Source organism: Xanthomonas sp. CFBP 8445, from assembly GCF_025666235.1.
Taxonomy (GTDB): Bacteria; Pseudomonadota; Gammaproteobacteria; order Xanthomonadales; family Xanthomonadaceae; genus Xanthomonas_A; species Xanthomonas_A indica.
In genome coordinates this window covers 3,960,005-4,017,041 of record NZ_CP102594.1, presented here as the reverse complement: position 1 = coordinate 4,017,041, position 57,037 = coordinate 3,960,005, and the positions used below count along the sequence as shown (strand labels likewise).

The 57,037-nt window shown below is 70.9% G+C and carries 45 protein-coding genes, 1 other RNA gene and 1 riboswitch (2 of these 47 cut by a window edge); of the genes, 38 read left to right on the top strand and 8 right to left on the bottom strand.

From position 1 onward, the window contains the following. The 5 genes from bcsA to NUG21_RS17260 form a co-directional block, all read left to right on the top strand. Nucleotides 1-2,101: the 3' portion of a UDP-forming cellulose synthase catalytic subunit gene (gene bcsA / locus NUG21_RS17280; protein ID WP_160948288.1), read on the top strand. 50 nt of this gene lie to the left of the window's left edge; only the last 2,101 of its 2,151 coding nucleotides appear in the window; the start codon falls outside the window, past its left edge; it ends in the stop codon at nucleotides 2,099-2,101. A gap of 59 nt (nucleotides 2,102-2,160) precedes the next feature. After that, the gene (bcsB, locus tag NUG21_RS17275; protein ID WP_263391502.1) at nucleotides 2,161-4,449 is read left to right on the top strand and encodes a cellulose biosynthesis cyclic di-GMP-binding regulatory protein BcsB; all 2,289 of its coding nucleotides are present in this window, start codon (nucleotides 2,161-2,163) and stop codon (nucleotides 4,447-4,449) included. After that, the gene (gene bcsZ, locus NUG21_RS17270; RefSeq protein WP_263391501.1) at nucleotides 4,446-5,612 is read left to right on the top strand and encodes a cellulose synthase complex periplasmic endoglucanase BcsZ; all 1,167 of its coding nucleotides are present in this window, start codon (nucleotides 4,446-4,448) and stop codon (nucleotides 5,610-5,612) included. Before bcsB ends, bcsZ begins: the two co-directional genes overlap by 4 nt. Further along, nucleotides 5,600-10,099 (top strand): cellulose synthase subunit BcsC-related outer membrane protein, encoded by a 4,500-nt coding sequence (locus NUG21_RS17265; RefSeq protein WP_263391500.1) that lies wholly within the window; start codon nucleotides 5,600-5,602, stop codon nucleotides 10,097-10,099. Before bcsZ ends, NUG21_RS17265 begins: the two co-directional genes overlap by 13 nt. Before the next feature lie 235 nt (nucleotides 10,100-10,334). Then, nucleotides 10,335-10,850, top strand: a complete 516-nt coding sequence (locus NUG21_RS17260; protein ID WP_019797736.1) for a peptide deformylase — start codon at nucleotides 10,335-10,337, stop codon at nucleotides 10,848-10,850. 177 nt (nucleotides 10,851-11,027) lie between these two features. Here the strand turns inward: NUG21_RS17260 and ettA are convergent, their stop codons facing one another. Further along, nucleotides 11,028-12,689 (bottom strand): energy-dependent translational throttle protein EttA, encoded by a 1,662-nt coding sequence (gene ettA, locus NUG21_RS17255; protein ID WP_017908418.1) that lies wholly within the window; start codon nucleotides 12,687-12,689, stop codon nucleotides 11,028-11,030. A gap of 139 nt (nucleotides 12,690-12,828) precedes the next feature. Next, nucleotides 12,829-14,304 carry an MFS transporter gene (locus NUG21_RS17250; RefSeq protein WP_263391499.1) on the bottom strand — a complete coding sequence of 492 codons (1,476 nt, stop codon included), beginning with the start codon at nucleotides 14,302-14,304 and terminating at the stop codon, nucleotides 12,829-12,831. Nucleotides 14,305-14,496: 192 nt separating this feature from the next. Between NUG21_RS17250 and NUG21_RS17245 the strand changes: the two genes are divergently transcribed. The 6 genes from NUG21_RS17245 (at nucleotide 14,497) to ribD (ending at nucleotide 19,644) form a co-directional block, all read left to right on the top strand. Then, nucleotides 14,497-15,420: a helix-turn-helix transcriptional regulator gene (locus tag NUG21_RS17245; RefSeq protein ID WP_263391498.1), complete on the top strand. Its 924-nt coding sequence runs from the start codon at nucleotides 14,497-14,499 to the stop codon at nucleotides 15,418-15,420. Between the two features lie 110 nt (nucleotides 15,421-15,530). Beyond that, the gene (locus NUG21_RS17240) at nucleotides 15,531-16,031 is read left to right on the top strand and encodes an RcnB family protein (protein WP_160948414.1); all 501 of its coding nucleotides are present in this window, start codon (nucleotides 15,531-15,533) and stop codon (nucleotides 16,029-16,031) included. A gap of 121 nt (nucleotides 16,032-16,152) precedes the next feature. Continuing rightward, nucleotides 16,153-17,421 carry a serine hydroxymethyltransferase gene (gene glyA / locus NUG21_RS17235; RefSeq protein ID WP_019796573.1) on the top strand — a complete coding sequence of 423 codons (1,269 nt, stop codon included), beginning with the start codon at nucleotides 16,153-16,155 and terminating at the stop codon, nucleotides 17,419-17,421. A gap of 105 nt (nucleotides 17,422-17,526) precedes the next feature. Continuing rightward, a complete protein-coding gene (nrdR, locus tag NUG21_RS17230) occupies nucleotides 17,527-18,057 on the top strand; it encodes a transcriptional regulator NrdR (protein ID WP_010340907.1) in 531 nt (176 codons plus the stop codon). Nucleotides 18,058-18,061: 4 nt separating this feature from the next. Next, on the top strand, nucleotides 18,062-18,538 hold the full coding sequence (locus NUG21_RS17225) for a GNAT family N-acetyltransferase (protein WP_160948416.1): 477 nt from the start codon (nucleotides 18,062-18,064) through the stop codon (nucleotides 18,536-18,538). Next, nucleotides 18,535-19,644: a bifunctional diaminohydroxyphosphoribosylaminopyrimidine deaminase/5-amino-6-(5-phosphoribosylamino)uracil reductase RibD gene (gene ribD, locus NUG21_RS17220; RefSeq protein ID WP_263391497.1), complete on the top strand. Its 1,110-nt coding sequence runs from the start codon at nucleotides 18,535-18,537 to the stop codon at nucleotides 19,642-19,644. The genes NUG21_RS17225 and ribD overlap by 4 nt, the downstream gene beginning before the upstream one ends. An 88-nt stretch (nucleotides 19,645-19,732) precedes the next feature. Here the strand turns inward: ribD and NUG21_RS17215 are convergent, their stop codons facing one another. After that, complete coding sequence (locus tag NUG21_RS17215; protein ID WP_019796899.1) at nucleotides 19,733-20,356, bottom strand: outer membrane beta-barrel protein; 624 nt, start codon at nucleotides 20,354-20,356, stop codon at nucleotides 19,733-19,735. Nucleotides 20,357-20,575: 219 nt separating this feature from the next. Next, nucleotides 20,576-20,739: riboswitch (FMN riboswitch) on the top strand. A gap of 79 nt (nucleotides 20,740-20,818) precedes the next feature. On the opposite strand from NUG21_RS17215, the gene NUG21_RS17210 reads away from it, so the two are divergent. The 14 genes from NUG21_RS17210 to NUG21_RS17145 all read left to right on the top strand — a co-directional run bounded on the left by NUG21_RS17210 (nucleotide 20,819) and on the right by NUG21_RS17145 (nucleotide 38,129). Next, entirely contained in the window at nucleotides 20,819-21,418 is a 600-nt protein-coding gene (locus NUG21_RS17210) for a riboflavin synthase (protein WP_263391496.1), read from the top strand. 112 nt (nucleotides 21,419-21,530) lie between these two features. Beyond that, complete coding sequence (gene ribB / locus NUG21_RS17205) at nucleotides 21,531-22,664, top strand: 3,4-dihydroxy-2-butanone-4-phosphate synthase (RefSeq protein ID WP_263393113.1); 1,134 nt, start codon at nucleotides 21,531-21,533, stop codon at nucleotides 22,662-22,664. Nucleotides 22,665-22,766: 102 nt separating this feature from the next. Then, entirely contained in the window at nucleotides 22,767-23,234 is a 468-nt protein-coding gene (gene ribH, locus NUG21_RS17200; RefSeq protein ID WP_160948420.1) for a 6,7-dimethyl-8-ribityllumazine synthase, read from the top strand. Further along, entirely contained in the window at nucleotides 23,231-23,707 is a 477-nt protein-coding gene (gene nusB, locus NUG21_RS17195; protein WP_019796520.1) for a transcription antitermination factor NusB, read from the top strand. Before ribH ends, nusB begins: the two co-directional genes overlap by 4 nt. Nucleotides 23,708-23,815: 108 nt before the next feature. Further along, nucleotides 23,816-24,790, top strand: a complete 975-nt coding sequence (gene thiL / locus NUG21_RS17190; RefSeq protein WP_263391495.1) for a thiamine-phosphate kinase — start codon at nucleotides 23,816-23,818, stop codon at nucleotides 24,788-24,790. Between the two features lie 232 nt (nucleotides 24,791-25,022). Further along, nucleotides 25,023-26,606, top strand: a complete 1,584-nt coding sequence (locus tag NUG21_RS17185) for a CocE/NonD family hydrolase (RefSeq protein WP_263391494.1) — start codon at nucleotides 25,023-25,025, stop codon at nucleotides 26,604-26,606. A gap of 852 nt (nucleotides 26,607-27,458) precedes the next feature. Then, on the top strand, nucleotides 27,459-28,967 hold the full coding sequence (locus NUG21_RS17180; RefSeq protein ID WP_160948423.1) for an outer membrane beta-barrel protein: 1,509 nt from the start codon (nucleotides 27,459-27,461) through the stop codon (nucleotides 28,965-28,967). 320 nt (nucleotides 28,968-29,287) lie between these two features. Next, a complete protein-coding gene (locus tag NUG21_RS17175; RefSeq protein WP_010341961.1) occupies nucleotides 29,288-29,380 on the top strand; it encodes a potassium-transporting ATPase subunit F in 93 nt (30 codons plus the stop codon). Between the two features lie 16 nt (nucleotides 29,381-29,396). Continuing rightward, nucleotides 29,397-31,226, top strand: a complete 1,830-nt coding sequence (kdpA, locus tag NUG21_RS17170; protein ID WP_263391493.1) for a potassium-transporting ATPase subunit KdpA — start codon at nucleotides 29,397-29,399, stop codon at nucleotides 31,224-31,226. 10 nt (nucleotides 31,227-31,236) lie between these two features. Beyond that, nucleotides 31,237-33,306, top strand: a complete 2,070-nt coding sequence (gene kdpB, locus NUG21_RS17165) for a potassium-transporting ATPase subunit KdpB (protein ID WP_184502387.1) — start codon at nucleotides 31,237-31,239, stop codon at nucleotides 33,304-33,306. Between the two features lie 72 nt (nucleotides 33,307-33,378). Next, complete coding sequence (gene kdpC, locus NUG21_RS17160) at nucleotides 33,379-33,990, top strand: potassium-transporting ATPase subunit KdpC (protein WP_263393111.1); 612 nt, start codon at nucleotides 33,379-33,381, stop codon at nucleotides 33,988-33,990. 92 nt (nucleotides 33,991-34,082) lie between these two features. Further along, entirely contained in the window at nucleotides 34,083-36,761 is a 2,679-nt protein-coding gene (locus tag NUG21_RS17155) for an ATP-binding protein (RefSeq protein ID WP_263391492.1), read from the top strand. Next, nucleotides 36,751-37,479 carry a response regulator gene (locus tag NUG21_RS17150; protein WP_263391491.1) on the top strand — a complete coding sequence of 243 codons (729 nt, stop codon included), beginning with the start codon at nucleotides 36,751-36,753 and terminating at the stop codon, nucleotides 37,477-37,479. Before NUG21_RS17155 ends, NUG21_RS17150 begins: the two co-directional genes overlap by 11 nt. Before the next feature lie 149 nt (nucleotides 37,480-37,628). Further along, nucleotides 37,629-38,129, top strand: a complete 501-nt coding sequence (locus NUG21_RS17145; protein ID WP_263391490.1) for an AAA family ATPase — start codon at nucleotides 37,629-37,631, stop codon at nucleotides 38,127-38,129. Nucleotides 38,130-38,524: 395 nt separating this feature from the next. On the opposite strand, the gene NUG21_RS17140 is transcribed toward NUG21_RS17145, so the two are convergent. From NUG21_RS17140 to NUG21_RS17125, 4 genes are read right to left on the bottom strand one after another with little or no spacing between them, the layout of a single operon-like run. Then, nucleotides 38,525-39,910, bottom strand: coding sequence for an FAD-binding oxidoreductase (locus NUG21_RS17140; RefSeq protein ID WP_263391489.1), 1,386 nt, complete (start codon nucleotides 39,908-39,910; stop codon nucleotides 38,525-38,527). Then, nucleotides 39,907-40,461, bottom strand: coding sequence for a metal-dependent hydrolase (locus NUG21_RS17135; RefSeq protein WP_263391488.1), 555 nt, complete (start codon nucleotides 40,459-40,461; stop codon nucleotides 39,907-39,909). Before NUG21_RS17135 ends, NUG21_RS17140 begins: the two co-directional genes overlap by 4 nt. Before the next feature lies 1 nt (nucleotide 40,462). Next, nucleotides 40,463-40,831: a YraN family protein gene (locus tag NUG21_RS17130; protein WP_160948109.1), complete on the bottom strand. Its 369-nt coding sequence runs from the start codon at nucleotides 40,829-40,831 to the stop codon at nucleotides 40,463-40,465. Next, nucleotides 40,821-42,545 carry a penicillin-binding protein activator gene (locus NUG21_RS17125; RefSeq protein ID WP_160948108.1) on the bottom strand — a complete coding sequence of 575 codons (1,725 nt, stop codon included), beginning with the start codon at nucleotides 42,543-42,545 and terminating at the stop codon, nucleotides 40,821-40,823. The genes NUG21_RS17130 and NUG21_RS17125 overlap by 11 nt, the downstream gene beginning before the upstream one ends. An 81-nt stretch (nucleotides 42,546-42,626) precedes the next feature. Here NUG21_RS17125 and rsmI point away from each other — a divergent pair, with 81 nt between their 5' ends. Together rsmI and rnpB are read left to right on the top strand one after the other, a co-directional pair. Next, the gene (rsmI, locus tag NUG21_RS17120) at nucleotides 42,627-43,451 is read left to right on the top strand and encodes a 16S rRNA (cytidine(1402)-2'-O)-methyltransferase (protein WP_160948107.1); all 825 of its coding nucleotides are present in this window, start codon (nucleotides 42,627-42,629) and stop codon (nucleotides 43,449-43,451) included. Between the two features lie 72 nt (nucleotides 43,452-43,523). After that, nucleotides 43,524-43,890, top strand: an RNA gene (gene rnpB / locus NUG21_RS17115) — RNase P RNA component class A. A gap of 229 nt (nucleotides 43,891-44,119) precedes the next feature. Here rnpB and NUG21_RS17110 read toward each other — a convergent pair. Beyond that, a complete protein-coding gene (locus NUG21_RS17110) occupies nucleotides 44,120-44,905 on the bottom strand; it encodes an NRDE family protein (RefSeq protein WP_160948106.1) in 786 nt (261 codons plus the stop codon). 371 nt (nucleotides 44,906-45,276) lie between these two features. Here NUG21_RS17110 and NUG21_RS17105 point away from each other — a divergent pair, with 371 nt between their 5' ends. The 11 genes in view from NUG21_RS17105 to NUG21_RS17055 are tightly spaced (at most 14 nt apart) and all read left to right on the top strand, a layout consistent with a single transcriptional unit that may run on beyond the window. Further along, nucleotides 45,277-45,678 (top strand): division/cell wall cluster transcriptional repressor MraZ, encoded by a 402-nt coding sequence (locus NUG21_RS17105; RefSeq protein ID WP_010344444.1) that lies wholly within the window; start codon nucleotides 45,277-45,279, stop codon nucleotides 45,676-45,678. Between the two features lie 14 nt (nucleotides 45,679-45,692). Beyond that, nucleotides 45,693-46,742 (top strand): 16S rRNA (cytosine(1402)-N(4))-methyltransferase RsmH, encoded by a 1,050-nt coding sequence (gene rsmH, locus NUG21_RS17100; RefSeq protein ID WP_263393110.1) that lies wholly within the window; start codon nucleotides 45,693-45,695, stop codon nucleotides 46,740-46,742. Then, nucleotides 46,739-47,002 carry a cell division protein FtsL gene (ftsL, locus tag NUG21_RS17095; RefSeq protein ID WP_010344441.1) on the top strand — a complete coding sequence of 88 codons (264 nt, stop codon included), beginning with the start codon at nucleotides 46,739-46,741 and terminating at the stop codon, nucleotides 47,000-47,002. The genes rsmH and ftsL overlap by 4 nt, the downstream gene beginning before the upstream one ends. Then, the gene (locus tag NUG21_RS17090) at nucleotides 46,999-48,867 is read left to right on the top strand and encodes a peptidoglycan D,D-transpeptidase FtsI family protein (protein WP_263391487.1); all 1,869 of its coding nucleotides are present in this window, start codon (nucleotides 46,999-47,001) and stop codon (nucleotides 48,865-48,867) included. Before ftsL ends, NUG21_RS17090 begins: the two co-directional genes overlap by 4 nt. Next, nucleotides 48,864-50,348 carry a UDP-N-acetylmuramoyl-L-alanyl-D-glutamate--2,6-diaminopimelate ligase gene (locus NUG21_RS17085; RefSeq protein WP_263391486.1) on the top strand — a complete coding sequence of 495 codons (1,485 nt, stop codon included), beginning with the start codon at nucleotides 48,864-48,866 and terminating at the stop codon, nucleotides 50,346-50,348. The genes NUG21_RS17090 and NUG21_RS17085 overlap by 4 nt, the downstream gene beginning before the upstream one ends. Beyond that, complete coding sequence (gene murF / locus NUG21_RS17080; protein WP_263391485.1) at nucleotides 50,345-51,838, top strand: UDP-N-acetylmuramoyl-tripeptide--D-alanyl-D-alanine ligase; 1,494 nt, start codon at nucleotides 50,345-50,347, stop codon at nucleotides 51,836-51,838. The genes NUG21_RS17085 and murF overlap by 4 nt, the downstream gene beginning before the upstream one ends. Continuing rightward, nucleotides 51,828-52,913: a phospho-N-acetylmuramoyl-pentapeptide-transferase gene (mraY, locus tag NUG21_RS17075; protein WP_010344435.1), complete on the top strand. Its 1,086-nt coding sequence runs from the start codon at nucleotides 51,828-51,830 to the stop codon at nucleotides 52,911-52,913. The genes murF and mraY overlap by 11 nt, the downstream gene beginning before the upstream one ends. Beyond that, nucleotides 52,913-54,235 carry a putative lipid II flippase FtsW gene (ftsW, locus tag NUG21_RS17070; RefSeq protein ID WP_048490518.1) on the top strand — a complete coding sequence of 441 codons (1,323 nt, stop codon included), beginning with the start codon at nucleotides 52,913-52,915 and terminating at the stop codon, nucleotides 54,233-54,235. Before mraY ends, ftsW begins: the two co-directional genes overlap by 1 nt. Continuing rightward, complete coding sequence (gene murG / locus NUG21_RS17065; RefSeq protein WP_263391484.1) at nucleotides 54,232-55,479, top strand: undecaprenyldiphospho-muramoylpentapeptide beta-N-acetylglucosaminyltransferase; 1,248 nt, start codon at nucleotides 54,232-54,234, stop codon at nucleotides 55,477-55,479. The genes ftsW and murG overlap by 4 nt, the downstream gene beginning before the upstream one ends. Next, nucleotides 55,476-56,912, top strand: a complete 1,437-nt coding sequence (murC, locus tag NUG21_RS17060; RefSeq protein WP_263391483.1) for a UDP-N-acetylmuramate--L-alanine ligase — start codon at nucleotides 55,476-55,478, stop codon at nucleotides 56,910-56,912. The genes murG and murC overlap by 4 nt, the downstream gene beginning before the upstream one ends. Continuing rightward, a protein-coding gene (locus NUG21_RS17055; RefSeq protein WP_263391482.1) for a D-alanine--D-alanine ligase crosses the window boundary here: on the top strand, nucleotides 56,909-57,037 show its 5' portion. The gene runs 813 nt beyond the window's last position; only the first 129 of its 942 coding nucleotides appear in the window; it begins with the start codon at nucleotides 56,909-56,911; its stop codon lies off the right edge, out of view. Before murC ends, NUG21_RS17055 begins: the two co-directional genes overlap by 4 nt.

Sequence of the window (57,037 nt, the reverse complement as noted above, 5' to 3'; positions counted from 1 at the left end):
CAACTGGTCGCTGTGGCTGCTGGGCGCCGTGTTGCTGGTCTTCGTCGTCGCCATCCCCATGGAGGTGCCGCAGCAACTGGTGTTCTCGCTGGTGGTGTTCGCCGCGGCCATGCTGCTGCGGCGCAGTGGCAGCCGCCTGGCGATCCTGGTGATGATGGCGCTGTCGCTGGCGGTGTCCTCGCGCTACATCTGGTGGCGCCTGACCCAGACCGTGGGCATGAGCAGCCCGATCGACCTGAGCCTGGGCCTGGGCCTGCTGCTGGCCGAACTGTACGCATTCGTGATCCTGGCCCTGGGCTATTTCCAGGTGCTGTGGCCGCTGAACCGGCGGCCGCTGCCGCTGCCGGCCGACCAGCGGCAATGGCCCAGCGTCGACCTGTTCATCCCCACCTACAACGAACCGCTGTCGGTGGTGCGCTCGACCATCCTTGCCGCCAGCGTGATGGACTGGCCGGCCGACAAGCTCAACATCTACCTGCTCGACGACGGCCGCCGCGACGAGTTTCGCGCGTTCTGCGCGCAGGCCGGCATCCACTACGTCACCCGCACCAACAACTTCCATGCCAAGGCCGGCAACATCAATGCCGCGCTGAAGAAGTCCAGCGGCGAGTACGTGGCGATCTTCGACTGCGACCACATCCCCACGCGCTCGTTCCTGCAGGTGGCGATGGGCTGGTTCCTGCGCGACGCCAAGCTGGCGGTGGTGCAGATGCCGCACTACTTCTTCTCGGCCGATCCGTTCGAGCGCAACCTCGGCAACCACGGCAAGGTGCCCAACGAGGGCGAGCTGTTCTACGGCCTGCTGCAGGATGGCAACGACCAGTGGGATGCCACCTTCTTCTGCGGCTCGTGCACGGTGATCAAGCGCAAGCCGCTGGAGGAAGTGGGCGGGGTGGCGGTGGAGACCGTCACCGAGGACGCGCACACCGCACTGAAGCTGCACCGTCGCGGCTACCGCAGCGCCTACATCGCGGTGCCGCAGGCCGCCGGCCTGGCCACCGAGAGCCTGTCCGGCCACGTCGCCCAGCGCATCCGCTGGGCGCGCGGCATGGCGCAGATCGCGCGGCTGGACAATCCGCTGCTGGGCAAGGGCCTGCGCCTGTCGCAGCGGCTGTGCTACGCCAACGCGATGCTGCACTTCTTCTACGGGCTGCCGCGCATCGTGTACCTCACCGCGCCGCTGGCCTTCCTGTTCTTCGGCGCGCACGTGATCCACGCCTCGGCGCTGATGATCCTGGCCTACGCGCTGCCGCACATCCTGCAGGCCAACCTGACCAACCTGCGCACCCAGGGCAAGTTCCGCCACCTGCTGTGGAACGAGGTCTACGAGACCACCCTGGCCTGGTACATCCTGCGCCCGACGCTGGTGGCACTGTTCAATCCCAAGCTCGGCAAGTTCAACGTCACCCCCAAGGGCGGCCTGGTACCGCGCAGCTACTTCGACGGGCAGATCGCCAAGCCCTACCTGTTCCTGCTGGTGCTCAACCTGGCCGGCGTGGTCGCGGGCGTGATGCGCCTGCTCAGCGTGCAGGCCGGCGGCGAGGCGCAGACCATCTGGTTCAACCTGGCGTGGACCGCCTACAACGTGCTGCTGCTCGGCGCCACCATCGCCACCGCCAGCGAGATGCGCCAGGTGCGCCGCTCGCATCGCGTGCCGCTGGACATCCCGGCCACGCTGCACCTGGCCGATGGCCGCGAACTGGCCTGCCGCACCGTCAACTTTTCCACCGGTGGCATGGCCCTGCGCCTGCTCGCGCCGGTGCCGGTGGAGCCGGACATGCCGGTGGAGATCGCGCTGCCGCAGCGCGGCAGTTCCAAGCGCCTGCCGGCGATGGTGCGCCACGACCGCGACGGCGAAATCAGCATCCAGTTCCGGCCGATGTCGATCGAGCAGGAGCGCTGGCTGGTGGCCTGCACCTTCGCCCGCGCCGACATCTGGGTGTCGCAGTGGGGCCGCCACGACCGCGACCGCTTCTGGGTGTCGCTGGGGCGCGTGTTCGCGGCCAGCATGCGCGGCTTCCGGCGCCTCGGTCAGCACATCGCCAGCAGCGCGCGCAGCGGCTGGCGCGGCCGCGCCACCGGCGAGGAGGCGGCGCCGTGAGTCGTCGTCCCGCGGTGGTGCGTTGCTCCCTCTCTTTCCCTTCTTTCCGGTTGCCGTCGATGCGTCTACCCGCCCTGGCTGCGTGCTGTCTCACGGTCCTGTCCGGCCTCGCCCTGGCCCAGGAGCCGACCCTTCCCGCCACCGCGCCGTCGCCGGCGGCCGCCGCGACCGCCACGCCGCTGCCGCCGCCGGCCGAGCGCGAGCGCTCGGCCACGCTCAAGCAGCTCGGCGTGGACTACGAGATGACCCTGCGCGGCATCCAGGGCAGCGCCGGCATTCCCTTCAGCACCCGTACCGACGAAGTGGTGCAGGCGGCGAACCTGCACCTGGTGTACAGCTATTCGCCGGCGCTGCTGCCGGACCTGTCGCACCTGAAGGTCAGCGTCAACGGCGTCACCGTGGCGACCCTGCCGGTCAGTCGCGAGAACGCCGGCAAGCTGCAGCAGAGCGACGTGCCGATCGATCCGCGCCTGATCAGCGACTACAACCGGCTCAACCTGCAGCTGATCGGCCACTACACCCGCGACTGCGAGGACCCGGACCACACCAGCCTGTGGGCCAACATCGATCCGTCCACGCGGCTGTCGCTGACCGCCACCCCGCTGGTGCTGCGCAACGACCTGGCGCTGCTGCCGGTGCCGTTCTACGACAAGCGCGACACGCGCCGCTTGGAACTGCCGTTCGTGTTCCCGCAACGCCCGGACCTGCCCACGCTGCGCAGCGCCGGCATCGTCGCCTCCTGGTTCGGCGCGCAGGCCGGCTACCGCGGCGCGTCGTTCGGCGTGGCCATCGGCGACGTGCCGGCCACCGGCAATGCGGTGCTGTTCGCCACCGCTGCGACCCTGCCGGCGGAACTGGCGGCGACCCAGGCCGGCTTGAGCGAGATCTCCGGTCCGACCCTGGCGATGGTCGCCAACCCGCGCGATGCCACCGGCAAGCTGCTGCTGGTGCTGGGCCGCGACGACGCCGACCTGCAGCAGGCCGCCACCGCGCTGAGCCTGGGCACGCCGTTCAACGGCCCGGTGGCGCGCATCGGCGAGCTCAAGCAGGCGCAGCCGCGCAAGCCCTACGACGCGCCCAACTGGATCTCCAGCGACAGGCCGGTGCGCTTCGGCGAGCTGGTCGCGCAGACCGCGCAACTGAACGTCAGTGGCTACCACCCCGATCTGATCCGGGTCGGCCTGCAGCTGCCGCCGGATCTGTTCGTGTGGCAGCGCGACGGCATCCCGATCAACCTGCGCTACCGCTATACGGTGCCGGAGACGCAGAACAAGTCCGCGCTCAACGTCAGCATCAACGAGGCCTTCGTGACCACGCTGCCGCTGACCGGTCACGCCTACGCCGAGTCGTTGCCGTTGCGCTGGTGGCACGAGCTCTCGCCCAAGGGCGCGATGCCGGTGGAGCAGAAGCTGCTGCTGCCGACCGGGCCGTTCTCGGCCAACAGCCAGCTGCGCTTCCACTTCTTCTTCGACCGTCCGCAGGCGGAGGCGTGCAAGAACACCTTCCCCGACGTGTCCGGCGCGATCGATGCGGATTCCAGCGTGGACCTGCGCTCGTTCCATCACTACATGGCGATGCCGAACCTGGCCGCGTTCGGCAATGCCGGCTTCCCGTTCACGCGCCTGGCCGACCTGTCCGAATCCACCGTGGTGGTGCCGGACGAGATCGGCGATCAGGACATGGCCAACCTGCTGACCCTGCTCGGCCGGCTCGGCGCGTCCACCGGCTATCCGGCGCTGCGGGTGACCCTGATCCACGCCGCCGAGGTCGACAAGCACGCCGACAGCGACCTGCTGGTGTTCGGCAGTCTGCGCTCGCAGCCGCTGTTCCAGCGCTGGAGCGCGGCGCTGCCGATCGGCGACGGCGCCAGCGGACAGCGGTTTTCGATGAGCGACTGGGTGCTGGACAAGCTGCCCGGCTTCCTGGCGTTCGATCCGCGCCGCACCGACCTGCCGACCACTGCCGAGGTCGCAGTGAAGCCGGCGCCCGGCGATGTGGTGCTGATGGGCTTCCAGTCGCCGCTGAAGGCCGGGCGCAGCGTGGTCGCGCTGCTGGCCGAGGACCCGGCCAGCGTCGAGGACTTCTTCGACGCCTGGTTCGAACCGGCCACGCTGAAGGATTTCCAGGGCAGCGTGGTGCTGCTGCAGAAGGGCAAGGTGCGCAGCCTGGCCGGCAACCAGACCTACTACGTCGGCCACCTGCCGCTGCCGACCTGGGCGCGCTGGTACTTCTCGCAGCATCCGCTGCTGCTCGGCCTGGCGGTGGTGGCGCTGAGCGTGCTGCTGGCGCTGGCCGCGCGCGTGGTGCTGCGCCGGCATTCGGCGGCGCGGCTGCAGGAAGGCCAGTGAACGCACACACTGGCCAACGCCGGCGCCTGCTCGGCGGCCTGCTCGCCGCCGGTGCGGCGACGCTGCTGCCGCCGGCGCGCGCCGCGCTCGCCGCAGCGCCGGCCTGCGCGCCGTGGCGCGAGTGGACCGCATTCGTCGGCAAGCACCTCGATGCCAGCGGGCGGGTGATCGATTTCCAGCACCCCGACCAGCGCAGCACCTCCGAAGGCCAGTCCTACGCGCTGTTCTTCGCGCTGGTGGCCAACGACCAGGTGCTGTTCGAGCGCGTGCTCGGCTGGACCCGGCACAACCTGTGCGGTGGCCGCCCACAGCAGGTGCTGCCGGCGTGGCTGTGGGGCCGCGCCAGCGACGGCAGTTGGCGCGTGCTCGACGGCAACACCGCCAGCGACGCCGACCTGTGGATCGCCTACGTGCTGCTCGAGGCCGGGCGCCTGTGGCAGCGGCCCGGCTACACCCAGGCCGGCCTGCAGACGCTGGCGCTGGTGCGGCGCACCGAGCTTGCCGAGTTGCCGGGGTTCGGCAGCATGCTCTTGCCGGCGGCCAAGGGTTTCGTCAAGCCGCAGCGCTGGACGCTCAACCCCAGCTACCTGCCGATCCAGTTGCTGCGGCGCTTCGCCGCGGTCGATCCGAAGGGGCCATGGGCCGGCCTGGCCACGCGCAGCGCGCGCCTGCTGCGCGACAGCGCGCCGGTCGGCTTCGCCCCGGACTGGATCGCCTGGAACGGCCGCGAGTTCGGCGTCGATCCGGACAAGGGGGCGCTGGGCAGCTACGACGCGATCCGCGTGTACCTGTGGGCCGGCATGCTCGACGCGGCCGAGCCGCTGCGCAAGGCACTGCTCGACGATCTGTCCGGCCCGCTGCAGCAACTGCGTGCGCAGGGCCGCCTCGACGAGAAGATCGACACCCGCCAGGGCGTCGGCAGCGGCCAGGCGCCGCCCGGCTTTTCCGCGGCCCTGCTGCCGTACCTGAGCGCGCTGCGCGAACCGGCGCTGCTCAAGGCGCAGGCGCAACGCATTCCCGCCCCCGGCGACGCCGCCGCGGCCCGGCTTCCCTACTACGACCGGGTGCTGATCCTGTTCGGCCGCGCCTGGCTCGACAACCGTTACCGCTTTTCCGCAGACGGCGCGCTGCAGCCCGCCTGGAGAACCCAATGCTCCGCATGAACCTCAAGCCCCTGTACCTGGCCGGCATGATCGACCTGTGCCTGCTCGCCGGCAGCGCACAGGCGCAGAACGCCACCGCCACCCAGCAACTGGTCAGCCAGGGCAACTACTGGCACGACCAGGGCCGCGACGACCTCGCCGCCGACGCCTGGCGCAAGTTGCTGCAGGTCGACCCGAACCAGCCCGATGCGCTGCTCGGCCTGGCCCAGATCGATCTGGCGCAAGGCCGCCAGACCGACGCGCGCAAGCGCCTGGCGCAACTGCAGAAGGCGCATCCGCAGGCGCCGCAGACCCAGCGCCTGGTCATGTCGATCGGCGGCAGCGGTGGCAGCGGCGACACGATCGAGCTGCGCAATGCGCGCCGCGCCGCCGCCGCGGGCCGCTACGTGGACGCGGTGCGCGCCTACCAGGCGCTGTTCGACGGCAAGGGGCCGCCGGACGCGCTGGCGCTGGAGTACTACCAGGTGCTGGCCGGCACGCCGCAGGGCTGGGAGGGCGCGCGCGACGGCCTGCGCCGCCTGGCCGCTGCGCAGCCGGACAACACCGCCGCGGCGCTGGCGCTGGCGCAGGTGCTGACCTACCGCGAACCGTCGCGGCGCGAAGGCATCGCCCAGCTCGCTGCGCTGAGCAAGCGCGCCGATGTCGCCGGCCCGGCCCGCGCCGCCTGGCGTCAGGCCTTGCTGTGGCTCAACGCCGGGCTCGCCGATGCGCCGCTGTACCAGGCGTTCCTGGCCGCCAATCCGAACGATGCCGAGGTCGCCAACAAGCTGGCGCAGGTGCAGGCGCGGCGCGCGCAAGGCGGCGGCGACCCGGCCGGCGAACAACTCGGCGAGGGCTTCAAGGCGCTCAACGCCGGCAACCTGGCGCTGGCCGAACAACGCTTCGCGCAGGTGCTGCGCGCGCGTCCGCGCGACGCCGAGGCGCTCGGCGGCCTGGGCTCGGTGCGGCTGCGCCAGCAGCGCTTCGGCGAAGCGCAGGAACTGCTGCGCCCGGCCGCGGCCGCCAACGGCAAGTGGCGCAGTGCGCTGGACAGCGCGCGCTACTGGCTGCAGCTGCAGCAGGCGCAGGACGCACGCACACGCGGCGACAGCGACGCGGCGCTGCGCCTGGCCCAGCAAGCGGTCAAGCTCAAGCCCGAGGAGGCCGCCGGCTACGCGCTGCTGGGCGACCTGCAGGCGGCCAGCGACGCCGCCGCGGCCGAGAAGAGCTACCGCGAGGCGCTGCGTCTGCATGCCGACGACAGCGGCGCGCTGCAGGGCCTGATCGCCCTGTACAGCCGCCAGGGTCGCGCCACCGAGGCCAGTGCGCTGTTCGCCCGGCTCAGCCCGGCGCAGCGCCAGCAGGCCGGCGGCGAGTCCGCGCTGAAAGCCAACCTGCAGCGCGCCCGCGCGCAGCAGGCGCTGGAGGCCGGCGACAGCGTCACCGCGCAGAGCGAACTGGAGAAGGCGATGGTCGACAACCCGGGCGATCCGTGGGTGCGCCTGGACCTGGCGCGGCTGTACCAGCAGGCCGGGCGTCCGGACCAGGCGCGCAGCGTCATGGATGGCCTGCTCGCGGTGCACGGCGACATGCCCGAGGCGCTGTACGCCAACGCACTGCTGGCGCAGGAGCGTGGCGACTGGGCCACCGCCTACGCCAGCCTGGAGCGCATCCCGGCCACTGCGCGCACCGCCGAGATGCGCGCGCTGCGCAACACCGCCTGGGTGGAACAGCAGGCGGCACAGGCGCGGCTGCTGCAACAGCAGGGCCGCGGCGGCGAAGCGCAGTTGCTGCTGGGCCGCACCGAGGCCGCGCTGGGCGATGCGCTGGAGCAGCCGGCGCTGCTGGCGGCGATGGCCGGCGCCTATGCCGACATCGGCAGCAACCAGCGCGCGCTGACCCTGGCGCAGCGCCTGGTCGCGCAGAACCCCTCCACCGAGGCGCGCCTGCAGTACGCCGGCGTGCTGTTGCGCGCGCACCAGGACGCCGAACTGGCAGCGACCCTGCGGCAACTGCGCGACAGCGACATGAGCGCCGAGCAGCAACGCCGCTACCAGGCGCTGCGCAGCGGCTACGTGCTGCGCCAGGTCGATGCGCTGCGCGAACTCGGCAACCTCGAAGCCGCCTACGACGCGCTGGCGCCGCTGCTGGCGCAGCAGAACCAGGATCCGCAGGCGGTGGCCGCGCTGGCGCGGCTGTACGCCGCCGCCGGCGACCAGCGCCAAGCACTGGTGCTGTACCAGCAGCAACTGCAGCAGTCGCCCAACGACCTGGACACGCTGATCGCCGCGGCCAACACCGCCGCCGCCCTGCGCGACCTGCGCAGTGCCGAGGACTATCTGCAACGCGCGCTGGCGCAGGCGCCGGATTCGCCGCAGGTGCTCGCCGCCGCCGGCCGCGTGTACCGCAGTGCCGGCAAGAACCGCAAGGCCGAGAGCTACTTCCGCGCCGCGCTGGCGGCGCAGGCGCGCGAGGCGGGACAGTACGACAACGGCCTGCCGGCGGCCAATGGCCCGGCGTCCTATGCCGCCGCCGGGCGCCCGCTCAATCCCTTCGCCGGCATGAACGGGCGCATGCCGCGCAGCGCCGCGGTGGTGTCCGACAGCCTCGGCGGCGGCATGCCGGCGCCGGCCTACGCGGCGTCCGCACTGCCGGGATCCGCGCCGGCCGTGGCCGCCGGCGACGACCTGCCGCCGCCGGCCAGCGCCAGTGCCGCCGGCGTGGCCCTGGCCGCATTGCCGGTGCCGGGCCAGCGCACGACCACGACCACCCGCACCGCACCGCGCGCGCTGCCCGGCGATGACGGGTTGCTGGCCGCCGCGCCGCGCGCGTCGCTGCGCAAGCCGCCCGCAGCGGCCACGTCCGTGGGCGGTTCCAGCGTGCTCGACGAGTTGCGCGAGGTGCAGGCCGAGAACAGCGACAGTCTCGCCACCGGCGCCAGCTACCGCGCCCGCGACGGCGAAGCCGGCCTGGGCCGGCTGCGCGATCTGGAAGTGCCGCTGCACGGCGAGTTCGCGGTGGGCGAGGGCAAGCTGCAGGTCGACGTCACCCCGACCCTGCTCGATGCCGGCACGCTCGGCACCGGCTACGCCACCGCCAGCCGCTTCGGCGCCGGCCCCGCGGCGGCGATGGGCGATGCCCTGGCCGCCGACCGCACCCCGATCGACAGCCTGGTCGGCAGCGACCTGTACCAACTGCTGCTCACCGAGGGCAACAGCAACGCCACCCGCAACGCGTTGCGCACCTACGCGGTCAACACCGGGCTGTACAACAAGCTGTTCAACGACACCGACCCGGCGCTGACCAATGCGCAGCGCGAGGCGGCGGCGCTGCAGGCGCTGTACGCCGAACCGCTGTCGGCGTTCCTGCTCGGCAATACCGCCGCCGACACCGCGATCGGCACGCTGGCCAGCGCCATCCTCGGCGATGCCTCGCGCAGCGCCGACCTCAGTGCCGCCGACATCGCCCGCTTCCGCAACCTCGCCGCCAACCCCACCGCCGCGGCGCTGACCCCGGCCGGCTTCAGCCAGGCGCTGTACACCATGGCCGCCAACGGCAATGGGGCGCGGCGCATGGACCAGGACGCGCGCGGCGTCGGCATGGCGGTGACCTACAAGAACGGCGGCTTCAGCGCCGATCTGGGCAGCACGCCGGTCGGCTTCCCCGAGCGGCGCATCGTCGGCGGCGTCGGCTATCGCGGCCAGGCCGGCGACAACCTGACCTATTCGAGCGAGGTGTTCCGGCGTGCGGTCAGCGACAGCCTGCTGTCCTTCGGTGGCGTCGACGACGGCCGCGCCGGACTCGGCTGGGGCGGCGTGACCAGCAACGGCCTGCGCCTGTCGGCCACCCTCGACAACGGCCTGCTCGGCGGCTACGCCAGCGTCAGCGCCGATCGCCTGGTCGGCCGCAACGTCGCCGACAACGACCACCGCCAGGTCGACCTGGGCGTGTACGTGCACGCGCTGGACACCGAGAACCAGTCGCTGACCGCCGGCCTCAACCTGACCGCGATGCAGTACGACAAGAACCTGGGCGGCTACACCTACGGCCAGGGCGGCTACTTCAGCCCGCAGGACTACGTGGACCTGGGCTTCCCGGTGCACTGGAGCGGGCGCACGGCCGGACGCACGGTCAACTGGAGCGTGGACGCCAGCGTCGGCGTGCAGCACTTCCGCAGCGACGACAGCCCGTACTTCCCGACCAGCGCGCAGATGCAGCAGGCCGCCTACGACGCTGCCTCGCTGGCCGCGCTGCTGGGCCTGACCGACCGCTACGTCGCGCCGGTCTACGCCGGGCAGAGCAAGACCGGCATGTCCTACAACATCGCCGGCGCGGCGGAGTGGCAGATCGCCCCGCAACTGTTCCTGGGCGGCCGCCTGCTGTTCAACAACGCCCGCGACTACACCCAGTTCAGCACCAACATCTACGTGCGCTTCGTGCTCGACCGGCTCGGCGCCGGCCTCGGCCGCCGCCCGCAGGTGCTGGCCTCGCCGTACGTGCCGGAGTAGGGCGCCGCGGGCGCGCTGCTCCCGTCGTACGTAGGAGCGGCTTCAGCCGCGACGGGCGTTCCACGGGGGGAGCCCGTCGCGGCTGAAGCCGCTCCTACAGCTTTTCGCCAGCAGCCTTGCGGCGCGCGGGATCGGAACGCTGCATCACGGCTGTTGCAGGGTGCGCAGTTACCCCGCTGCACGCGCCGCCGCCACGGCGGATAATCGCGGCCATCCCCGCTGCCAGGAGTTCGCCATGATCCGCGACATCATCCGCATGGGCGACCCGCGTCTGCTGCGCCAGGCGCCGCCGGTCACCGACTTCGACAGCGCGCAACTGCACGCGCTGGTGGCCGACATGTTCGAGACCATGGACGCCGCACGCGGCGTCGGCCTGGCCGCGCCGCAGATCGCGGTGGACCTGCAGTTGATGGTGTTCGGCTTCGAGCGCAACGCGCGCTATCCGGACGCGCCGCCGGTGCCGCGCACCGCCTTGGCCAATGTGGTGATCGAGCCGCTGTCCGACGAGCTGGAGGACGGCTGGGAAGGCTGCCTGTCCATTCCCGGGCTGCGCGCGGTGATTCCACGCTACCGGCACATCCGCTACCGCGGCGTGCTGCCGGACGGCACCCCGCTGCAGCGCGAGGCCGAGGGCTTCCATGCCCGCGTGGTGCAGCACGAGCACGACCACCTGATCGGCCGGCTGTATCCCTCGCGCATCCGCGACTTCGACAAGTTCGGTTTCGAGGACGTGCTGTCGTACGAGTTGTAGCGCAGGATCGACGTGCTTTTCGTAGGAGCGGCTTCAGCCGCGACCGGGCGTTACCGGTTACGCCTCGGTCGCGGCTGAAGCCGCTCCTACGACAGCGCCGATCACCGGCAAGTCCCAGAACGCACACGGCCCGCGCGAGGCGGGCCGTGGCGGGTGCTGCTAGAAACGCGCTGTGGCTTACTTCAGCGCCTTGAAGCGCAAGCGCTTCGGGCCGGCGTCGTCGCCCAGGCGGCGCTTCTTGTCCTCTTCGTACTCGCGGTAGTTGCCCTGGAAGAACTCCACGTGCGAGTCGCCCTCGAAGGCGAGGATGTGGGTGGCGATGCGGTCCAGGAACCAGCGATCGTGCGAGATCACGAAGGTGTTGCCCGGGAACTCCAGCAGCGCGTCTTCCAGCGCGCGCAGGGTTTCGATGTCCAGGTCGTTGGACGGTTCGTCGAGCAGCAGCACGTTGCCGCCCTGCAGTAGGGTCTTGGCCATGTGCAGACGCCCGCGCTCACCGCCGGACAGCGAACCGACCATCTTCTGCTGGTCCTGGCCCTTGAAGTTGAAGCGGCCGATGTAGGCGCGCGACTGGATCTCCACGCCGTTGATGTTGAGGATGTCCAGGCCGCCGGAAATCTCCTGGAACACGTTGTGGTTGCCTTCCAGCTTGTCGCGGCTCTGGTCCACGTACGACAGCTGCACGGTCGGCCCGACCACGATCTCGCCCGAATCCGGCTTCTCCTGCCCGGTGATCATCTTGAACAGGGTCGACTTACCGGCACCGTTGGGGCCGATGATGCCGACGATGGCGCCCGGCGGGATGATCATCGACAGGTTGTCGATCAGCAGGCGGTCGCCGAACTTCTTGGAGACGTTCTTGAACTCCATCACCGAGTTGCCCAGGCGCTCGCCCGGCGGAATGAAGATTTCGTTGGTCTCGTTGCGCTTCTGGTAATCGACCGACTGCAGCTCGTCCAGGCGCGCCAGACGCGCCTTGCCCTTGGAACGGCCGCCCTTGGCGTTCTGCCGGGCCCACTCCAGTTCCTTCTGGATGGCCTTCTGCCGCGCCTTCTCCTGGTTCTCTTCCTGCTTCAGGCGCTCGTCCTTCTGCATCAGCCATTCGGTGTAGTTGCCCTTCCACGGAATGCCGCGGCCGCGGTCCAGTTCCAGGATCCACTCGGCGGCGTTGTCGAGGAAGTAGCGATCGTGGGTGACCGCGACCACGGTGCCGGTGTAGCGCGCCAGGAACTGCTCCAGCCACTCCACCGACTCGGCGTCGAGGTGGTTGGTCGGTTCGTCGAGCAGCAGCATGTCCGGCTTCTGCAGCAGCAGCCGGCACAGCGCCACGCGGCGCTTCTCGCCGCCGGACAGGTTGGCGATCTTGGCGTCCCACGGCGGCAGCCGCAGCGCGTCGGCGGCCACGTCGAGCTGGTTCTCCAGGGTGTGCGCATCGCCGGCGGCCAGGATCGCCTCCAGGCGCTCCTGTTCCTTGGCCAGCGCGTCGAAGTCGGCGCCTTCCTCGGCATAGGCGGCGTACACCGCTTCCAGCGCGGCCTGCGCCTGCAGCACTTCGCCCACGCCTTCCTCGACCGACTCGCGCACGGTCTTGTTCGGGTCCAGCTCCGGCTCCTGCGCCAGGTAGCCGACCTTGGTGCCGGGCTGCGGACGCGCCTCGCCCTCGAAATCGGTGTCCACGCCGGCCATGATCTTCAGCACGGTGGACTTGCCGGCGCCGTTGAGGCCGAGCAGGCCGATCTTGGCGCCGGGGAAGAACGACAGCGAGATGTCCTTGATGATCTGGCGCTTGGGCGGCACGGTCTTGCTGACCCGGTTCATGGTGTAGATGTATTGCGACATGGCGGCTCCAAAGGCGCAGGGCGCCCGCCGGCCGGCGGCCGGAGGGCGTCGAAAGGGATGGCGGATTATAGCCGGACGGCCGCCGGCATTCGTTGCCGCGCGGTGGCGGCAGCAGACGCGCGGGGCGATGCCGCGCGGCCTACTCGGCGATCGGCGGCAGCGCAGCCGTGGTCGCCGTTGACGAGGCGCCCGCGCGCCGTTGCCGGCGCAGATAGAACAGTGCGCAGATCACCAGCACCAGCATCGCCAGCCATTCGCTGTGCAGGGCGGCCTGCATCGCGGCCAGGCTGCCGCCGCCGCGGGCGTGCGCATAGATGGCGCCCAGTGCCGCCGGGCCCAGGCCCATGGCCGCCTGCAGGATGGTGGAGAGCATGGCGCTGCCCGCGCCGGCGTGCGCGGTGGGGACCTGGGACAGGCCGATGCGGTAGAAGCTGGCCACGATCCAGGCCTGGCCGGCGCCGATCAGCGCCGTCGCCGGGGCCAGGTTGCGCGCGCCCGGATGCGGCCACACGGCGTGCAGCGTCCAGCCCAGCGCCAGCAGGCCCAGCATCTGCACCAGACAGCCCAGCAGCAGCGTCGGCAGCGGGCCGCAGCGCGTCGCCACGCGGGCGCTGACCAGCGCGGAGGCGAAGTAGGCCGCCCCCAGCACGATGAAGGCGTTGCCCGACTGCAGCGGCGAGAGACCGGCGCCGGTCTGCAGGGTCAGCGCCAGCACGAACATGAAGCCGCTCCAGCAGGTGAAGAACACCCCGCCGACCAGCAGCGCGAAGCGCACGCTGGGCAGCCGCAGCAAGGCCGGCGGCAGCAGCGGGGTCCGTCCGCGCCGTTCCTGCCACAGTTCCACCCGGGTCAGTGCCGCCAGCAGCGGCAGGCAGGCCGCCAGCACCGCCAGGCACGCCGGCGGCCAGTGCAGCGCCGGGCCCAGCGCCAGCGGCAGCAGCAGGCAGGCCAGGAACAGCCCCAGCAATCCGGCGCCGGCCAGGTCGGGCGGCATCCGCTGCGCCGCGCGGGTCTCCGGCACGGCGCGCAGGCTGGCCAGCGCCAGCAGGCAGAACGGCAGGTTGATCAGGAACACGCTGCGCCAGCCGGAGCCGCCGATGTCGGCGCTGACCAGCGATCCGCCCAGCACCTGGCCGATGACGAAGGCGATGCCGCCCAGCGAGCCGTACAGTGCCAGCGCCCGCGCGTGCGCCTTGCCGTGCAGGCTGACGTGGATGGTGGCGAGGATCTGCGGCACCGCCAGCGCCGCGCCCAGCCCCTGCAGCGTGCGGCCGGCCAGCAGCGCGCCCACCGAACCGGCCACGCCGCACAGCAACGAGGCCAGGCCGAACAGCAGCACGCCGGCCCCGAACACGCGGCGCCGGCCGAGGTTGTCGCCGAGCCGGCCGCCCGCCGCCAGGCCCACCGCGAAGGCGACGCCGTACACGGCCACGATCAGTTCCAGTTGGGTCGCCGACGCGTGCAGCGTGTGCGCGATCGAGCCGAGCGCGACATTGAGGATGGAGAAGTCGATCAACGGCAGCATCTGCCCGATCAGCAGGATGCCCAGGCCGCGGCGGCTGAGGGTGGGGGCGGTGGTGGACATGTCGGAGGTGGGGAAGGTGGGGGAGGTCATGGCGCGCAGTATGGAAGCCAAGTAAACTGGTACAAGGACTCATTTATCCTGGTACTGAGGGTGCCTCCCTGGCATCCCGGGCGGTCGCCTCGGCACCGCATCCGGCAGGCAGGCGGGACACGGCGGCGCAGCCTTCGCCGTGCGCCGGCACGGCACCGTTGGTCACGTGCGGACCGCAACGCGGAGAAGACGATGCAACTGGACCTCGCGCATTCCACCCCCACGCCGCAGCGGGCGGCCGCACCCGCCGCGTCCGGCCCGGCCCTGGCCAGCGAGCGCGCCCGGGCGCTGGGCGCCTTCCTGCGCGCGCGCCGCGAGAGCCTGGATCCGGCGCGCCTGGCGCTGCCGCGCGGCGGCAGGCGGCGCACCCCGGGCCTGCGCCGCGAGGAGGTGGCCCTGCTCGCCGATGTCGGCGTGACCTGGTACACCTGGCTGGAACAGGGGCGCCCGGTGCGCGCCTCGGCGCGTGTGCTGACCGCCATCGCCCACGCCCTGCAGTGCTCGGAGGTCGAAACCGCGCACGTGCTGGCGCTGGCCGGGGTGGGCGGCACCACCGCACTGGCGCCGCCGCCGTGCGAACGGCTGACCGGCACCGCGCGCATGTTGCTGGACCAGCTCGGGCCGTGGCCGGCGATGCTGCAGACCCCGCGCTTCGACATCCTCGGCGCCAACCCGGCCTTTCAGCGTCTGATGGGCGTGACCCTGGCCGACCTTGCGGATGCAGATCGCAACTGCGTCTATCAGGCCTTCACCAATCCGCGCTGGCGCGACGCATTGCTCGATCGGCAGGACGTGCTGCAGCACATGGTGGCGATGTTGCGCGCGGCGATGGCCGAGCACCTGGGCGAGCCGGAATGGGAGGCCTTGCTGGCGCGCTACCGTGCGGCCTCGTCCGAATTCGATGCGCTGTGGCGGCAGCGGCGCGAGGTGCGGGGTGTGGAGAACCAGCTCAAGCGCTTCCGTCATCCGACGGAAGGCGAGTTGCGCCTGCATCAGGTCAACTGGTGGTCGGCGCCGCGCAACGGCAACCGCCTGGTGGTCTATTTGCCAGCCGATGACACAGCGCAGGCCGCGCTGTTGCGCCTGCATGCGCAGGCCGGAATTGCCGCTGGATGAACGTTTTCCTAGCCCGATCCGGCAAGCTGAATACGTAACCGATTCCAGCAGGAGACGGTTCAGATGGAAACGGCCTAAATGCAACCGCCACACCACGTGACGGAGTTGCCATGAACATGAAACGCATTGCCACAATTGCCCTCTCGTCCGCGCTGGCGCTGGGTTTCATGGCGCCACCCGCGTTCGCCTGGGGTCCGGGCGGCCCGGGCCCCGGTTGGGGCCCGCCGGGTCCTCCGGGCCCGCCGCCCCCGCCGCCGGGCCCGGGTCCGCGCGACCACGGCTGGTACGACCGTGGCTACCGCGACGCCGACCGTGAGCGCTACTGGCGCGACCGCGAGCGCGACCGCCGCGATGCCCGTCGCGCCTACGACCGCGGCTACCGCGACGGTTATCGCAACGGCCCGGACGTCGTCTACTACCGCCCGGGTCCGCCGCGCTGGGCCCGCGGCCAGCGCTACTACGGCCCGAACTACGTGGTCTACGACTACGACCGCTATCAGGTCCGGCGCCCGCCGTACGGCTACCGCTGGGTGCGCGACGACACCGGCAACCTGCTGCTGGTCGCCATCGCCACCGGCGTCATCGCCGACCTGGTGCTCAGCGGCCGCTGACCTCGGTTGCAACACCGGCGAACGGCCTCCTTCGGGAGGCCGTTCGCGTTTTGGTTCGCCCTCGGGCGCGCGCGGGGCTTAAACTAGTCGTCTGCCTTCTGTCCATGCCCCCGGAGACCCGATGTTCCCGCGCGACGCCCGCATCGAAACCTACGATCCCGAACTGGCCCGCGCCATCGCCGCCGAAGCCGGCCGCCAGGAAGACCATGTCGAGCTGATCGCCAGCGAGAACTACTGCAGCCCGCTGGTGATGGAAGCGCAGGGCAGCCAGCTCACCAACAAGTACGCCGAAGGCTATCCGGGCAAGCGCTACTACGGTGGCTGCGAATTCGTCGACGTCGCCGAGCAACTGGCGATCGACCGGGTCAAGCAGCTGTTCGGCGCGGACTACGCCAACGTGCAGCCGCACAGCGGCTCGCAGGCCAACCAGGCGGTGTACTTCGCGCTGCTGCAGCCGGGCGACACCATCCTCGGCATGTCGCTGGCACACGGCGGCCACCTGACCCACGGCGCCAAGGTCAACGCTTCCGGCAAGCTGTTCAACGCCGTGCAGTACGGCGTCAACGACCAGGGCCTGATCGACTACGACGAGGTCGAGCGGTTGGCCCTGGAACACAAGCCGAAGATGGTGGTGGCCGGCTTCTCCGCCTACTCGCAGGTGATCGACTGGGCGCGTTTCCGCGCCATCGCCGACAAGGTCGGCGCGTATTTCTTCGTGGACATGGCGCACGTGGCCGGCCTGGTCGCCGCCGGCGTCTATCCGACCCCGCTGCCGCACGCGCACGTGGTCACCTCCACCACCCACAAGACCCTGCGCGGCCCGCGTGGCGGCATCATCGTCGCCAGTGCCGCCGGTGCCGGCGACAAGCTCGAGGACCTGTCCAAGAAGCTGCAGTCGATCGTGTTCCCTGGCATCCAGGGCGGCCCGCTGATGCACGTGATCGCGGCCAAGGCGGTGGCGTTCAAGGAGGCGCTGGAGCCGGAGTTCACCAGCTACCAGCAGCAGGTGGTGAAGAACGCGCAGGCCATGGCCAAGACCCTGATCGCGCGCGGCTACAAGATCGTCTCCGGCGGCACCGAAAACCACCTGATGCTGGTCGACATGATCGGCCGCGATGTCTCCGGCAAGGACGCGGAAGCGGCGCTGGGCAAGGCCCACATCACCGTCAACAAGAACTCGGTGCCCAACGACCCGCGCTCGCCGTTCGTGACCTCCGGCCTGCGCCTGGGCACCCCGGCCATCACCACCCGCGGCTACCTGGAACAGGACTGCGTCGACCTGGCCAACTGGATCGCCGACGTGCTCGACGCCCCGGCCGACGACACCGTGCTGGCGCGCGTGCGCGACGCGGTGACCGCGCAGTGCCGCAAGTATCCGGTGTATGGCTGAGCGGCGGGGATTGGAGATTGGGGATTCGGGATTGGGCGTAAGCTCGGCTCCTGATGCTCCTGCTTTTTCCAATCCCCAATCCCCAATCCCCAATCCCAGCCCCTGATGCACTGCCCCTTCTGCCAGCACACCGATACCCGGGTGATCGATTCGCGCGTGTCCGAGGACGGCGCGACGATCCGCCGTCGTCGCGAGTGCGAGGCTTGCGGCGAGCGTTTCAGCACGCTGGAGACGATCGAACTCAAGCTGCCGACGGTGATCAAGAGCGACGGCGGCCGCGAGGCGTTCGATGCGCGCAAGCTGCGCACCAGCTTCGACCGCGCGCTGCAGAAGCGGCCGGTGGCCGAAGAGCAGATCGAGGCGGCGGTGCGTGCGGTGGTGCACCAGCTGCGCATGTCCGGCGAGCGCGAACTGCCCTCGATCCGGGTCGGCGAGTACGTGATGGCCGAGCTGCGCAAGCTCGACCACGTCGGCTACGTGCGCTTCGCCTCGGTGTACCGCAGCTTCCAGGACGTGGCCGATTTCCGCGAGGAGATCGAGAAGCTCGAGCGCGAGTTGCCGGTGGGCAGCGAACAGTTGCCGCTGCTGGACCTGGTGCGCGCGGCCAAGCCGGGCGACAAGACAGGCAAGCGCTGAGCGCATGCGCATCGTCTGTCTGGCCGAGGCGGCGCAGCACATCCCCGCGCTGGCGCAGGAGCATCTGCAGGCCTTCGGTCCGCTGTTGCCGGAATGGAACGTGGTGGAGGCCGAGGCCGACCTGCGCAGCCACCGCGACGACCGCCGCATCCCCACCAGCTGGATCGCCCTGGACGGCGAGGATTGGCTGGGCTCGGTGAGCCTGCTGCAGAACGACGACGCGCGTATCCGCCAGTTCTCGCCGTGGTTGGCCACGCTGTACGTGCGGCCGCAGGCGCGCGGTGCCGGCGTGGCCGCCGCCCTGGTCGCACACTGCGTGCAGGCCGCCGCGCGCTTCGGCGTGCAGTGGCTGTATCTGTATTGCGAGCCGGTGCTGGTGCCGTTCTACGAGCGCCTGGGCTGGCAGCGCCACGCCGACTTGCCGCTCGGGCCGCTGCACGTGGTGGTGATGCGCATCGACGCCGGAGGCGGTGCCGCATGAGCGATCCGCAGTCGCCCGGATTTTCCGCCGACGACCATCGCTGGATGGCGCAGGCCCTGCGCCTGGCCGAGCGCGGCGCCTACACCACGCGGCCGAACCCGATGGTCGGCTGCGTGATCGTGCGCGACGGCGCGGTGGTCGGCGAGGGCTTCCATCAGCGCGCCGGCGGGCCGCACGCGGAGGTGTTCGCGCTGCGCGCCGCTGGCGAGCGCGCACGCGGCGCCACCGCCTACGTGACCCTTGAGCCGTGCGCGCACTACGGCCGCACCCCGCCATGCGCGCTTGCGCTGATCGAGGCAGGCGTGGCGCGGGTGGTGGCGGCGATGGCCGACCCGTTCCCGCAGGTCAATGGCGGCGGCTTCGCGCTGCTGCGCGAGGCCGGCATCGCGGTGCAGGCGGGGTTGATGGAGGCGCAGGCGCGCGCGCTCAACCGCGGTTTCCTGTCGCGGGTGGAGCGCGGCCGCCCATGGCTGCGGATCAAGCTCGGCGCCAGCCTGGACGGACGCACCGCCCTGGCCAGCGGCGAATCGAAATGGATCACCGGTCCTGCCGCGCGCCAGGACGTGCAGCACTGGCGCGCCCGCGCCGGCGCGATCCTCACCGGCGCCGGCACCGTGCTGGCCGACGACCCGGCGCTGACCGTGCGCCTGGACGCGGCGACCGAGGTGATGCCGCCGCTGCGCGTGGTGCTGGATGCGCACCTGCGCAGCCTGGCCCAGCCCAAGGTCCGCGACGGCAGCGCACCGACCCTGTACCTGCATGCGCCGGACCGCGCGCCGCCGGCCTCGGATCACGCCGCGTTCGCCGCGGTGCCGCTGCACGACGGCCGCTGCGACCTGCACGCGGCGCTGCGCCTGCTCGGCGAACGCGGTATCAACGAGGTGCAGGTCGAAGCGGGGGCGACGCTGAGCGGCGCACTGCTGCGTGCCGGCCTGGTCGACGAGCTGCTGGTGTACATGGCGCCGCTGCTGTTGGGCGACAGCGCCCGACCGCTGCTGGCCGGGCTGGGTATCGACACCATGGCGCAGCGCCTGCCGCTGCAGCTTGCCGACGTGGTGCAAGTGGGGCAGGACCTGCGCTTGCGCTATCTCCCGGCGGCGAGTTGAGTCCACCAACGGGGCGCAGAAACGCAAAGGGCACGCCGGCGGTGCATGCCGGCGTGCCCTTTGTGCGCTCAACACGCCGCGCGTTGGATCAGAAGCTGGCGCGCACGCCGACCTTGTACTGGCTGGCGTCATCGATGTATTCGAATTCGCCGACCATGCCCCAGGTGCGCGTGAAGTTGATCTGGCCACCGAGAGTGCCGACGAACTTGCCCTGGTCGGCATCGCTGCCGTCGATGTAGCCGGCCTTGATCCACGCTTCGGTCCGCGGCGAGGGCTTGCCGCGCAAGCCGAGATTGACGGCGCCCAAAGTGCTGGAATCGGATCCGCGGCCGAGACGCACACCGTCCTCGCGCAGGTCGGCTTCGGCCTTGACCCGCAGTACGCTGGCGTCTGCGATGAAGTCGACGCGCTCGGTCATTTCCTGCCGGTAGCCGATGCCCAGGCTGGCCTGCTGCACGGTCACCTTGGCGGTGTACACCTCGGACAGGACGAAGTCCTCGCTGGCGCGCTGGTAGCCGCCGAACACATACGCCGGCTCGGCGATCTGCCAGGAACCGCGCAGGTAGCCGCCATTGACGTCCTCGGAGGACGCGTTGACGTTGATCTCGGTGCGGTTCCAGCCGCCTTCGACATAGTTGTAGCTCAGGCCTTCAGCCGACGCGGCAAAGGGCGCGGCCGCCAACAGGGCAGCCAGGATCAGGGTGTTGCGCATGGGTGGTGCTCTCCGAATGAATGGCAGTGTCAGTGCCCCGTTGCAGGGCGGACACGGGCGACGTCGCTGTCGCCGCGAGCATATTAACAAATATTTCACATTGCTGTCTTGGGGGGGCGGGACATCGCGCGATGCAGTGTCCTGCGCTGGTCGCCAGTGCGCGTCAGGCCTGCGTGGCCGCGCCTGCTAGAATGCGCAGGCCGGTTCGCCGGCGACCACAAACGTCTTCAGGGCGGGGTGCGATTCCCCACCGGCGGTAGGTGCGTTCGCGCACGAGCCCGCGAGCGCTTCCCGGCGCAGGCGCGACGCGCCGAATCGGGAAGGTCAGCAGATCCGGTGCGATGCCGGAGCCGACGGTATAGTCCGGATGAAAGAAGACGGCCTTCGCGCAGCCTCGCGGCTGTGCGCGTGCCTGTTTGCCTTGTGGCGTTTTTCGCTCACCCCATTGCGAGAAACGTAGCTATGTTCACCGGAATCATCGAAGGCGTCGGCCATCTCGCCGCACGCCAGCCGCAGGGCGGCGATGTCCGCTTCACCTTCGCCACCGGCAGCCTGCCGTTCGCCGACGTGCGACTGGGCGAGAGCATCGCGGTCAACGGCGTGTGTCTGACCGTGATCGCCTTCGACGCGGCCTCGTTCCAGGCCGACGCCTCCACCGAGACCCTGGCGCTGACCACGCTCGGCCGCCTGGCCGAGGGCGCGGCGCTGAACCTGGAGCGGGCGATGCGCCCCAGCGACCGCCTCGGCGGGCACCTGGTCAGCGGCCACGTCGACGGGCTCGGCCAGGTGCTGTCGATCCACGACGACGCGCGCGCGCAGCGCTGGCGTTTCGCTGCGCCGGCGGCGCTGCTGCGCTACATCGCCAAGAAGGGCTCGATTTGCGTGGACGGGGTCAGCCTCACCGTCAACGAGGTCGACGCCGAAGGCTTCGAAGTCGCGCTGATCCCGCACACCGTGGCGCACACCGCGTTCGCGCAGACCGCGGTCGGCGCGGCGGTGAACCTGGAGATCGACCTGGTCGCGCGCTACGTCGAACGCCTGTTGCAGGGCCGCCAGGACTGATCCTGGCCGCGTCCGTTTCGCCTGTCCGCCACGCTGCGCCGCCGTCTGCGGCGCGCGCGGCGCCTTCCGTCTTTCCGCGAGTCCCCGCATGTCGCCTTCTGTTACCCCGAGCCTGAATTTCGCCTCCGTTCCCGAGCTGCTGGAAGAACTCCGCGCCGGCCGCATGGTGGTCATCGTCGACGACGAGGACCGCGAGAACGAGGGCGACCTGATCATGGCCGCCGAGCTGGTCAAGCCCTCGGACATCAATTTCATGGTCACCCACGCGCGCGGCCTGGTGTGCCTGTCGCTGACCCGCGAGCGCTGCGCGCAGCTGGGCCTGGCGCCGATGGTCCAGCGCAACACCGCGCAATTCCATACCAATTTCACCGTCAGCATCGAGGCCGCCGAGGGTGTGACCACCGGCATCTCCGCCTACGACCGCGCCCATACCGTGCGCACCGCGGTCAAGCCGGACGCCAAGCCGCACGACCTCAGCCAGCCCGGCCACATCTTCCCGCTGATCGCCCAGCCGGGCGGGGTGCTGACCCGCGCCGGCCACACCGAGGCCGCCAGCGACCTGCCGATGCTGGCGGGGCTGGAGCCGGCCGGCGTGCTGGTGGAAGTGCTCAACCCCGACGGCAGCATGGCGCGGCGTCCGGAGCTGGAGGCGTTCGCCCGCACCCATGGCCTGAAGATGGGCTCGATCGCCGACCTGATCGCCTACCGCCTGGCCACCGAGCACACCGTCGAGCGCATCGACGAGCGGCCGATCGACACCGAGTTCGGCGGCTTCACCCTGGTCACCTACCGCGACCGCATCGCCCACGACCTGCACTTCGCCCTGGTCCGCGGCACCCCGGACGCGGAGACGCCGACCCTGGTGCGGGTGCAGGTGGAGAACCCGTTGGCCGACCTGCTGCACTGGCGCCGCGACGATTTCGGCGTGGCCGCCAGCGACGCCTTGCGCGCGATCGCCGCCGCCGAGCGCGGGGTGATGGTGGTGCTGTCGGCGCCGCGCGACAGCGAGGCGCTGCTGGCGCGGCTGCGCGCGCAGCCGGAGGCGGCGCACGGCAAGGACGTGGGGCAGTGGCGGCGCAACGGCGCCGGCAGCCAGATCCTGGCCGACCTGGGCCTGGGCAAGCTGCGCGTGCTCGGCACCCCGCGCCGGCAGATCGGCCTGGCCGGGTTCGGGCTGGAGGTGGTGGAGCATGTGGAGGTGGGGCAGGGATTGGGGAATCGGGATTCGGGATTGGGTAAAGCCTGATTCGGGTGCCGGATCGGCGCTGGGCGAGCGACTGTTCTCGCCCGTCCGGGTCCCGGCCTCCCTGCCTGTTAAACTCTCCCACCCCCTCAAGCTGCCACCGCCATGTCCCACTACGAAGGCGACCTCCGTACTCCCGAGTCGGCGCGTTTCGCGATCATCGCCAGCCGCTGGAACGCCCGCATCACCGACGTGCTGGTCGCCGGCGCGCGGCAGAGCCTGGCCGGCAACGGCATCGCCGAGGACGCGGTGGATGTGATCCGGGTGCCGGGCGCGTGGGAGCTGCCGCTGGTCGCCGCACGCCTGGCCGCGGCCGGCAAGCATGCCGCGATCATCGCGCTGGGCTGCGTGATCCGCGGCGATACCCGCCACTACGAACACGTCGCCGACGGCTGCGCCGAGGGCCTGCTGCGGGTGTCGCTGGACTTCCGCATCCCGGTGCTCAACGGCGTGCTCGCGGTGGAGCGGGTCGAGGATGCCGAGGCGCGTGCCGGTGGCAGCCATGGCAACAAGGGCGAGGAAGCGGCGCTGGGTGCGCTGGAGATGGTCAACCTGCTGGAGCTGCTGCCGTGAACAAACCCGCTGGCCACAAGCACCACCCACGCCGCGACGGCGTCGATCCGGTCCTGCGTTCGCGTGCGCGCCGGCGTGCGCTGCAGGCGATCTACGCCTGGCAGATTTCCGGCGGCAACGCCCAGCACGTGATCGCGCAGTTCGCGCACGAGCAGGCGCACGAGATCGCCGACCTGGTGTACTTCGAGAACCTGGTCGAAGGCGTGCTCAAGCACCGCGCCGAACTGGACGAAGCGCTGGTCGGCTACCTGGACCGCACGGTCGAGGAAGTGGACGCGATCGAGCGCGCGGTGCTGCGCCTGGCCGCCTACGAACTGCTGCACCGCATGGACGTGCCGTACCGCGTGGTGATCAACGAAGCGATCGAGACCGCCAAGCGCTTCGGCTCCGAGCACGGCCACACCTACGTCAACGGCGTCCTCGACCGCGCCGCGCTGCAGTGGCGCGCGGTGGAGTCGGGCGGAGGCGCCTGACGGCGCGGGATTGGGCATTCGGGATTGGGGATTCGCAGGAGCTGCATTCCCGTCCGCGAACGCGCTTTTGCCAATCCCCAATCCCAAATCTCCAATCCCGGCCCTCCAATGCCCGAATTCGATCTGATCGAGCGCCTGCGCGCACGCAGTCGGGCGCGTGACGACCTGCCGCTGGGCATCGGCGACGATGCGGCCTTGCTGCTGCCGCCGGCGGGGGAGTTGCTGGCGATCACCACCGATACGCTCAATGCCGGGGTGCATTTTCCGGCCGAGACCGCGGCCGCCGACATCGGCTGGAAGACCCTGGCGGTGAATCTGTCCGACCTGGCGGCGATGGGCGCGCAGCCGCGCTGGTGCACGCTGTCGCTGTCGCTGCCGCAGGTCGACATGGCCTGGGTCGATGCGTTCGCCGAGGGCTTCTTCGCGCTGGCCGACGCGCACGGCATCGGCCTGGCCGGCGGCGACACCACGCGTGGGCCGCTGGCCTTGTCGGTCACCGCGATCGGCAGCGTGCCGGCGACGGCCGCGCTGCGCCGCGATGCCGCACAACCGGGCGAGGAGGTCTGGGTGACCGGCCAGCCGGGCGAGGCGGCCGCCGCGCTGGCGCTGTGGCAGGCCGGCCGCCTGGACGTGACCATGCCGGCCACCGATCCCCTGCACGAACGCCTGCGCCAGCGCCTGCTGCGGCCGACGCCGCGCGTGCAGGCGGGCGTGCGCCTGCGCGGCCTGGCGCACGCCTGCGTGGATGTGTCCGACGGCCTGCTGGCCGACCTGGAGCACATCTGCGCGCGTAGCGGCGTCGGTGCCGAACTGGACCTGGCCGCGCTGCCGGCGGTCGCCGCGCCAGCGGACGCGGATGCGGCGCAGGTGCATGCCTGGCAACTGGGCGGCGGCGACGACTACGAACTCTGCTTCACCGCCGACCCGGCGCAGCGCGTGGCGATCGTGCAGGCGCTGCAGGCGGTCGGGGTCACGGCCACGCCGATCGGGCGCATCGTCGCTGGCAATGGCATCGTCGTGCACGCTGGCGACGGCCAGCGCTGGCAACCGCCGCGAAGCGGCTACCAGCACTTTCTGAGCTGAGCGGCGCGGCCTGCGCGCACGCCGGCCACAGGCCGCGGCGGCAGCGCCGGTGGGCCGCGCGCCAAGTCGACCGACAGCCCCTTCCATACCGTGCCGCACTGCGGCGTGAATATCGCCCGTACCCGGTGGTACGGTCCGCCTGCCCGGCCCCGTGTCGAGCGCTTGTCATCGCTCTGGCAATACCGTTCCGGCAGCCGGCCATTCCGGTCCGGCGCCGCTTGGGAGGCAGTCCATGCGCATGTCCGTCTCACGTCGCATCGCCCTTGGCGCGATGCTGCTGGTGTTCTCCGCCGCCGCGGCCGCGGCCGGCTTCAGCAAGCAGTACCAGAGCATTTCCAGTTTCGATGGCACCAAGCTCGGCGCGCTGGTCCTGGTGCCGCAGGGGCAGGGACCCGGACCGTTCCCGCTGGTGGTGATGCCGGCCAGCTGGTCGCTGCCGAACCTGGAGTACGTGGGCCGCGCCAGCGAACTGGCCAACGACGGCTATGTGGTGGTCAGCTACACCTCGCGCGGGTTCTGGGATTCGCAGGGGCTGATCGACATCGCCGGGGCACCGACCGTGGAGGACGTCAGCGCGGTGATCGACTGGGCGCTGGCCAACACTCCGGCCGACGCCAAGGCGATCGGCGTCTCGGGCATCTCCTACGGCGCCGGCACCAGCCTGCTCGCCGCCGCGCGCGACCCGCGGATCAAGGCGGTGGCCGCACTCAGCGGCTGGGCCGATCTGCAGGCCTCGCTGTACGCCAACAGCACGGTCAGCCAGCAGGGCGTCGCCCTGCTGGTCGGTGCCGGCACGCTCACCGGCCGGCCCGGCCCGGACCTGGCGCGGATCACCGCGCACGTGGCGGTCGGCGACTACGACGGCGCGGTGCAAGGCTTCCTGCCCAAGGCGGCCGAGCGCGGGGTGATCAACGAGGTGCAGGCGCTCAACCGCAACGGCCCGGCGGTGCTGATGGCCAATGCCTTCAACGACGGCCTGTTCCCGCCGAATCAGTACATCGACCTGTACAACCGGCTGAGCGTGCCCAAGCATCTGATGTTCAGTCAGGGCGACCACGCCACCGCCGAACTGCCGGGTGCGCTGGGCCTGCCGAACCAGGTGTATACCGAGGCCACGCGCTGGTTCGACCGCTACCTCAAGGGCCGCGACAACGGCGTGGACCGCGAAGCGCCGGTGCAACTGTCCACCCTCGGTGGCGACTGGCTCAGCTATGCCGACTGGAACAGCGTGCAGGCCGGCGCCACCCGCTACGGCCTGACGGGCCCCAGCGGCCTGCTGCTGCCGACCGGGGCGCTGACCAGCGCCAACAGCAGCGGCTGGAACTACCGCATCGCCACCGACGTGCCGACGCTGGCCGATTCCGGTGTCGTGATGGTCAGTGGCCTGCTGCAGGGCCTCGGCCAACCGGTGACGACCTCGATTCCGCTGGTCAGCCGGGTGGGTGCCGCGGTGTGGAGCGGCCCGGTGTTGGCCAGCGACAAGCGCCTGGCCGGCGCGCCGTCGCTGCGGCTGACGGTGACCCCGAGCCAGTCGAACGTATCGCTGTTCGCTTATCTCTACAGCATGGACGGATCGGGTTCGGCGCAATTGCTCAGCCACGTGCCGTACACGCTGCGCAACGCGACGCCGGGCACGCCGGTCACCCTCGACCTGGCGCTGCAGGCGACCGCGGTCGACATCCCGGCTGGCCGCCGCCTGGTGCTGGTGGTGGACACCACCGACCCGCGCTACACCTCGGCCAGCCGCTTCGGCGGCACCGTGAGCTTCAGTTCGCCGGCGGCAACGCCGTCGTTCCTGAGTGTGCCGTTGCACTGAGGCAGTGGTTTCCTTCTCCCATTGGGAGAAGGTGCCCGGAGGGGCGGATGAGGGTACGGGCGCAGCCTCGCAGTGATAGGTCCGCGCGTGCGCTTAGCGCGCCGACCCTCACCCCAACCACTCTCCCGGTAGGAGAGGGGCTTTGGCCTTTCCCTTCTCCCATTGGGAGAAGGTGCCCCGTAGGGGCGGATGAGGGTGCGGGCGTAGCCTCGTAGTGATAGGTCGCCGCGTGCGCTTCGCGCGCCGACCCTCACCCCAACCCCTCTCCCGGCGGGAGAGGGGCTTCGGCCTTTCCCTTCTCCCATTGGGAGAAGGTGCCCCGTAGGGGCGGATGAGGGTACGGGCGCAGCCTCGTGTAGCCAGGATCGACGCGACGCTAGTCACGCGCACGAATTTACGCAGCTTTTATTCGAACCGACGCGCGCTTTGCAACGAAGATATCCGGCGATTCCGCATACTTTCCGCGCTGACGACGGGGATGTGTGTGTGGAATCGATGGTTGCAATCTTGAGCCTGCCGCTGCCTGCAACGGCCGCCTGCAGGCGCCACCTGCGGCATCCGCTGGGAGCGCACTGGCCTGGTGTCCGCATCAGCATCGCCGCCATTCTTCGCACGTCGCGACGTCGCCGCGGCTGTCGCAGCGCGTCGCAGCATCCGCCTCCACACAGCCGCGCGCGTTCACTGCACGCGCAGTGACCCGCTGACGCCGCCGCCGCGGCGCCGCATTCCACCTCTCTCCCCGCGATGCGCCACCAGGCGCATCGCCTGCGATGGCGCGTGCGCGTGAGGCGGCGCGCTGTCGTTGCCTCCCTCCACCCGAAAAGGACGGCTCGTTGCAGAGCCGAAGTCGCAATGTCCATGAAGCTCCATCCCCTGTTCCTGTCCCTGGCCCTGCTGTGTGCGGGCGATGCCGCCGCCGCGGGCCTGGCGGCGCCCGTGTCCGAGGCGATGCCGGCCTCCGATGCCGCCACGGCGCCGCTGGCGCGCAGCGCCGATTGCGCCAATGGCTTCTTCTCGCGCCTGGCCTCCGCCTATCGCGAGGATGCGCAACCGGCCGATCCCGATGCGCCGCCGCCGGCGCGCCGCGGCCTGGCGGCGCCGTTCTCCTCGCCGCCGTTCCCGTCGGCCGAATGGCAGCTCGGCGCGGTGGACTATCCGGTCGGCGTGCCCAACGAGAATGCGCAGTATCCGGTGGAGAAGGCGCTGGCCTGCACGCGCGTGGGGCAGTGGATGCAGCGCAACCGCATCGAGCTGTACGGCTGGATCAATCCCTCGCTCAACGCCAGCACGTCCTCGCGCACCAACTATCCGCTGTCCTACTCCACACGGCCCAACCGCGGCGAATTCAACCAGGCGTTGATCCGCCTGCAGCGCGTGCCGGACACGGTGCAGACCGATCATGTCGACTGGGGCTTCCACCTCGACGACCTCTACGGCTACGACTACCACTACACCACGATGAAGGGCGTCACCAGCGACCAGTTGCTGCACCACCCGCAGCCAAACAGCGCGCTCAACGGCAAGATCTACGGCAACGATCCGATGATCGCGCACGTGGACCTGTACCTGCCGTCGGTGGCGCAGGGCATGCTGGTCACGGTCGGCCGCTATCTGTCGCTGCCGGACATCGAGGCGCAGTTCTCGCCGAACAACTACCTGCTGACCCATTCGATCCTGTACACGGTCGATGCCTATACCAACATGGGCGTGCTCACCACCACCAAGCTCAACGACCAGTGGACGCTGCAACTCGGCGTGCATGGCGGCGACGATTCGGCGATCTGGGACGCGACCAGCCGGCTGAGCGCGCAGGCATGCCTGCGCTGGGTCTCCAAGAGCAACGACGACATGCTGTATCCCTGCGTGGAGTCGTACAACAACGCCGCGCAGACCTACAACAACCTGCAGGAGTTCGTGCTGACCTGGGGCCACCGCTTCTCGCCGAAGGTGCACATGCTCACCGAGGCCTACCACCTTTACGTGCGCGACCAGGCGCTGGCCACCGATCCGTCGCAGTCGCATGCGCCGACCGGGCGCCCGGGCTATGCGTTGGGCGAGGCGCCGGACTTCCCGCTGGGACGCAGCACCGCCGATGCCATCGTCAACTACGTCAACATCCAGCTCGGCGCGTCGGACATGCTGGCGATTCGCAACGAGTTCGTGAACGACCACGATGGCCAGCGCACCGGCTTCGCCACGCGCTACTCCAGCCACACCATCGGGCTGACCCACTGGGTGTCGCAGGACCTGGAGATCCGCCCCGAGCTGCGCTACGAGCACGCCTACGATTTCCCCGCCTACGACGGGGGGCGCCGCAATCATCAGGCCACGGCGTTGATCGACGCGATCCTGCATTACTGAGGACGGCGCACGCGGTGCCGGCGGCGTCGCGCGGCATCGCGCGCTGCCGGCGCAGACCTGGCGATGCGCCTGCGATCGCGCGCGATCACCGGCGTCGCGCGGTTTTACGCAGAATTTATGCGCGCCGCGCCGCTTCGCCACGGAGAGTTTATGGCGCCGGCTTCGATAATGCCGGCCTGGGCCAGAAGGCCTGTCCGACCCGGCGTGCGTCGCCATGTTGCGCTTCCCTTCTGCCGCCGTGCGCGTCGCGCGCGGGGGTATTCCCATGCGATTGCGGCCTGCCCTGCGGCGGGTCGTCCCTTTGTTTCGGAGTTGAGACCATGAGCGGTTGGCTTTCGTTCGTTTGCGGCGTGGCGGTGATCGTCGCGGCCGGTTACCTGCTGTACGTGATCCTGCGCCCCGAAGATTTCTGAGCCGAGTGCCACTTCCATGATCGATACATTGCTTGTCTATGCGCTCGCGCTGCTGCTGGGATGGCCGCTGGGCCTGTACCTGGCCAAGGTGATGCGCGGGGCGCCGATGCGCGGCGACGCGCTGTTCGGCTGGATCGAACGCCCGCTGTACCGCCTGCTCGGCACCGATCCGGCGCGCGGCATGCACTGGCGCGCCTATGCCGGTGCGTTCCTGGCCAGCAACCTGGTGCTGGGCGTGCTGGTGTTCGCGCTGTTCGTGACCCAGGCCTGGCTGCCGTTCAATCCCGATGCGGTGCCCAACATGCGTTGGGACGTGGCGCTGCACACCATGGTCTCGTTCCTCACCAACACCGACCAGCAGCATTACTCGGGCCAGGCGCAGCTGTCGTACCTGTCGCAGGCGGTGGGCGTGGTCGGCCTGCAGTTCATCACCCCGATGATGGGCCTGGCGCTGGTGGCGGCGACGTTGCGCGGCCTGTTCGGTGGGCGAACGGTCGCACGCTCGGCCGATGCCCTATCGGCATCGGCCGCGACCGTGAGCGCCCGGCCACGGATGGCCGGGCCGGACGATCCGGAGCCGATGGCGTCGCGCCAGGGACGGCTGCCTGCTGCGGCTAGCATGGGATTGCAGCATCAGGCGATGCGCGAGGACGACGTCGATCTCGGCAACTACTGGGCCGACGTGATCCGGCCGACGCTGCGCTTCCTGCTGCCGCTGTGCCTGCTGTGGACGCTGCTGCTGACCCAGCAGGGCGTGCCGTCGACGCTGGCCGCCGGTCCGGTCGCCACGCCGCTGGACGCCAGCGCCGGGCAGCAGACGCAGAAGATCCCGCTCGGCCCGGTCGCGGCGATGGTGGCGATCAAGCAGCTCGGCACCAACGGCGGCGGCTGGTACGGCCCCAACAGCGCGATGGCGCTGGAGAATCCCACGCCGTTCTCGAACCTGCTGGAAGTGCTGGCCATCGTGCTGATCCCGGTGGCGGTGGCGTTCATGGTCGGCCCGTTCACCGGACGCCGCAAGTTCACCGCGCTGGTGTTCGGCAGCATGCTGGTGATGTCGCTGGCGTCCACCGCGGTGTCGCTGTGGGCCGAAGGCCATGCGCCCGGCAGCGCCGCGATGATGGAAGGCAAGGAGGTGCGCTTCGGCGTCGATGCGTCGGCGGCCTGGTCGTCGCTGACCACGCAAACCTCCAACGGCTCGGTCAACGCCATGCACGATTCGCTGGCGCCGCTGACCGGCGGCGTGGCCATGGTCAACATGCTGATCAACGCGATCTGGGGCGGCATCGGCTGCGGCCTGCAGCAGTTCCTGGTCTATCTGCTGCTGAGCGTGTTCCTGGCCGGCTTGATGACCGGGCGCACCCCGGAGTTGTTCGGGCGCAAGATCGAGGCGCCGGAAGTGCGTCTGCTAGCGCTGCTGATCCTGTTGCAACCGCTGGTGCTGCTCGGCTTCACCGCGGTCACCCTGGCCCTGCCGGCGTCGATCTCGGCGACCTCCAATCCCGGCTTCCATGGCATCAGCCAGGTGTTCTACGAGTACACCTCGGCGTTCGCCAACAACGGCTCGGGCTTCGAGGGGCTGGGCGACGGTATTCCGTGGTGGAACCTGAGCTGCACCGCGGTGCTGCTGCTGGGCCGCTATCCGGCGCTGATCGTGCCGCTGATCGTGGCCGCGCAACTGGCGCGCAAGCGCGTGGCGCCGGAAACCGGCGGCAGCCTGCAGGTGGAAACCCCGACCTTCGCGCTGACCCTGATCGCGGTCATCGCGGTCCTGACCGTTCTGCAATTCACGCCGGCCCTGGTGTTGGGACCGATCGCCGATCACCTGACCCTGGCCGCGCACTGAGACGACGACGATGAGCACCCCGCTTCCTTCTACTTCCGTGGCTTCTTCGCCGGCGCGCCGGCCTGGGCTGTTCGATGCCGCGGCGCTGCGCGCGGCCCTGCGCGACAGCGTGCTGAAGCTGTCGCCGCGGCATCTGCTCGGCAGCCCGGTGATGGCCGTGGTCTTTGCTGGCACGCTGCTGTCGGCGCTGATCACCGTGGCCGGCCAGGGCCCGGCCGGCTTCGGCTGGGCGGTGACCGCGATCCTGCTGGTCACCGTGCTGTTCGGCAACTTCGCCGAGGCGGTGGCCGAGGCGCGCGGCCGCGGCCAGGCCGCCTCGCTGCGGCGCGCGCGCAAGGACCTGGTGGCGCGCCGGGTCGCCAGCGCGCGGCTGGACGGCGAGACCAGCGTGCCGGCCGCCGAACTGCGTCCGGGCGACCTGGTGGTGGTCTCGGCCGGCGAGCTGATCCCGGCCGACGGCGAGATCGTGCACGGCCTGGCCACGATCAACGAGGCCGCGGTCACCGGCGAGTCCGCGCCGGTGCTGCGCGAGGCCGGCACCGACCGCTCCGGCGTCATCGGCGGCACCAAGGTGCTGTCCGACGAGATCCTGGTGAAGGTCACCGCCGAGCCGGGCCACAGCTTCCTGGACCGGATGATCGCGCTGGTGGAAGGCGCCAACCGGCAGAAGACGCCGAACGAGATCGCGCTGACCATGCTGCTGGCGGCGATGACCCTGACCTTCCTGATCGTGGTCGCCACGCTGCCGGCGATCGCCGGCTTCGTCGGCGTGCACGTGGATCCGCTGCTGTTGATCGCGCTGCTGGTGTGCCTGATCCCGACCACCATCGGCGGGCTGCTGCCGGCGATCGGCATCGCCGGCATGAACCGCGCGCTGTCGGCCAACGTGCTGGCCAAGTCGGGCAAGGCGGTGGAAGTGGCCGGCGACGTCGACGTGCTGCTGCTGGACAAGACCGGCACCATCACCCACGGCGACCGCCAGGCCACCGTGTTCCATGCGCTCAGCGGCGTGGACGTGGCGCAGCTGCGCGAGGCGGCGATGCTGTCGTCGCTGGCCGATCCGACCCCGGAAGGCAAGTCGATCGTGCGCCTGGCCCGCGAGCAGGGCCTGCCGCCGGCCGATCCGGCCGGTGCCGAGTTCGTCGCCTTCACCGCGCAGACGCGCATGTCCGGCGTCGACCTGCCGGCGGCCGGCATGCAGCCGCCGCGGTCGATCCGCAAGGGCGCCGCCGATGCATTGATCCGCCACGTCACCGCGCTGGGCGGGCAGGTGCCGGCGGAGCTGAAGAGCCGGGTCGAGCAGGTGGCGCGCAGCGGCGCCACGCCGCTGGTGGTGGCCGAGGGCCGGCACGTGCTGGGCGTGGTCGAGCTGTCGGACGTGGTCAAGCACGGCGTGCGCGAGAAGTTCGCGCGGCTGCGCGCGATGGGCGTCAAGACGGTGATGATCACCGGCGACAACCCGCTGACCGCCGCGGCCATCGCCGCCGAGGCCGGCGTCGACGACTACATCGCCGAGGCCACGCCCGAGGACAAGCTGGCGCGCATCCGCCAGGAGCAGGCCGGCGGACGCCTGGTGGCGATGGTCGGCGACGGCACCAACGACGCGCCGGCGCTGGCCCAGGCCGACGTCGGCCTGGCGATGAACTCCGGCACCCAGGCGGCCAAGGAGGCCGGCAACATGGTCGACCTGGATTCGGATCCGGCCAAGCTGCTGGCGGTGGTGGAAGTGGGCAAGCAGCAGCTGATCACCCGCGGCGCGCTGACCACCTTCTCGCTGGCCAACGACGTGTCCAAGTATTTCGCGATCCTGCCGGCACTGTTCGCCGCCTCGATCCCGCAGATGGCCGCGCTGAACGTGATGCACCTGTCCAGCCCGACCAACGCGGTGCTGGCGGCGCTGATCTTCAATGCGCTGGTGATCCCGGCGCTGATCCCGCTGGCGCTGCGCGGCGTGCGCTTCACCCCGTCCTCGGCGACCTCGCTGCTGCGCCGGAACATGCTGATCTATGGCGTGGGCGGCGTGCTGCTGCCGTTCGTCGGGATCAAGGCCATCGACCTGTTGCTGGTGGCGCTGGGCTGACCCCAGCGCCGATCTATACGCTCTTTCGGAATAGCCTCCATGACTGTGTCCTCCGTTTCCCCCCGCGAACCGATGCGCTGGCGCGCCGTGCTGGTGCTGCCGCTGCTGGTGCTCGCGTCCGCGGCGCTGTACTCGCTGCTGGCCACCGTGCTGGCCGGCGCGCTGTTCCCCGAGCAGGCCAACGGCAGCCTGCGCACCAAGGACGGCCACGTGGTCGGCTCGGCGCTGGTGGCACAGCCGTTCGCTGCCGCCGGCTACTTCCAGCCGCGTCCATCCGGCGCCAAGTACGACCCGATGTCGGCGGCCGGCAGCAACCAGGCGCGCAGCAACCCTGAGCTGCGCAAGCGCCTGGACGACACCCGCCAGGCGGTGGCCGCGCGCGAGGGCATCGACCCGGCGCAGGTGCCGGACGACCTGGTCACCCAGTCCGGCAGCGGCATGGACCCGGACATCAGCGTCGAGGCCGCGCAACTGCAAGTGGCGCGCGTGGCCGCCGCGCGCGGCCTGCCACCGCAGACCGTCGCCGCCCTGGTCGCCGCGCAGACCCAGCCGCGCCAGTTCGGCGTGCTGGGGGAGGCGAGGGTGAATGTGCTTGGGTTGAACTTGGCGCTTGATGGTGGCGCCGGGACCCGGGACCCGGGACCCGGGGCCCGGGAAGAGCGAATGCAACAGCAACAGCGGTAGGCGAAGTAGCGCTGTTACGCTTTTACGGGTCCCGGGTCCCGGGTCCCGGGTCCCGGGTCCCCGCACCCGCCAAACTTCCGCCTCCACTAACCATGTCTGATCCCCGCACCCAACAGGCCGATGCCCTGATCGGCGAACTGCAGCGCGAGCGCGGCGGGCGCCTGACCGTGTTCCTCGGCGCGGCACCGGGGGTGGGCAAGACCTACGCGATGCTGTCGCGCGCGCGGCAGTTGCAGCAGCAGGGCAGCAACCTGGTGGTCGGCGTGGTCGAGACCCACGGCCGCGCCGAGACCGCGGCGCTGCTGGAAGGCCTCACCGTGCAGCCGCGGCGGCGGCTGGAGTACCGCGGCCGCACCCTGGACGAGATGGACCTGGATGCGTTGCTGGCGCTGCGCCCGCCGCTGGTGCTGGTGGACGAACTGGCCCATCGCAACGCACCTGGCAGCCGCCACGAGCGGCGCTGGCAGGACGTGCAGGAATTGCTCGACGCCGGCATCGACGTCTACAGCACGGTCAACATCCAGCACCTGGAAAGCCTCAACGACGTGGTCCACCGCATCACCGGCGTGCGCGTCAGCGAGACCGTGCCCGATGCGATCTTCGATCGCCTGCGCGACATCGTCCTGGTCGACCTGCCGCCGCGCGAGCTGATCGAGCGCCTGCAGCAGGGCAAGGTATACCTGCCCGAGCAGGCGGGGCAGGCACTGCAGGCGTTCTTCTCGCCGTCGAACCTGGCCGCGCTGCGCGAACTGGCGATGCAGACCGCGGCCGACCGCGTCGACAACGATCTGCGCGACGTGCAGGCGGCGCAGGGCCGTACCAGCGTCGCGCTGCGGCGCACGGTGATGGTGGCGATCGACGGCCGCGGCCAGTCCGACTACCTGGTGCGGGTGGCACGACGCCTGGCCGAGCGCCGCGGTGCGCCGTGGACCGTGGTCACCGTGCAGACCCAGGCGCAGCCCGACGCCGACTGGCAGCTGGAAATCGACCGCGCGTTCGCGCTGGCGCGCCGGCTCGGCGGCGAGGCCGCGCTGCTGCACGGCGCCAACGTCGCCGACACCTTGCTCGACCACGCCGCGCGCAGCGGCGTGTCCACGCTGGTGCTGGGCCGCACCCGCGAGCGCCCGCTGGCGCGCATGATCAACCGCACCCTGACCCAGCAACTGTTGCAACGCGGCGCGCACTACGAACTGGTGATCATCAGTTCGCCGGAGGCGCGCGCCCGCGCGCGGCGGCGCTGGCGCAGCCCGGGGCATTGGCTGTCGCGCGACGACCTGGTGTTCGCCACGGTCGCCACCCTGGCCGCGGTCGCGGTGGGGTGGCTGGCCGAGCGCTGGGTCGGCATCGACGACCTGTCGATGGTGTTCATCGTCGCGGTGGTGATGGTGGCGGCGAAGACGCGGATGGCCGCGGCGGTGCTGGCCGCCATCCTGAGTTTCCTCGCCTACGATTTCTTCTTCATCGATCCGCGCTACACGCTGCACATCGGCGCGCGCCAGGGCCTGGTCACGGTGCTGCTGTTCCTGGTCGCGGCGCTGGTTGCCGGGCGCCTGGCCTCGCGCCTGCGCATGCAGGTGCTGGCGCTGCGCGCGGCCAACGCGCAGACCACCGCGCTGCAGCGGCTGGGCCGCGAACTGGCCAGCGCCGCCGATCTCGGCCAGGTGCTGGAGGCCGGCCGCCGCGCGCTCGCCGGCACGCTCGACGCCGAGGCCTGGCTGCGCCTGCAGCCGCTGGAGCGCGCGCACGATGGTGCCGACGACTACGCGCCGTCGATGGCCGCGGTGGACCGCAGCGCCGCCGACTGGGCGCAGCGCCATGGCCAGGCCACCGGCCGCTTCACCGACACCCTGGCCGGCGCGAGCTGGTGGTTCCTGCCGGTGCGCCACGAGCGCGGCACGATCGGCGTGGTCGGGCTGCGCTTCGGCGCCGGCGTGCAGCGCCCGGGCCTGGAGCAGCAGCGCCTGGCCGAAGCGATGGTCGAGGACATCGGCCAGGCCGCACTGCGCACGCGCCTGGTCGCCGACCTGGAGAGCGCGCGAGTCAGCGGCGAGACCGAGCGGCTGCGCTCGGCACTGCTGTCCTCGGTCTCGCACGACCTGCGCTCGCCGCTGGCGGCGATGATCGGCGCGGCCAGCAGCCTGTCCAGCTACGGCCAGGCGATGGACGCGGACGATCGCCGCAGCCTGCTCGACACCATCCAACTGGAAGGCGAGCGCCTGGACCGCTATATCCAGAACCTGCTGGACATGACCCGGCTCGGCCACACCGGGCTGACCTTGAACCGCGACTGGATCGGCGTGGACGAACTGATCGGCTCGGCCGCGCGGCGCCTGCAGCGCTACCAGCCGCAGGTCCGCCTGGACATCGCCCTGGCCGCGGACCTGCCGACGCTGTGGGTGCACCCGGCGCTGGTCGAACAGGCGATCTTCAACGTGCTGGAGAATGCCGCCAAGTTCTCCCCGGCGGACGCGGCGATCCGCGTCGCCGCCGGCATGGTCGAGGGCCGCCTGCGCATCGACATCAGCGACCGCGGCCCGGGCATTCCCGAGGACGAGCGCGCGCGCATCTTCGACATGTTCTACAGCGTCGAGCGCGGCGATCGCGGCCGCCACGGCACCGGCCTGGGCCTGACCATCTGCCAGGGCATGATCGGCGCGCACGGCGGCAGCGTCGAGGCGCTGCCCGGTCCGGATGGCCGCGGCACCACGATCCGCATTACCCTGCCGCTCATCGAACCCGCCGCGCCGCCGTCCCGCCCCGATGCCGACTGAGTCCCACGCCGATCCGATTCCGCCGCCACGCGTGCTGGTCATCGACGACGAGCCGCAGATCCGCCGGTTCCTCGACATCAGCCTGCGCGCGCAGGGCTACCGCGTGCTGCAGGCCGACACCGGCGCCGCCGGCCTGGCGCAGCTGGCCGCGCACGGCGCCGAACTGGTGGTGCTGGACATCGGCCTGCCCGACCAGGACGGACACAGCGTGCTGCGCGAACTGCGGCAATGGTCGTCGGTGCCGGTGATCATGCTGACCGTGCGCGCCGGCGAGGCCGAGAAGGTGCAGGCGCTGGACGCCGGCGCCAACGACTACGTGACCAAGCCCTTCGGCGTGCAGGAATTGATGGCGCGCATCCGCGTGCTGCTGCGCATGCAGCCGGTGGCCGGCGAGGCCGAGCCGGTGTTCGACGACGGCCACCTGCACATCCACCTGGGCCTGCGCGAGGTGCGCCTGGACGGCGAGGCACTGCCGCTCAGCCGCAAGGAGTACGCGCTGCTCGCCCTGCTGCTGCGCCACAGCGGCCGCGTGGTGACGCAGCCGCAACTGCTGCGCGAACTGTGGGGGCCCACTCATCAGGACGACACCCACTACCTGCGCATCCTGGTCGGCAAGCTGCGGCAGAAACTCGGCGACAGCGCCGTGGCCCCGCGCTACATCGCCACCGAGCCGGGCGTGGGGTTGCGCTTCATCGGCGCGCAGTGTCCGTCGGCGTGATCGGATGTAGCGGCCTTCCCCGCTGTCCGTAGGAGCGGCTTCAGCCGCGACCTTGGGCTTCCCGGTAACGCCCGGTCGCGGCTGAAGCCGCTCCTACGGAGGCAACGCGTGCTCTTGGAGGCGGTGGAACGCGATAAACGGAAGAACAGATGACCGTGTGCTCCCTTCCCATCGTGGTCAACCCGGACCACTTCCTGCAAACGGAATGTGGCCGCGAGTGGACACCGGAACGCAACCAAGCCGCGTGGCGGCAAAGCCACGATGCCCTGACGACGATCCTCGCCGGTGCGTGCGAATCCGCCGGCACTTGGACGGTCGTCATCGTGTGCGGCCTGCAGGGCGCGGGCAAGACCACGTGGATTGCGCGGCAACCGGTACGGCCATGCACTGTCTACTTCGATGCGGCGCTGCCCGGTGCCCGGCATCGGGCACCGATCATCGCCATTGCGAACGCGGCCGGCGCCCGGATCGAGATCGTCTGGATCAAGGTCGCACTGCCCGTTGCGCTTGCGCGGAACCTGCAGCGGGCAGCGGACGAACAGGTTCCGGAGGAGGCGATCCGCTCGGTGCACGACCTCTTCGAAGCGCCGACGCTCGCCGAAGGGGCCGATCACGTCAGCGTGGTCACGCCTGCCGAGCAGGCGCCTTGAAAGCTGCATTCGCGGCAGTAGTGTCCGGCAGGGCACATCGCCGCCGCGCACCGCATCGGTCGACGGCAGCGATAGCGCCATGCCATTGCTTGTGCCGCGATCGCCCGGTCCATCGTAGGAGCGGCTTCAGCCGCGACCGTCGTCTTACCGGTGATGCCCGTCGCGGCTGAGGCCGCTCCTACAACGGCATGGCGGCATGGCGACGTTGCAATGGATCAGCACGCGAAAGACGCTGTTGCGAATCCCGAATCCCGAATCCCGAATCCCGAATCCCGAATCCCGAATCCCGAATCCTGAACCCCGAACCCCGAACCCCGAACCCCGAACCCCGAACCCCGAACCCCCAATCCCCAATCCCCAATCCCCAATCCCCAATCCCCAATCCCCAATCCCCCTCAAGGCTCCGGCAACACCTTCCCCGGATTGAGGATCCCATCCGGATCCAGCGCGCGCTTGATCGCGCGCATCGCGTCCAGGGTGGCGGCGTCGAAGGCCTGGTCCATGTAGTCGCGCTTGGCCACGCCGATGCCGTGCTCGCCGGACAGCGTGCCCTCCAGCGCCAGTACCAGCGCGAACAGCCGCGGCAGAGCGGCCTGCGCACGCGCGGTTTCGGCGGCGTCGTCCGGCGCGTACATGATGTTGACGTGCAGGTTGCCGTTGCCGGCATGGCCGAAGGCGACGATCGGCAGGTCGAACTCGGCGGCCAGCGCTTCCACGCCGGCGACCAGCTCGGGGATGCGCGACACTGGCACCACCACGTCTTCGTTGATCTTGCCCGGGCGGATCGTGCGCAGCGCCGGCGACAGCGCGCGGCGTGCGGCCCACAGGCGATCGCGCGCGCTGCCGTCGGCGGCCACGTCTAGTGCCAGCAGGCCGTCGCCCTCGGCCGCCGCGCCCAGCGCCTGCAGCGCGTAGGGCAGGGTGTCGTGGTCGCCGTCGGCCTCGATCAACAGCATCGCGCCGGCCTCGGGCACGTCGCTGCCGTTGCGGCGCAGCAGCGCGATCGCGCTGCGGTCCATGAACTCCAGCATGGTCGGCGTGCTCGGCTGCGCCATCAGCCGCGACACCGCGGCGGCGGCACCGGCGGCGTCGCGGTACAACGCGCGCAGCCCGGCCTGCGCCAGCGGCCGCGGCGACAGCTTCAGCGTCGCTTCCACGATCAGCGCCAGGGTGCCCTCGCTGCCGACCAGCAGGTGGGTCAGGTCGTAGCCGGTGGCGTCCTTGGTGTAGGCGCCGCCGCAGCGGATCACCTCGCCGCTGCCGGTCACCGCGACCAGGCCGAGCACGTTGTCGCGGGTGGCGCCGTACTTCACCGCGCGCGGCCCGCCGGCATTGGTCGACAGGTTGCCGCCGACGCTGCAGATCTCCGCGCTGGACGGGTCCGGCGGCCAGAACAGCCCGTGCGGCGCCAGCGCTTGCTGCAGGTCGCCGTTGAGCACGCCGGGTTCCACCACTGCGCAGCGGTCCGCCGGGCGCAGTTGCACGATGCGGTTCATGCGCGCGAACGACAGCACCACGCCACCGGAGAACGGCACCGCGGCGCCGGCGGTACCGGTGCCGGCACCGCGCGCCACCAGCGGCACGCGGTGCGCGCGGCAGGCGCGCACGATCGCCTGCACCTGTTCGCGGGTCTGCGGCAGCGCCACCGCGTCGGCCAGCGCCCAGCGCCGCGAATCGTCTTCGCCGTAGCTGCGCCGGCTGTCGGCGTCGGTGCGCCAGCCCTCTGGGCCGAGCAGGGTGGCGAGGGTGTCGGTGAGCGCGGCGGGCAGCGGTGTGGTCATGACGAAGGCGGCGAAGAGGAAGACGCGGTGGGCGAGGGCGGCTGCAGCAGTTTCCAGGTGAGCACCGCCAGCGCCAGCGGCAGCCACACCCAGCGCAGTTCCGACAGCAGCGTGGCCAGGCCGCGCGCGCTGAAGAAGCCGTTGGCGAACGGCGAGACCCGGATCGGCCGCCACGGCGCGAACCAGCGCTGCTCGCTCCACGGCCAGGCCAGGGCCACGCCGAGGCCGCCGGAGGTCATCGCGTCGAGCAACGGGTGCGAGGCGGTGCAAACGAACAGCCAGGTGGCCGCCTGCAATGCGCCGGCGCGCAGGGGCCGGTGCAGCAGCGCGCCGAGCGCGCCCAGCACCGCGGCGAACAGCAGCGAGTGGCTGGCGCCGCGATGGCCGAAGGCGTCGGCGTAGGGGATGTGCAGGGCGAAGCCGAGCACGTCGGCGTCGGGCAGCATCGCCGCGACGATGCCGGCGCCGAGCAGGCGCGTGGAGATGCGCCCGCGATCGGCGGCGGCCCACAGCGCCAGCGGCACCGCGGCGTGGGTGAAGATGCTGGGCATCTCAGCAATCCTCGGCGCGGAACGCGTCGCGCAGCCAGGTCAGCCGCGGCGGGTCGCCTTCGGCCTCGACCACGTCGAAGCGGCATGGCCAGCTGGCGTACTGCGGATGCGCGGCCAGGAACAGTTGCGCCGCCAGCAGCAGGCGGCGGCGCTTGCGCAGGTCCACCGAGGCCGCGCCACCGCCGAACGCGGTGCTGCGCCGGTAGCGCACTTCGACGAAGACCAAGCTCTGCGCCTGCTGCATCACCAGGTCCAGCTCGCCGCCGCGGAAGGCGACGTTGGCGGCGATCAAGCGCAGGCCGGCGCGCTCCAGTTCGGCGCGCGCCGCCGCTTCCACCGCGTTGCCGCGTCGGCGCCGCTCAGTTTCCATCGGGCAGCGGGGTCGGGCGCCCGCCGCTGAAGGTGGACCAGGCCGGGGTGCGCACGATGTTGCCGAAGCCGTCCAGGTGCAGCACGCCGGTGGCGCCGCGCAGGGCGCTGTCCTTGCCGGTCGCCAGCTTCTCCAGGTACGCGGTGATCTGCCAGGCGTCGTAGCCGAACGCGAACAGGCGCCCGGCCGGGCCGCGCGCGGTCGGCAGCATGTCGGCCACGCTGGTCGCCGCCGGCAGGCCGCCGACGCCGCGCACGTTCCACAGTTCGCTGGGGTAGACGATGCCGTCCAGCACCAGGTCGTCCTCCGGCTTGCCGGTGCCCAGCACCAGCTGCGAGGTCGCGACCCGGGTCTTGCCGGCGAAACCGGCCAGTGCCAGCTGCGGCGCCAGCGCGCGGGCGGTAGTGCCCTTCACCGCCAGCAGCACCGAGTCGGCGGCGCCGGCGTTGCGCAGTTGCGCAGCGATGTCGCCGGGCGTCTCGGCCACGCTGATGCTGCCGGCGACCTTGCCGCCACGCTCGCTGAAGCGGTCGCGGAACGCGGCCACCGCACGGCGGCCGTTGTCGTCGTTGCTGCCGATCACCAACGTATTGCTGCGCTCGTGCGCCAGCAGGTACTCGGCGGCGGCGATGCCGTCGTCCTCCGGCGCCAGGGAGAAGCCGGCGCTGCCGCCGGGCGGGGCGTGGGTGCCGCGGTTCAGCGCCAGCACCGGCACCGGCAGCGCGTCGCGCGCGAACAGCGCGGTGACCTCGTCGCGGCCGAGCGGGCCGACCACGAAGTCGGCGCCGCCATCGACCGCCTTCTGGTAAGCGGCCAGCGCCCCGGCCGGGGTGCCGGTGGTGTCGATGAAGTCGATCGGCGGGCGCCGCCGGGTCTCGCCGTAATAGCCGGCGAGCAGGCCGTCGCGCACCGGCGCGGCCGCGGTGGCCAGGCTGCCGCTCAACGGCAGCAGCACCGCCAGCTTGGCCGGCGGGCGGTAGCCGTCGCGCTCGGCCGGCGGCCGCTTGCTGGTGTCGAAGCCCCACTGCTCGCCGCGGTCGAACGGGCGCGGCAGTGCCAGGCCGCGGCTCAGCAGGGCGCGGCCGACGAAGTTGTACAGCGGGTCGCCGGCCGGCAGCGCGCCGGCGCGCGCCTGCAGGGTGGCGTCGTTGAGCGTGGCCAGCTGGCGCACGATGGCGCGCTGGTTGTCGCTGCGCGCCTGGCCGCTGAGGCCGTTGTCGGCGCGGGCGCGTTCGTCCAGCGCCGCGTTGGCGTCGCCGGTGCCTTCCAGCGCCTGCGCGCGGGCCAGGTGCCAGCGCGCGCGCAGGTTCTGCGGCACCGCCTGCGGATCGCTGCCCAGCGCCTGCAGCGCCTTGGCCGGCTGGCGGTCGGCCAGGGCCAGCTCGGCCTCGACCAGTGCCACCCGCACCTTGCTCAGCGGCGGCAACTGCCGCGTCTGTACCTGCGCCAGCAGGCTGCGCGCGCGGGCGGCGTCGCCGGCCTCGTACCAGGCGAAGGCGGCGTCGCCCAGCAACTGGTTGCGGGCGCTGCCGGTGGCGCCGGCGGCCTGCGCCTCGAGCTGCTGCGCCGCGTCCCGCGGCTTGCCCTGGTCCAGCAGCGCCAGCGCCGCCGATTGGGCCGGCGAGGCGCTCGGCGTCACGCTGGAGGTGGCGCAGCCGGCGATGAGCAACGCCAGCAGCGACAGGGCGGAAATCCTTGCGAATCGCTTGTTCATTTCTGGTCCATTCGGCTGGGCACGCCGGGCGCGCCGGGGAAAACCGCTACGATTCTACCCTTGACCATGGAAAGCCCGTAGATGAGCGCCCAGCCCGGAACCCTGCACGTCGTCGCCACGCCGATCGGCAACCTCGCCGACCTGACGCCGCGCGCCCAGGAGACCCTGCGCACGGTGGCGGCGATCTGTGCCGAGGACACCCGCCGCAGCGGCCAGTTGCTGGCCCACTTCGGGATCGAGCGGCCGCTGCTGGCGCTGCATGAACACAACGAGGAGGCGCTGTCGCAGCGTATCGTCGCGCGCCTGCTGGAGGGGCAGTCGCTGGCCCTGGTCAGCGACGCCGGCACCCCGCTGGTCAGCGACCCCGGCTATCGCCTGGTGCGCGCCGCGCGCGCGGCCGGGGTGCGGGTCAGCCCGGTCCCGGGCGCCTGCGCAGCGATCGCCGCGCTCAGCGTGGCCGGCCTGCCCAGCGACCGCTTCGCCTTCGAGGGCTTCCTGCCGGCCAAGGCCTCGGCGCGGCGCGAGCGCCTGGTCCGGTTGGCCAGCGAGCCACGCACCCTGGTGTTCTACGAAGCCTCGCACCGCATTGCCGAGTCCCTGGCCGATTGCCGCGCCGCCTTCGGCGACGCCCGCCCGGCGGTGCTGGCGCGCGAACTGACCAAATTGTTCGAAACCGTGCTCGACGGCACCCTGGCCGACCTGCACGCGCGGGTCGAGGCCGACGACAACCAGCGCAAGGGCGAGTTCGTGCTGATGGTGCAGGGCGCCGGCGACGATGCCGACGCGCAGTTGGCCGAAGGCCGCCGCGTCTACGCCAAGCTCAGCGAACACCTGCCGCCGTCCACCGCCGCCAAGCTCGCCGCCGAACTGACCGGCGCTTCGCGCAAGGCCTTGTACGGCGGGTAAGGCAACGCGCAGCGCCTGCCTGCTGGCGATCAGGAACATGTTGCCGACTGCACGTGCGACAATAGGCACGGCGGAGCCGGCCAGACAGTCGCGTCATCCAATCGCATTTCGGTGCGGCGGGATGCCGAGGAAAGTCCGGGCTCCATAGGGCAAGGTGCCAGGTAACGCCTGGGCGGCGCGAGCCGACGGACTAGTGCAACAGAAAGATACCGCCTACGTCTGCGCAAGCAGGCCGGTAAGGGTGAAATGGTGCGGTAAGAGCGCACCGCGAGTCCGGTAACGGACCGGCACGGCAAACCCCACCTGGAGCAAGACCAAATAGGGACCTCATGGCGCGGCCCGCGTCGGGTCCGGGTAGGTTGCTTGAGCGTACCGGTGACGGTGCGCCTAGAAGAATGACTGTCCACGACAGAACCCGGCTTATCGGTCGGCTCCGCCACTTTCTTCTTTTACAGACGCGCTCTGGCGCTCGCTTGTGCTGCGCGCCTGTCAGGTGCTGACGCCGGCGGCGTCATGGATCCCGGCTGGTCGCCGTCTCCATGTTGCTTCCCTCCGCCGTCGCCGTGTTTCCCTTGTGGGAGGGACTTCAGTCCCGACTGCAGTCACCCGACGGGCCAGCGCTGTTCCGCCACGCCACCGCCGCCGGGGTCGATGCCTGAGCGCAGGCGTCACTGCTTCCCGGTATCCGTCCCCAGGTTCCGGTTCTCCAGGCGCGTCTCGCCCAGAAACACCCCGTCCGGGCCGAACCGGCGCTCGTGGATCCAGCCATGGCCGGCGGCGTCGACCGCGACGATGGTGCTGGCGCGGGTGCCGTAGTCGTGGCCGCGGATGAAGGCCGGCGACAGCCGCCGCTCCAGGTCCGGGCCGACCCCGGTGTCGGGGAGGTCGGCCGGGTCGGCCAGGGTCTCGTCGGCCAGCGCCCGCCACAGCGGGGCCAGGTCGTCGTCGCCGGCGGCGATCCAGGCGGTCACCGCCGCGCGCAGGCGCAGGGTCTTCGGCCAGGGCGCGTCGAGCGCGCCGTTGGACATGCCGTGGACGCCGGGCGCCAGGGCGCTGCGGCCGGGCGGGTGGTTGCCCACGTAGGCGGCGCCGGCGGCATCGGCCAGCAGCAGGTTGAACGGCGGATAGGCGTCGGCGCGCGCCGCCAGCGCGTCGGCAAAGGCCGCGGCCGGCTCCGCGCCGGTCAGGTAGTCGGCGATCAGGGCGCCGCGCGAGGCGCCGGACATCGCCGCCAGCGGGTCGCGCACGTTGGTGACCACGGCGCAGCGGCCGGCGTCGTCCAGTCCCACCCAGGTACCGCCGGAGCGCAGGTCGCGTCCGGCCAGCAGGCGCTGCGCCGGGGCCGGCCAGCGCTGCAGCGGCGCGGTCGGACGGGCGTGGAATTCGTCGCGGTTGCCGACCAGCAGCAAGCGCCATCGCGGGTGCGCAGCGTGCGCGAGAACGACCAGACACATGCGCCGCAGTGTGCGCGCTTGCGCAACGCGGCGCGAGTGCAGGGGGCATGTCGATGGCCGGTGACGGCGGCCTTAACGTCCCGTACACGGGCCTGAATTTCCGTTCAATCTCAAAATTTGAGACGAAACAGTAACTTGTGGATAAGCCTTGAACAAGTCTCTAAAGATCGTTGCAAACCATTGATCCCGCTAGCGATTTACCGCTCGCAAAGTTGTTGACAACCCGTTGCGCGCTGCTAAGGTGGGCACTTGAGGGGAAACCGGGTTTTTTGTGGTTTTTCGTGGTTCAATGACCGCCCAGGCGGATTCGGAAAGGTGCAGGCGTCGTGTTTCAGGGCGAGACCGCAATCACTGTGGACGACAAGGGGCGTATGGCGGTTCCCACCGCGTACCGCGACCTCGTCGCGCGCGTGAGCGGCAATCGGCTGGTGCTGACCTACAACCCGTTCGAGGCCGGCTGCCTGTGGCTGTATGCGGAGAAGGAGTGGGAGCGGGTCCGTGACGACGTCATGGCCAAGCCCAACACCCAGCGCGTGGTGCGGGTCCTGCAGCAGAAGCTGGTGGGTTCGTCGGCCGCGCTGGAGCTGGATGCCAACGCCCGCATCACCATTCCGCCGAGCCATCGCGCCGCGGTGGGCATTGAAAAGCGCGCCGTGCTGTTGGGCATGGGCGACAAGTTCGAACTGTGGAGCGAGCAGGCTCATCGCGCACTGATCCAGCAGACGTTGTCTGACGAGGATCTGGGCGATGGATTGCTCGATCTGAAGTTGTGAGTCGGGGTGTCCGGATGCGCGGACAGGCGCAGGCCGGTCACCTCCCGGTGTCGCAACCATCGGTGGCGCATGTGCCGGTGTTGTTCGCGCAGGTCCTGGACGGGCTGCAGGTGATCGAAAACGGAATCTATCTGGATGGCACGTTCGGGCGTGGCGGACACGCGCGCGGGGTGCTGCACAAACTCGGCCCAGGAGGCCGGCTGCTGGTGATGGACAAGGACCCCGAGGCGATCGCCGAAGCCGAACATGCGTTCGGCGCCGACGCGCGCGTGTCCATCTATCGCGGCAGCTTCGCCGAACTGGGCCACTGGGACGCCGCGGTCGCCCTGGACGGGGTGCTGTTCGACCTGGGCGTGTCTTCGCCGCAGCTGGACGTGGCCGCGCGCGGCTTCTCCTTCGGCAAGGACGGCCCGCTGGACATGCGCATGGACCCGGACGCCGGCGAGAGCGCGGCGCAGTGGCTGGCGCGCGCCGACGAGCGCGAGATCGCCGACGTGCTGTGGACCTACGGCGAAGAGCGGCAAAGCCGGCGCATCGCCCGCGCCATCGTCGCCCGCCGCGAGAAGCAGCCGCTGACCCGCACCGCCGAACTGGCCGACCTGATCGCCAGCGTGATGCCGCGCGGCGACAGCAAGACCCACCCGGCCACGCGCAGCTTCCAGGCCATCCGCATCCACATCAACCGCGAGCTGGCCGATCTGGAAACCGGCCTGGACGCGGCGCTGGCCCGGCTCAAGCCCGGCGGCCGTCTGGCGGTGATCAGCTTCCACTCGCTGGAAGATCGCATCGTCAAGCAGTTCATGCAGCGCCATGCCAAGGCCCCGCCGAGCAACCGCCGCCTGCCCGAGGCCACGACCTTCGTGCCGACCCTGCGCCTGCACGGCGGCGCGATCAAGGCCGACGCCGACGAACTGGCGGCGAACCCGCGCGCGCGCAGCGCGGTGCTGCGAGTGGCTGAGAAGCTGGGATTGGGGATTCGGGATTCGGGATTCGAGCAGCGCTCCTCCCCAATCCCCAATCCCGAATCCCCAATCCCGGCGTCTCCGCAAGGAGACGCAACATGAGCCGGCTGCTGCTGCTCGTGCTGCTCGCCTGCACCATCGCCTCGGCGATCGGGGTGGTGTACATGCGCCATCGCCATCGCCAGTTGTTCGTGGAGCTGTCGCGGCTGGAGCACAACCGCGACGAGCTGAACATCGAGTTCGGCCGGCTGCAGCTGGAGCAGGCGACCTGGGCCGAGAGCAATCGCGTCGACCAGGTCGCGCGCGAGCGGCTGGGGATGAAGTTCCCCGAGACCGGCGACATCGTGGTGGTGCGCCCGTGAACAAGACCGGCCGCAACCGCCCCCGCAGCAACTTCAACCTGCGCGGCCGCCTGGCGCTGGTCGGCGCGGCGCTGGGCCTGTGCTCGGTGACGCTGATCGGACGCGCGGCCTACGTGCAGTTGATCAACAGCGACTTCTACCAGCGCCAGGGCGAGGCGCGCTACCTGCGCGAACTGCCGATCGCCACCTCGCGCGGCATGATCACCGACCGCAACGGCGAGCCGCTGGCGGTGTCCACGCCGGTGGAATCGATCTGGGTCAACCCGCAGGAACTGCTGCGCAGCCCGGACCGCATCCCGCAGTTGGCGCAGGCGCTGGAGCTGCCGGTCGACGAACTGACCGCCAAGCTGTCGCAGAAGGCGGACAAGGAGTTCATGTACCTCAAGCGCCGGATCAATCCGGACAAGGCGCATGCGGTGGTCGCGCTGGGCATTCCCGGCGTGTTCTCGCAGCGCGAATTCCGCCGCTTCTACCCGCAGGGCGAAGCGATGGCGCACGTGCTGGGCTTCACCAACATCGACGACCGCGGTCAGGAAGGGCTGGAGCTGGCGTTCGATTCCTGGCTGCGCGGCAAGCCGGGCGCCAAGCGGGTGATCCGCGACCGCAAGGGTGCGATCGTCGAGAGCATCGACCTGGTCAAGCCGGCGCAGCCGGGCAAGGACCTGACCCTGAGCATCGACCGCCGCATCCAGTTCCTGGCCTACAAGGAACTGCGCAACGCGCTGGTCGAGAACAAGGCCGCCGGCGGCTCGATCGTGATCATGGACGTGGCCACCGGCGAGATCCTGGCCATGGTCAACCTGCCGACCTACAACCCCAATGCGGTCAACGGGGTCAACCCGGACGTGCGCCGCAACCGCGCGGTCACCGACCTGGTCGAGCCGGGCTCGACGATGAAGCCGCTGACCATCTCCACCGCGCTCAAGGCCGGGGTGGTGACCAAGGACACGCTGATCGACACCAACCCCGGCTACATGTCCGTGGGCCGCTTCACGATCAAGGACGTGCCGCGCAACAACGGCGTGCTGACCGTGACCGGGGTGATCACCCGCAGTTCCAACATCGGCGCGGCGAAGATCGCGGCCAAGCTGCCGGACCAGACCTTCTACGACCAGGTCCACAGCTACGGCTACGGCAGCTCCCCGCACAGCGGCTTCCCCGGCGAATCGGCCGGCGTGTTCCCGTCGCCGGCGCGCTGGAGCGGTTCGTCCAAGACCACCATGTCCTACGGCTACGGCCTGTCGGTGACGCCGCTGCAGATCGCCCGTGCCTATTGCGCGCTGGGCAACGGCGGCCGCCTGGTCACTCCGACCTTCGTCAAGGGCCAGCACGAGGACAGCAAGCAGGTGCTGGACCCGGCGATCGCCAAGGAAGTGGTGGCGATGATGGAGACCGTGGTGACCCAGGGCGGCGCCAAGGGCGCGGCGATCCTGGGCTACCACGTGGCCGGCAAGACCGGCACCGCGCGCAAGGCCGGCCCCGGCGGCTACGAGCGCGGCCACTACAACGCGCTGTTCGCGGGACTGGTGCCGGCGAGCAACCCGCGCTTTGCCACGGTCATCGTCATCAACGACCCGCAGGGCGCCAAGTATTATGGCGGCCTGGTGTCGGCGCCGGTGTTCCACAACGTAATGGAAGGCGCGCTGCGCCTGATGGACGTGCCGCCGGACGACATCCAGTCGTGGCTGGCCGCACAGGCCGCCGGCAAGAGCGGCCATGCGCCGCCGCCGGCACCGGTGGAGCCGGATCCGGCCACCGTGCCTGACGCCGCCGCCGAGGTCGACGCCGCACTGCCCAGCGCGCGCGCCGTGGCGCCGCCGGCCCCGGCCGCGTTGCCGGCACCGCTGCAGGAGACCCGCCAGTGACCCGCGCCATGTCGCTGTCGCAACTGCTGCCGGGCGTGGCGCTGCCGCACGATGTGCAGGTGTCCGGGCTGGTCATGGACAGCCGCGCAGTGCGCCCGGGCGACGCCTTCGTGGCGATCGCCGGGTTCGGCGCGCACGGCCTGGGCTTCGTCGAGCAGGCGCGCGCCAACGGCGCCGTCGCCGTGCTGTACGACCCGCCGGCCCCGGCCGAGCTGCCGGCGCCGGCCGACGCGATCGCGGTGCCGGGCCTGCGTGCGCGTATGGGCGCGATGGCCGACCAGTTCCACGGCCATCCGTCGCAGACCATGACCATGGTCGGGGTCACCGGCACCAACGGCAAGACCTCCACCGTGCAGTTGCTGGCGCAGGCCTGGCACCTGCTGGGCACGCGCAGCGGCAGCATCGGCACGCTCGGCGCCGGCCTGTACGGGCAGGTGCAGCCGACCGGCTTCACCACGCCGCTGGTGCTGCCGCTGCACGCGCTGCTGGCGCAGCTGCGCGACGCCGGCGCGCAGGCGGTGGCGATGGAAGTCAGCTCGCACGCGCTCGACCAGGGCCGCGTGGACGCGGTGCATTTCGACGTGGCGGTGTTCACCAATCTCACCCGCGATCATCTCGACTACCACGGCGACATGGCCGGCTACGGCGCGGCCAAGGCGCGTCTGTTCGCCACGCCGGGGCTGAAGTCGGCGGTGATCAACCTGGACGATGCGTTCGGCCGCGAGTTGCTGGCCACGCTGGATCCGGCGCTGCGCCGCATCGCGGTTAGTTCGCGCGGCCAGGACGGCGCCGAGGTGCGCGCCGAGGCGCTGCGCCTGGACGCGCGCGGCATCGGCTTCACCCTGGTGATCGGCGAGGAGCGGCATCCGCTGCAGTCGCCGTTGCTGGGCCGTTTCAACGTCGACAACCTGCTGGCCGTGGCTGGCGCGCTGCATGCGCTGGACGTGGCGCCGGTGCGCATCGCCGCCACCCTGGCGCAACTGCAGCCGATCCGCGGGCGCATGAACCGCCTTGGCGGCGACGGCGCGCAGCCGCTGGTGGTGGTCGACTACGCGCACACCCCCGACGCGCTGGAGCAGGCGCTGCAGAGCCTGCGCGCGCACGCGCAGGGCCGCATCACCTGCGTGTTCGGCTGCGGCGGCGAGCGCGACACCGGCAAGCGTCCGCAGATGGCGGCGATCGCGCAGCGCCTGGCCGAGCGCGTGGTGGTCACCGACGACAACCCGCGTGGCGAGGACGGCGATGCCATCGTCGCCGACATCCTGGCCGGCTTCGACGGCATGCAGACGGTGCAGGTGCAGCGCGACCGCGCGCAGGCGATCGCCACGGCGGTCGCCGCCGCCGGCGCCGACGACATTGTGCTGATCGCCGGCAAGGGCCACGAGCCCTACCAGGAGATCGCCGGCGTGCGCCATCCGTTCGACGATACCGAGGTCGCCGCGCAGGCCCTGCGCGCGCATGCGGCGGAGGCGGCCCGATGAAGCGCCTGCCGTTGTCGATGATCGCGCACTGGGCCGGCGCCGAGCTGCATGGCGACGACGTGGCGATCGACGCGATCAGCCACGACACCCGCAGCCTGGCCGCCGGCAGCCTGTACGTGGCGCTGCGTGGCGAGCGTTTCGACGGCCACGCCTTCGTTGCCGATGCCGCCGCGCGCGGCGCCAGCGCCTTGCTGGTGGAGCGCGTGCAGCCGCAGATCGAACTGCCGCAGATCGTTGCCGCCGACACCGAACTGGCGTTGGCGCGCATCGCCGCCGGCATGCAGCGCGGCCGCGCCACCCGCGTGGCCGCGATCACCGGCAGCAACGGCAAGACCAGCGTCAAGGCACTGCTGCTGGCGATCCTGCAGCACGCCTGCCGCATCGACGGCGGCAGCGTCTACGCCAATCCCGGCAACCGCAACAACGAGATCGGCCTGCCGCTGGCGGTGATCGAGGCGCCGGACGACGCCGACTACGCCATCTACGAAATGGGCGCCGGCAAGCCGGGCGACATCGCCTATCTCACCGACATCGCGCCGCCGCAGGTGTCGCTGGTCAACAACATCGCCGCCGCGCACCTGGAGCGCATGGGCAGCCTGCTCGGCGTGGCGCAGACCAAGGGCGCCATCTACACCGCGCTGCCGGCCGACGGCACTGCGGTGATCAATGCCGACGATGCCTTCGGCCTGTGGTTCGAGCAGCGCCTGCCGACGGGCGAGGCGCGGCCGCAGGTGCTGCGCTTCGGCCTGCAGCCGGGTGCCGAGATCGGTGCCGCGCAGGTGCGCATGGCCGCCGACCGTACCCAGTTCGTGCTGACCACCCCGCGTGGCGATGTCGAGGCGACGCTGCCGCTGCCGGGCCGGCACAACCTGCAGAACGCCCTGGCCGCCGCCGCGCTGGCGCTGGCGCTGGGCGTGGCGCCGGCACGCATCGCCGGCGGCCTGGCGCAGGTGCAGCCGGTCCCCGGTCGGCAGATCACCCACACGCTGCCCAACGGCGCGGTGCTGATCGACGATAGCTACAACGCCAACCCCGGCTCGCTGGCCGCGGCGATCGACGCGCTGGCCGCAGCCGGCGGCGAGCGCTGGCTGGTGCTGGGCGACATGCGCGAACTCGGCGCCGGCGCCGAAGCGCTGCACGCCAGCGGCGGCCGCCGCGCGCGCGACGCCGGGCTGACCCGGCTGTACGCGCTGGGCCCGCTCAGTGCCCACGCCGCGCAGGCCTTCGGCGAGAACGGCCGGGTGTTCGACAGCCACGCGGCGCTGATCGAGGCGCTGCAGCGTGATCTGGCGGCCGTGGCCGGCACGCGACAAACGCAGGATCAAGAGCAGGAAGTGAAGCAGATGCATGAGACCACCGGCGCGCCGTCCCATGGCGCGCTCCAGCCGGCCGCGGCCACGCTCCTCGTCAAGGGCTCGCGCGGCAGCGCCATGGACACCGTGGTGCGTGCGCTGCTGAACCAGGCACAGGAGGCGCCGCATGCTGCTTGAACTCGCCCGCTGGCTGCAGCAGCTCGAAAGCATGTTCGGGCTGTTCGGCTATCTGACCTTCCGCGGCATCCTCGCGGCGCTGACCTCGCTGTTCCTGTCGCTGTGGCTGGGCCCGGCGGTGATCCGCAAGCTGGCGCAGTTCAAGGGCGGCCAGCCGATCCGCCAGGACGGCCCGCAGACCCACTTCTCCAAGGCCGGCACCCCGACCATGGGCGGCTCGCTGATCCTGCTCACCGTGCTGCTGTCGGTGCTGCTGTGGGGCGACCTGCGCAACCGCTACGTGTGGCTGGTGCTGGCGGTGATGCTGGCGTTCGGCGTGATCGGCTGGTACGACGACTGGATCAAGATCGTGCGCCGCGACCCGAACGGGCTGAAGTCGCGCTGGAAGTACCTGCTGCAGTCGATCTTCGGTCTGGCTGCCGGCCTGTTCCTGTACTACACCGCCGACGTGCCGGCGGCGATCACCTTCTACATCCCGATGTTCAAGTCGATCGCGCTGCCGCTGGCCGGGATCAGCTTCGTCGCCATCGCCTACTTCTGGATCGTCGGCTTCTCCAATGCGGTCAACCTGACCGACGGCCTGGACGGCCTGGCGATCATGCCGACCGTGCTGGTGGCCTGCGCGCTGGGCGTGTTCGCCTATGCCTCGGGCAACGCGGTGTTCTCCGCCTACCTGAAGATCCCGACCATCCCCGGCGCCGGCGAACTGATCATCATCTGCGCGGCGATCGCCGGCGCGGGCCTGGGCTTCCTGTGGTTCAACACCTACCCGGCGATGGTGTTCATGGGCGACATCGGCGCGCTGGCGCTGGGCGCGGTGCTGGGCACCATCGCGGTGATCGTGCGCCAGGAACTGGTGCTGGTGATCATGGGCGGCGTGTTCGTCATCGAGACCCTATCGGTGATGATCCAGGTCGCCTCGTTCAAGCTCACCGGCAAGCGCGTGTTCCGCATGGCGCCGATCCACCACCACTTCGAGCTGAAGGGCTGGCCGGAGCCGCGGGTGATCGTGCGCTTCTGGATCATTTCGGTGGTGCTGGTGCTGGTCGGCCTGGCCACGTTGAAGGTGCGCTGATGAACGACGCTGCCCGCCAAGCGACCCGCCTGGAGGCCATCGGTGGCCGCTACGACCCGTGGCTGCTCGGCGCCGCGGTGGCGCTGGCGTCGCTGGGCGTGGTGATGGTCGGCTCCAGCTCGATCGAGCTGACCACCAGCCCGTTCTACTACCTCAGCCGCCACCTGCTGTTCCTGGCCGGCGGTGTCGGCCTGGCGATCTGGGCGATGCGCACGGAGCTGAAGAACATCGAGCAGTACAACCAGTTGCTGCTGCTGGCCTGCTTCGGCCTGCTGCTGGTGGTGTTCGTGCCCGGTCTCGGCAGCACCGTCAACGGCGCGCGGCGCTGGATCAACCTGGGCATCTCGCGCTTCCAGACCGTGGAAGCGGTGAAGGTGCTGTACATCGTGTGGCTGTCCAGCTACCTGGTGCGCTTCCGCGACGAGGTCAACGCGACCTGGCCGGCGATGCTCAAGCCGCTGGGCGTGGCGGTGGCGCTGGTCGGCCTGCTGCTGCTGCAGCCGGACTTCGGTTCCTCCACGCTGCTGCTGGCGATCACCGCCGGCATGCTGGTGCTGGGCGGGGTGAACCTGCCGCGCATGTCGATGCCGATCGTGATCGGCCTGCCGGTGTTCGCCTTCATCGCGATCCTCGAGCCCTACCGCCTGCGCCGCATCACCTCGTTCCTGGATCCGTGGGCCGATCAGCTCGGCTCCGGCTACCAGCTGTCCAACGCGCTGATGGCGGTGGGTCGCGGCGAACTGTTCGGGGTCGGCCTGGGCGGCTCGGTGCAGAAGCTCAACTACCTGCCGGAAGCGCACACCGACTTCATCTTCTCGGTCATCGCCGAGGAACTGGGCTTCGTCGGCGTGTGCCTGATCATCTCGCTGTACGCGCTGCTGGTCGGCCGCGCGTTCTGGCTGGGCATGCGCTGCGTGGAGATGAAGCGCCATTTCTCCGGCTACATCGCCTTCGGCATCGGCCTGTGGATCAGCCTGCAGAGCTTCGTCTCGGTCGGCGTGAACCTGGGCATCCTGCCGACCAAGGGCCTGACCCTGCCGCTGATCTCCGCCGGCGGTTCCAGCGTGCTGATGACCTGCGTGGCGATGGGCCTGCTGCTGCGCGTGTCCTACGAACTCAACCGCGCCGAGCGCCAGGTGGCGCTGGTGCGCAGCGACGCGGCGATGCCGGTCAAGCAGACCGTGGACAACGCCGAGGACCTGCACGCCGCGCGCGAGGCCAGCGCCAGCGCGGTCGCCGCGGCGATCCAGGGCGGCGCCCCGGGGCGCGGCACCAGCCGCATGCAGCCGCGCGTCGAACCCACGTTCGGGAGGCTGGGATGAGCACGGTGCAGGGCAGTCGTCCGGTGATGATCCTCGCCGGCGGCACCGGCGGACACATCTTCCCCGCGCTGGCCGTGGCCAAGGTGCTGCGCGCGCGCGGCGTGCCGGTGGTGTGGCTGGGCGCGGCCGGGCGCATGGAAACGCGGCTGGTGCCGGAGCACGGCATCGAGCTGGACACGATCGAGATCGGTGGACTGCGCGGCAAGGGCGCACTGGCGCTGTTCGGCGCGCCGGTGCGGGTGCTGCGCGCGGTGCGCGCCGCCGGCTTCGTGCTGCGCCGGCGCGCGCCGCGCGCGGTGATCAGCTTCGGCGGCTTCGCTGCCGGCCCAGGCGGTCTGGCCGCGCGGCTGCTCAAGCTGCCGCTGCTGGTGCACGAACAGAACCGCGCGCCGGGCCTGACCAACAAGGTGCTGGCGCGCGTCGCGCGGCGCGTGCTGACCGGCTTCCCCGGCAGCTTCGCCACGCGTGAGGAAGCGGTAGGCAACCCGGTGCGCGCCGAGATCGCCGCACTGGCGCCGCCGGCGCAGCGCCTGGCCGCGCGCGGCGGCGCGCCGCGGCTGCTGGTGCTGGGCGGCAGCCAGGGCGCGCGCGCGCTCAACCAGGCGCTGCCGCAGGCGCTGGCCGCGCTCGGCGTGGCGGTCGACGTGCGCCACCAGTGCGGCGAAGCGCTGCGCGAGGAAGCCGCGCGTGCCTACGCCGACGCCGGCGTCGCCGCCAGCGTCGAAGCCTTCATTGGCGACATGGCCGCCGCCTACGCCTGGGCCGACCTGGTGGTGTGTCGCGCCGGCGCCTCGACCCTGGCCGAACTGTGCGCGGTCGGCATCGGCAGCGTGCTGGTGCCGTTCGCCGCCGCCGTCGACGACCACCAGACCCGCAACGCCGAATACCTGGTCGAGCGCGGCGCCGCCGTGCTGCTGAAGCAGGACGACGCCCTGGCCGAGCACCTGCAGCGCGTGCTGCGCGACCTGCTGGCACAGCCCGCACAGCGCCTGGCCATGGCCGAGGCCGCACGCCAACTGGCCAAGCCCGACGCCGCCGAGCGCATCGCGGACATCGTGATGGAAGAAGCCGGGAATGGAGAACCGGGAATGGGGAATGGGTACAAGCACAATCAAGGGCAGAATCACGCAGTGACACACGCAGACACGAACACGCGGCAGGCGCGGATCGCCGCCAGCGCTTCGCTTTTCCCGAATCCCGAATCCCGATTCCCGAATCCCGCCTCCGCAGGAGGCCAACAATGATCCGCCGTCTCCACGACACCGGCGACCTGGTCCGCGCGTTCCCGCGCGTGCACTTCGTCGGCATCGGCGGTACCGGCATGAGCGGCATTGCCGAGGTCATGCTGACCCTGGGTTATGAGGTTTCCGGCTCGGACAACGCCGACAACGCGGCGACCCGGCGCCTGGTCAAGCTCGGCGCACGGGTGATGCGCGGACATTCGGCCGCCAACGTGCTCGGCACCGACTGCGTGGTGGTGTCCAGCGCGATCCGCGAGGACAACCCGGAACTGATGGAAGCGCGCAGCCAGCGCATTCCGATCATGCCGCGTGCGGCGATGCTGGCCGAGCTGATGCGCTTCCGTCGCGGTATTGCGGTGGCCGGCACTCACGGCAAGACCACCACCACCAGCCTGGCCGCGGCGGTGCTCAGCGAAGGCGGGCTGGACCCGACCTTCGTGATCGGCGGCCAGTTGCTCGCCGCCGGCGCCAACGCCAAGCTCGGCGGCGGCCAGTGGCTGGTGGCCGAGGCCGACGAGAGCGACGGCAGCTTCCTGCGCCTGAACCCGCTGATCTCGGTCATCACCAACATCGATGCCGACCACCTGGAGAACTACGGCAACGACTTCGCCCGCGTCCAGGCCGCGTTCGCCGAGTTCCTGCAGCGCCTGCCGTTCTACGGGCTGGCCGTGCTGTGCATCGACGATCCGGAAGTGGCCGCGCTGGCGGCGAAGACGCCGCGCCACGTGATGAGCTACGGCCTCAGCGAGAACGCCGACGTGCGTGCCGAGAACGTGGTCCAGGACGGTCCGCGCATGCGCTTCACCCTGCGTCTGCCGGAAGGCAGCAGCATCCCGGTGACCCTGGCGCTGCCGGGCCGCCACAACGTGCTCAACGCCCTGGCCGCCGCCGCCATCGGCTGGCAGCTGGGCGTGGCGCCGGAGGCGATCGCCAGTGCGCTGCAGGGCTTCGCCGGCATCGGCCGTCGCTTCAACGACCTGGGCGAAGTGACCACCGCTGGCGGCGTGCGCGTGCGCGTGGTCGACGACTACGGCCATCATCCGCGCGAGCTGGCCGCGGTGTTCGCCGCCGCCCGTGGCGGCTGGCCGGACAAGCGGCTGGTGGTCGCATTCCAGCCGCATCGCTACAGCCGCACCCGCGACCAGTTCGACGCCTTCGCCGCGGTGCTGTCGGAGGTGGACGCGCTGGTGCTCAGCGAGGTCTACCCGGCCGGCGAGGCGCCGATCCCGGGGGCCGACGCGCGTTCGCTGGCGCGCGCGATCCGTGCGCGCGGCCGCAGCGAGCCGGTCGTGGTCGGCCAGGTCGGCGAACTCGGCAGCGTGCTGCCGGACGTGCTGCAGGACGGTGACCTGCTGCTGATGATGGGGGCGGGCGACATCGGCTACGTCGCCCAGCACATCGCCCAGCACGGCTTCGCCGTGGGAGCGGACGCATGAGCGCGCAGCCCCTGCCGCCGCCGCGCGTCACCGACCCGGCCGCGTTCGGCCGCGTCGCCGTGCTGCTCGGCGGCACGTCCAGCGAGCGCGAAGTGTCGCTGAACTCCGGCGCCAATGTGCTCGAG

What these genes read in the sequence shown, in the direction of transcription:
- NUG21_RS17145 (WP_263391490.1), top strand. Translation starts at nt 37,629, where the DNA reads ATGACCGTGTGCTCCCTTCCCATCGTGGTCAACCCGGACCACTTCCTG.
- rsmH (WP_263393110.1), top strand. Translation starts at nt 45,693, where the DNA reads ATGCGCGGACAGGCGCAGGCCGGTCACCTCCCGGTGTCGCAACCATCG.
- NUG21_RS17105 (WP_010344444.1), top strand. Translation starts at nt 45,277, where the DNA reads ATGGCGGTTCCCACCGCGTACCGCGACCTCGTCGCGCGCGTGAGCGGC.
- NUG21_RS17210 (WP_263391496.1), top strand. Translation starts at nt 20,819, where the DNA reads ATGTTCACCGGAATCATCGAAGGCGTCGGCCATCTCGCCGCACGCCAG.
- ettA (WP_017908418.1), bottom strand. Translation starts at nt 12,689, where the DNA reads ATGTCGCAATACATCTACACCATGAACCGGGTCAGCAAGACCGTGCCG.
- ftsL (WP_010344441.1), top strand. Translation starts at nt 46,739, where the DNA reads ATGAGCCGGCTGCTGCTGCTCGTGCTGCTCGCCTGCACCATCGCCTCG.
- murC (WP_263391483.1), top strand. Translation starts at nt 55,476, where the DNA reads ATGATCCGCCGTCTCCACGACACCGGCGACCTGGTCCGCGCGTTCCCG.
- NUG21_RS17260 (WP_019797736.1), top strand. Translation starts at nt 10,335, where the DNA reads ATGATCCGCGACATCATCCGCATGGGCGACCCGCGTCTGCTGCGCCAG.
- mraY (WP_010344435.1), top strand. Translation starts at nt 51,828, where the DNA reads ATGCTGCTTGAACTCGCCCGCTGGCTGCAGCAGCTCGAAAGCATGTTC.
- NUG21_RS17250 (WP_263391499.1), bottom strand. Translation starts at nt 14,304, where the DNA reads ATGACCTCCCCCACCTTCCCCACCTCCGACATGTCCACCACCGCCCCC.
- NUG21_RS17215 (WP_019796899.1), bottom strand. Translation starts at nt 20,356, where the DNA reads ATGCGCAACACCCTGATCCTGGCTGCCCTGTTGGCGGCCGCGCCCTTT.
- NUG21_RS17110 (WP_160948106.1), bottom strand. Translation starts at nt 44,905, where the DNA reads ATGTGTCTGGTCGTTCTCGCGCACGCTGCGCACCCGCGATGGCGCTTG.
- rsmI (WP_160948107.1), top strand. Translation starts at nt 42,627, where the DNA reads ATGAGCGCCCAGCCCGGAACCCTGCACGTCGTCGCCACGCCGATCGGC.
- kdpA (WP_263391493.1), top strand. Translation starts at nt 29,397, where the DNA reads ATGATCGATACATTGCTTGTCTATGCGCTCGCGCTGCTGCTGGGATGG.
- NUG21_RS17155 (WP_263391492.1), top strand. Translation starts at nt 34,083, where the DNA reads ATGTCTGATCCCCGCACCCAACAGGCCGATGCCCTGATCGGCGAACTG.
- NUG21_RS17175 (WP_010341961.1), top strand. Translation starts at nt 29,288, where the DNA reads ATGAGCGGTTGGCTTTCGTTCGTTTGCGGCGTGGCGGTGATCGTCGCG.
- NUG21_RS17180 (WP_160948423.1), top strand. Translation starts at nt 27,459, where the DNA reads ATGTCCATGAAGCTCCATCCCCTGTTCCTGTCCCTGGCCCTGCTGTGT.
- thiL (WP_263391495.1), top strand. Translation starts at nt 23,816, where the DNA reads ATGCCCGAATTCGATCTGATCGAGCGCCTGCGCGCACGCAGTCGGGCG.
- NUG21_RS17245 (WP_263391498.1), top strand. Translation starts at nt 14,497, where the DNA reads ATGCAACTGGACCTCGCGCATTCCACCCCCACGCCGCAGCGGGCGGCC.
- NUG21_RS17125 (WP_160948108.1), bottom strand. Translation starts at nt 42,545, where the DNA reads ATGAACAAGCGATTCGCAAGGATTTCCGCCCTGTCGCTGCTGGCGTTG.
- kdpC (WP_263393111.1), top strand. Translation starts at nt 33,379, where the DNA reads ATGCGCTGGCGCGCCGTGCTGGTGCTGCCGCTGCTGGTGCTCGCGTCC.
- nrdR (WP_010340907.1), top strand. Translation starts at nt 17,527, where the DNA reads ATGCACTGCCCCTTCTGCCAGCACACCGATACCCGGGTGATCGATTCG.
- NUG21_RS17185 (WP_263391494.1), top strand. Translation starts at nt 25,023, where the DNA reads ATGCGCATGTCCGTCTCACGTCGCATCGCCCTTGGCGCGATGCTGCTG.
- ribH (WP_160948420.1), top strand. Translation starts at nt 22,767, where the DNA reads ATGTCCCACTACGAAGGCGACCTCCGTACTCCCGAGTCGGCGCGTTTC.
- murF (WP_263391485.1), top strand. Translation starts at nt 50,345, where the DNA reads ATGAAGCGCCTGCCGTTGTCGATGATCGCGCACTGGGCCGGCGCCGAG.
- ribD (WP_263391497.1), top strand. Translation starts at nt 18,535, where the DNA reads ATGAGCGATCCGCAGTCGCCCGGATTTTCCGCCGACGACCATCGCTGG.
- murG (WP_263391484.1), top strand. Translation starts at nt 54,232, where the DNA reads ATGAGCACGGTGCAGGGCAGTCGTCCGGTGATGATCCTCGCCGGCGGC.
- NUG21_RS17140 (WP_263391489.1), bottom strand. Translation starts at nt 39,910, where the DNA reads ATGACCACACCGCTGCCCGCCGCGCTCACCGACACCCTCGCCACCCTG.
- kdpB (WP_184502387.1), top strand. Translation starts at nt 31,237, where the DNA reads ATGAGCACCCCGCTTCCTTCTACTTCCGTGGCTTCTTCGCCGGCGCGC.
- ftsW (WP_048490518.1), top strand. Translation starts at nt 52,913, where the DNA reads ATGAACGACGCTGCCCGCCAAGCGACCCGCCTGGAGGCCATCGGTGGC.
- NUG21_RS17225 (WP_160948416.1), top strand. Translation starts at nt 18,062, where the DNA reads ATGCGCATCGTCTGTCTGGCCGAGGCGGCGCAGCACATCCCCGCGCTG.
- NUG21_RS17150 (WP_263391491.1), top strand. Translation starts at nt 36,751, where the DNA reads ATGCCGACTGAGTCCCACGCCGATCCGATTCCGCCGCCACGCGTGCTG.
- NUG21_RS17265 (WP_263391500.1), top strand. Translation starts at nt 5,600, where the DNA reads ATGCTCCGCATGAACCTCAAGCCCCTGTACCTGGCCGGCATGATCGAC.
- glyA (WP_019796573.1), top strand. Translation starts at nt 16,153, where the DNA reads ATGTTCCCGCGCGACGCCCGCATCGAAACCTACGATCCCGAACTGGCC.
- bcsB (WP_263391502.1), top strand. Translation starts at nt 2,161, where the DNA reads ATGCGTCTACCCGCCCTGGCTGCGTGCTGTCTCACGGTCCTGTCCGGC.
- NUG21_RS17130 (WP_160948109.1), bottom strand. Translation starts at nt 40,831, where the DNA reads ATGGAAACTGAGCGGCGCCGACGCGGCAACGCGGTGGAAGCGGCGGCG.
- NUG21_RS17135 (WP_263391488.1), bottom strand. Translation starts at nt 40,461, where the DNA reads ATGCCCAGCATCTTCACCCACGCCGCGGTGCCGCTGGCGCTGTGGGCC.
- NUG21_RS17240 (WP_160948414.1), top strand. Translation starts at nt 15,531, where the DNA reads ATGAACATGAAACGCATTGCCACAATTGCCCTCTCGTCCGCGCTGGCG.